Origin of the sequence: Pseudomonas sp. MYb541 (assembly GCF_037479595.1) — a bacterium.
GTDB lineage: Bacteria > Pseudomonadota > Gammaproteobacteria > Pseudomonadales > Pseudomonadaceae > Aquipseudomonas > Aquipseudomonas canadensis.
This window is the reverse complement of the sequence record NZ_JBBGYS010000056.1, coordinates 1-43,600: the sequence shown is the minus strand read 5'-3', so window position 1 is coordinate 43,600 and position 43,600 is coordinate 1. Positions and strand designations below refer to the sequence as shown.

At 59.8% G+C, this 43,600-nt stretch carries 39 protein-coding genes and 1 pseudogene; 21 read left to right on the top strand and 19 right to left on the bottom strand.

What is annotated here, in order from left to right; all coding sequences use genetic code 11:
• A partial coding sequence (locus WH299_RS26520; RefSeq protein WP_339551757.1) for a SlyX family protein occupies positions 1 to 184 on the bottom strand: 184 nt, incomplete at its 3' end.
• Between the two features lie 3 nt (positions 185 to 187).
• Positions 188 to 613: an HIT domain-containing protein gene (locus WH299_RS26515; RefSeq protein ID WP_122728733.1), complete on the bottom strand. Its 426-nt coding sequence runs from the start codon at positions 611 to 613 to the stop codon at positions 188 to 190.
• Positions 614 to 1,488: 875 nt separating this feature from the next.
• Between WH299_RS26515 and WH299_RS26510 the strand changes: the two genes are divergently transcribed.
• Positions 1,489 to 2,787, top strand: a complete 1,299-nt coding sequence (locus WH299_RS26510) for an OprD family porin (protein WP_323624779.1) — start codon at positions 1,489 to 1,491, stop codon at positions 2,785 to 2,787.
• Between the two features lie 190 nt (positions 2,788 to 2,977).
• Here the strand turns inward: WH299_RS26510 and WH299_RS26505 are convergent, their stop codons facing one another.
• Positions 2,978 to 3,820: a mechanosensitive ion channel family protein gene (locus WH299_RS26505; protein ID WP_122728582.1), complete on the bottom strand. Its 843-nt coding sequence runs from the start codon at positions 3,818 to 3,820 to the stop codon at positions 2,978 to 2,980.
• Between the two features lie 135 nt (positions 3,821 to 3,955).
• Positions 3,956 to 4,441 (bottom strand): YajQ family cyclic di-GMP-binding protein, encoded by a 486-nt coding sequence (locus WH299_RS26500; protein WP_003175814.1) that lies wholly within the window; start codon positions 4,439 to 4,441, stop codon positions 3,956 to 3,958.
• A gap of 123 nt (positions 4,442 to 4,564) precedes the next feature.
• On the opposite strand from WH299_RS26500, the gene WH299_RS26495 reads away from it, so the two are divergent.
• From WH299_RS26495 to WH299_RS26485, 3 genes are read left to right on the top strand one after another with little or no spacing between them, the layout of a single operon-like run.
• Positions 4,565 to 5,482: a putative 2-dehydropantoate 2-reductase gene (locus WH299_RS26495; RefSeq protein WP_339551755.1), complete on the top strand. Its 918-nt coding sequence runs from the start codon at positions 4,565 to 4,567 to the stop codon at positions 5,480 to 5,482.
• Positions 5,483 to 5,528: 46 nt separating this feature from the next.
• On the top strand, positions 5,529 to 7,565 hold the full coding sequence (locus WH299_RS26490) for a sensor histidine kinase (protein WP_126570685.1): 2,037 nt from the start codon (positions 5,529 to 5,531) through the stop codon (positions 7,563 to 7,565).
• A 2-nt stretch (positions 7,566 to 7,567) separates the two neighbouring features.
• Complete coding sequence (locus WH299_RS26485) at positions 7,568 to 8,146, top strand: cob(I)yrinic acid a,c-diamide adenosyltransferase (RefSeq protein ID WP_068937975.1); 579 nt, start codon at positions 7,568 to 7,570, stop codon at positions 8,144 to 8,146.
• 125 nt (positions 8,147 to 8,271) lie between these two features.
• Here the strand turns inward: WH299_RS26485 and WH299_RS26480 are convergent, their stop codons facing one another.
• The 3 genes from WH299_RS26480 to secA form a co-directional block, all read right to left on the bottom strand.
• The gene (locus WH299_RS26480) at positions 8,272 to 9,216 is read right to left on the bottom strand and encodes a Nudix family hydrolase (RefSeq protein WP_123478508.1); all 945 of its coding nucleotides are present in this window, start codon (positions 9,214 to 9,216) and stop codon (positions 8,272 to 8,274) included.
• Between the two features lie 13 nt (positions 9,217 to 9,229).
• A complete protein-coding gene (argJ, locus tag WH299_RS26475) occupies positions 9,230 to 10,447 on the bottom strand; it encodes a bifunctional glutamate N-acetyltransferase/amino-acid acetyltransferase ArgJ (RefSeq protein ID WP_028617753.1) in 1,218 nt (405 codons plus the stop codon).
• A 124-nt stretch (positions 10,448 to 10,571) separates the two neighbouring features.
• The gene (gene secA / locus WH299_RS26470; protein ID WP_028617754.1) at positions 10,572 to 13,307 is read right to left on the bottom strand and encodes a preprotein translocase subunit SecA; all 2,736 of its coding nucleotides are present in this window, start codon (positions 13,305 to 13,307) and stop codon (positions 10,572 to 10,574) included.
• A 305-nt stretch (positions 13,308 to 13,612) separates the two neighbouring features.
• On the opposite strand from secA, the gene WH299_RS26465 reads away from it, so the two are divergent.
• A complete protein-coding gene (locus WH299_RS26465; RefSeq protein ID WP_122728589.1) occupies positions 13,613 to 14,068 on the top strand; it encodes a DUF721 domain-containing protein in 456 nt (151 codons plus the stop codon).
• 4 nt (positions 14,069 to 14,072) lie between these two features.
• Here the strand turns inward: WH299_RS26465 and WH299_RS26460 are convergent, their stop codons facing one another.
• Positions 14,073 to 15,551, bottom strand: a complete 1,479-nt coding sequence (locus WH299_RS26460) for a helicase HerA-like domain-containing protein (protein ID WP_122728735.1) — start codon at positions 15,549 to 15,551, stop codon at positions 14,073 to 14,075.
• A gap of 204 nt (positions 15,552 to 15,755) precedes the next feature.
• Between WH299_RS26460 and WH299_RS29810 the strand changes: the two are divergent.
• Positions 15,756 to 16,787 (top strand): annotated as a pseudogene (locus WH299_RS29810) (HAMP domain-containing protein); the annotation flags it as partial.
• A gap of 93 nt (positions 16,788 to 16,880) precedes the next feature.
• On the top strand, positions 16,881 to 17,645 hold the full coding sequence (locus WH299_RS29805; RefSeq protein WP_370468594.1) for a methyl-accepting chemotaxis protein: 765 nt from the start codon (positions 16,881 to 16,883) through the stop codon (positions 17,643 to 17,645).
• On the opposite strand, the gene WH299_RS26450 is transcribed toward WH299_RS29805, so the two are convergent.
• Positions 17,646 to 17,816 carry a hypothetical protein gene (locus WH299_RS26450; protein WP_162834925.1) on the bottom strand — a complete coding sequence of 57 codons (171 nt, stop codon included), beginning with the start codon at positions 17,814 to 17,816 and terminating at the stop codon, positions 17,646 to 17,648.
• Between the two features lie 84 nt (positions 17,817 to 17,900).
• Positions 17,901 to 18,749, bottom strand: coding sequence for a formyltetrahydrofolate deformylase (gene purU, locus WH299_RS26445; protein WP_010208067.1), 849 nt, complete (start codon positions 18,747 to 18,749; stop codon positions 17,901 to 17,903).
• Between the two features lie 350 nt (positions 18,750 to 19,099).
• On the opposite strand from purU, the gene mvaT reads away from it, so the two are divergent.
• Positions 19,100 to 19,474, top strand: coding sequence for a histone-like nucleoid-structuring protein MvaT (gene mvaT, locus WH299_RS26440; protein WP_005790963.1), 375 nt, complete (start codon positions 19,100 to 19,102; stop codon positions 19,472 to 19,474).
• Between the two features lie 89 nt (positions 19,475 to 19,563).
• Here the strand turns inward: mvaT and sbcB are convergent, their stop codons facing one another.
• Positions 19,564 to 20,991 (bottom strand): exodeoxyribonuclease I, encoded by a 1,428-nt coding sequence (sbcB, locus tag WH299_RS26435; protein WP_122728591.1) that lies wholly within the window; start codon positions 20,989 to 20,991, stop codon positions 19,564 to 19,566.
• A gap of 167 nt (positions 20,992 to 21,158) precedes the next feature.
• Between sbcB and WH299_RS26430 the strand changes: the two genes are divergently transcribed.
• The 6 genes from WH299_RS26430 to WH299_RS26405 are packed head-to-tail and all read left to right on the top strand — an operon-like array spanning position 21,159 to position 27,841.
• Complete coding sequence (locus tag WH299_RS26430; RefSeq protein ID WP_122728592.1) at positions 21,159 to 21,851, top strand: RDD family protein; 693 nt, start codon at positions 21,159 to 21,161, stop codon at positions 21,849 to 21,851.
• Complete coding sequence (locus WH299_RS26425; protein ID WP_122728737.1) at positions 21,848 to 22,828, top strand: stage II sporulation protein M; 981 nt, start codon at positions 21,848 to 21,850, stop codon at positions 22,826 to 22,828. Before WH299_RS26430 ends, WH299_RS26425 begins: the two co-directional genes overlap by 4 nt.
• Positions 22,815 to 24,344, top strand: a complete 1,530-nt coding sequence (locus WH299_RS26420) for a DUF4129 domain-containing protein (RefSeq protein WP_122728594.1) — start codon at positions 22,815 to 22,817, stop codon at positions 24,342 to 24,344. The genes WH299_RS26425 and WH299_RS26420 overlap by 14 nt, the downstream gene beginning before the upstream one ends.
• Complete coding sequence (locus WH299_RS26415; RefSeq protein ID WP_323624772.1) at positions 24,341 to 25,510, top strand: DUF4350 domain-containing protein; 1,170 nt, start codon at positions 24,341 to 24,343, stop codon at positions 25,508 to 25,510. Before WH299_RS26420 ends, WH299_RS26415 begins: the two co-directional genes overlap by 4 nt.
• The gene (locus tag WH299_RS26410) at positions 25,507 to 26,502 is read left to right on the top strand and encodes an AAA family ATPase (RefSeq protein WP_339551748.1); all 996 of its coding nucleotides are present in this window, start codon (positions 25,507 to 25,509) and stop codon (positions 26,500 to 26,502) included. Before WH299_RS26415 ends, WH299_RS26410 begins: the two co-directional genes overlap by 4 nt.
• Before the next feature lie 7 nt (positions 26,503 to 26,509).
• Positions 26,510 to 27,841, top strand: a complete 1,332-nt coding sequence (locus WH299_RS26405; RefSeq protein ID WP_123478502.1) for a DUF58 domain-containing protein — start codon at positions 26,510 to 26,512, stop codon at positions 27,839 to 27,841.
• A 22-nt stretch (positions 27,842 to 27,863) separates the two neighbouring features.
• On the opposite strand, the gene WH299_RS26400 is transcribed toward WH299_RS26405, so the two are convergent.
• Positions 27,864 to 28,223, bottom strand: coding sequence for a PilZ domain-containing protein (locus tag WH299_RS26400; protein WP_028617764.1), 360 nt, complete (start codon positions 28,221 to 28,223; stop codon positions 27,864 to 27,866).
• Positions 28,224 to 28,446: 223 nt separating this feature from the next.
• A complete protein-coding gene (locus tag WH299_RS26395) occupies positions 28,447 to 28,821 on the bottom strand; it encodes a hypothetical protein (RefSeq protein WP_025854787.1) in 375 nt (124 codons plus the stop codon).
• A 173-nt stretch (positions 28,822 to 28,994) separates the two neighbouring features.
• Here WH299_RS26395 and pyk point away from each other — a divergent pair, with 173 nt between their 5' ends.
• Entirely contained in the window at positions 28,995 to 30,446 is a 1,452-nt protein-coding gene (gene pyk / locus WH299_RS26390; protein ID WP_016975479.1) for a pyruvate kinase, read from the top strand.
• 56 nt (positions 30,447 to 30,502) lie between these two features.
• Here pyk and WH299_RS26385 read toward each other — a convergent pair whose 3' ends face one another.
• Both WH299_RS26385 and WH299_RS26380 read right to left on the bottom strand, forming a co-directional pair.
• Complete coding sequence (locus WH299_RS26385) at positions 30,503 to 31,252, bottom strand: enoyl-CoA hydratase-related protein (protein WP_339551746.1); 750 nt, start codon at positions 31,250 to 31,252, stop codon at positions 30,503 to 30,505.
• Between the two features lie 30 nt (positions 31,253 to 31,282).
• Positions 31,283 to 32,215: an iron-sulfur-binding ferredoxin reductase gene (locus WH299_RS26380; protein ID WP_339551744.1), complete on the bottom strand. Its 933-nt coding sequence runs from the start codon at positions 32,213 to 32,215 to the stop codon at positions 31,283 to 31,285.
• Between the two features lie 216 nt (positions 32,216 to 32,431).
• On the opposite strand from WH299_RS26380, the gene WH299_RS26375 reads away from it, so the two are divergent.
• The 5 genes from WH299_RS26375 to WH299_RS26355 all read left to right on the top strand — a co-directional run bounded on the left by WH299_RS26375 (position 32,432) and on the right by WH299_RS26355 (position 39,456).
• Positions 32,432 to 33,955, top strand: a complete 1,524-nt coding sequence (locus WH299_RS26375) for a fumarate hydratase (RefSeq protein WP_339551743.1) — start codon at positions 32,432 to 32,434, stop codon at positions 33,953 to 33,955.
• A gap of 103 nt (positions 33,956 to 34,058) precedes the next feature.
• Entirely contained in the window at positions 34,059 to 35,825 is a 1,767-nt protein-coding gene (locus WH299_RS26370) for an ATP-binding protein (RefSeq protein ID WP_339551759.1), read from the top strand.
• On the top strand, positions 35,819 to 37,144 hold the full coding sequence (locus tag WH299_RS26365; protein WP_028617770.1) for a sigma-54-dependent transcriptional regulator: 1,326 nt from the start codon (positions 35,819 to 35,821) through the stop codon (positions 37,142 to 37,144). The genes WH299_RS26370 and WH299_RS26365 overlap by 7 nt, the downstream gene beginning before the upstream one ends.
• A gap of 216 nt (positions 37,145 to 37,360) precedes the next feature.
• Positions 37,361 to 38,680: an MFS transporter gene (locus tag WH299_RS26360; protein ID WP_339551741.1), complete on the top strand. Its 1,320-nt coding sequence runs from the start codon at positions 37,361 to 37,363 to the stop codon at positions 38,678 to 38,680.
• A gap of 152 nt (positions 38,681 to 38,832) precedes the next feature.
• Positions 38,833 to 39,456, top strand: coding sequence for a flavin reductase family protein (locus tag WH299_RS26355; RefSeq protein WP_122728610.1), 624 nt, complete (start codon positions 38,833 to 38,835; stop codon positions 39,454 to 39,456).
• Here WH299_RS26355 and WH299_RS26350 read toward each other — a convergent pair.
• Together WH299_RS26350 and WH299_RS26345 are read right to left on the bottom strand one after the other, a co-directional pair.
• Positions 39,453 to 39,695, bottom strand: a complete 243-nt coding sequence (locus WH299_RS26350) for a hypothetical protein (RefSeq protein ID WP_323624765.1) — start codon at positions 39,693 to 39,695, stop codon at positions 39,453 to 39,455. The two genes, WH299_RS26355 and WH299_RS26350, sit on opposite strands and share 4 nt — an antisense overlap.
• Before the next feature lie 42 nt (positions 39,696 to 39,737).
• Complete coding sequence (locus WH299_RS26345; RefSeq protein ID WP_028617774.1) at positions 39,738 to 40,079, bottom strand: antibiotic biosynthesis monooxygenase family protein; 342 nt, start codon at positions 40,077 to 40,079, stop codon at positions 39,738 to 39,740.
• Positions 40,080 to 40,407: 328 nt separating this feature from the next.
• Between WH299_RS26345 and WH299_RS26340 the strand changes: the two genes are divergently transcribed.
• Positions 40,408 to 41,337, top strand: coding sequence for an AraC family transcriptional regulator (locus WH299_RS26340; RefSeq protein WP_028617775.1), 930 nt, complete (start codon positions 40,408 to 40,410; stop codon positions 41,335 to 41,337).
• 38 nt (positions 41,338 to 41,375) lie between these two features.
• Here the strand turns inward: WH299_RS26340 and WH299_RS26335 are convergent, their stop codons facing one another.
• Both WH299_RS26335 and WH299_RS26330 read right to left on the bottom strand, forming a co-directional pair.
• On the bottom strand, positions 41,376 to 42,803 hold the full coding sequence (locus WH299_RS26335) for an ATP-binding protein (RefSeq protein WP_164393822.1): 1,428 nt from the start codon (positions 42,801 to 42,803) through the stop codon (positions 41,376 to 41,378).
• 31 nt (positions 42,804 to 42,834) lie between these two features.
• Positions 42,835 to 43,569 (bottom strand): response regulator, encoded by a 735-nt coding sequence (locus WH299_RS26330; protein WP_015885655.1) that lies wholly within the window; start codon positions 43,567 to 43,569, stop codon positions 42,835 to 42,837.
• Between the last annotated feature and the right edge of the window lie 31 nt (positions 43,570 to 43,600).

The following is a 43,600-nucleotide window of genomic DNA, read 5'->3' as shown; positions in this document are numbered from 1 at the left end:
CTTCTTCGGACGTTTCGAACTGACCGCCCATTTCTTCCTGGCGCTTGAGCAACGCGGTCATCTGCAGTTGCAGGCGTTCGACGGCGCGCTGCTGGGTGACAAGGATGTCATTGAGAGTCTCGATGGTGTCGTCCTGGAAGGCCAGGCGACTTTCCAGATCGTTGACGCGGTCTTGCAGATCCATGATTCAACCCTGGGTAAAGACGAAGTCGGCGGGCAACAGCTCGCGCAGACGAGCACGAATGGCTGACACTTGCTGATCGGTATAAGGCTGCGCAGGATGCTTGCCCCATACCGGCGCAGGCCAGGCGGCATCATCACGTTTGCGCACAATCACATGCACGTGCAACTGGCTGACCACGTTGCCCAGAGCGCCGATGTTCATCTTGTCGGCGGCCAAACCTTCATTAAGCAACTGGGCCAGGGCAGTCGTTTCCTGCCACAGGCGTTGCTGGTCGACGACATCCAGTTGAAACACTTCGCTGATACTGTTGATGCGCGGCACCAGGATGAACCAAGGGTAGTTCGAGTCATTGGACAACAGCAGGCGGCACAGGGGGAAATCCCCGATGACCAGTGTGTCTTGTTGAAGGCGTTGATCTAAAGCGAACACCGCAGGCACTCCGTTCGGCAGGTCAGGTTCAAGGCCACCAGCATACCCGCGAATCGCTATTGCTTCACGCCGACCAATACGCGCCCAGGCAAGGCGTGGCGAAAAAAAGTGCACCATTTCGATCCAAACGATTTTTTCGACTACGCTCAACCATCAATCCTTCGGCGATTGATCAAGCACAGATCAGAACATTGCGATGAGAACCGCGATGCAGAGGCCTCACAAAACAAGGCATTGAGCCATCACCCAAACACTGAGGCATCAGAGGCCATGCACCAAAATGACCCAATTGCGCCTCAAAGAGATCCGCCGATTACCCACTGAATGGGGTGAACGGGTAACGTTTTTCCCAGATACAGGATTTATGCACCACAACACAGGCACAGAGCCCGAGCGTCAAGGCCAAACCAATCGGCGTAAAAACCCCGTGCTTATGCGGTTTTCACGAAGCGGTAACGTTTTTCACGAAAAAATGACATTCGATTTACGGTTTGGGCACGCTTGCTGCATTGATCCCTCTATCGTCGGCAACGGCACCGGACGGGAAGCAGGTGTTTCGCGATGAAAAACAGCAGCGGTTCAATGCGCGCCAAGGAACATTTCAAACTTAACAAAGTAACGTTTTTTTGCGTTCTTTTAACGGTCTGAAAACAGCATTGAAGTTGTCAGCCTCGTTACAGTGAGGCTGTGAATTTGCGACATGGATATAGCAATCTACGACAAGCTCGTAAAGAAGCTGAAAGGAAAGTTGGGCAAGTATCGCCAATATTGTCAGCGTGATATAACTTTGCGCCGACACAAAAAGAAAGAGCCGCCCAGACAAAAATATAGGTGGGACGGCAGTACTCTTCCTAAAACCAAAGGAGCAAATCACGATGCGCGTGATGAAGTGGAGCATGATCGCCCTGGCTGTTTCAGCAGGCACTACGCAGTTCGCAATGGCGTCCGCCCAAAGCGATTCCAAAGGCTTTGTTGAAGACAGCACTTTCAGCATCAACACTCGCGCCCTGTACTTCAGCCGCGATTTCCGCAACAACCCGTCGGGCCCAGGTTCCCAGAGCCGTGCCGAAGAATCCGGCCTGGGCTTCAATGCCCTGTACCAATCGGGCTTCACCCAAGGCACCATCGGTGTCGGTGTTGACGTGATTGGCCTGTTGGGCGTCAAGCTCGACAGCGGCAAGGGTCGCGCTGGTACTGGTCTGTTCCCAACCGGTTCCGACGGTCGCTCGCAAGACGACTACTCCAAAGGCGGCGGCGCGGTTAAATTCCGTATCTCCGATACTGTGCTTAAAATTGGTGATCAATACACCACAGCCCCAGTCTTCGCTTCCGACGATAGCCGTTTGCTGCCAGAGTTGCCGCAGGGTATCTCGATCACCAGCAGCGAGATCAAAGGCCTGAAGCTTGAAGGCGGTCACTTCACTTCCAGCGTCGCGCAAAACCAGACCTACCATGACAGCCTGGGCTTGACCAAAACCGACTTCGTCGGCGGTGTCTACTCCTTCACACCTGAGTTCACCGGTAGCCTGTACTACGCAAAAACTGAGGATTATTTCCGCAAGTACTACAGCAACCTCAACTGGACCCACGCGATCAGCGATGACCAGTCGTTTGCCTTGGACTTCAATATCTACGACACCAAGAGCGAAGGCGAAGGCCTGCAACGTGCTTCCAAAGACAGCGCTCTGCCGTTCGCAGAACGTACCAAGCTCGATAACCGCGCGTTCAGCTTGCAGGGTGCGTACACCATCGGTGCTCACACCTTCACGCTGGCTGCCCAGAAAGTTACCGGCGACGGCGACTACGGCTACGGCGTAGACGGCGGCGGCACGGTATTCCTGGCCAACTCCATCGCCCGTTCCGACTTCAACGCCGAAGGCGAGAAGTCCTACCAGGCGCGCTACGACATCAACATGGCAACCTTCGGCATTCCTGGCCTGAGCTTCATGACTCGTTACGTGACCGGTAGCGGCGCCAACACTGCCACCACCTCGAACGGTAAAGAGTGGGAACGCGACATCGAAGCCAAATACGTGATCCAGAGCGGCCCGGCCAAAGACCTGAGCCTGCGTGTGCGTCAAGCGACCTATCGTTCGTCTGATGGCGTTTACTACGGTTCTTCGTCCATCGACGAACTACGTCTGATCGCGCAATACCCGCTGAACATCTTGTAATTGACGCTTTAATTACAACGATGACTTAAGGCCTCGGCCTTAAACAAAAAGCCGCTCCCTTGTTTAACAAGGGAGCGGCTTTTTTATGGCTGTAATGTTTCAGCACTGGAATAACTAGCAAGCTAACTAACGAGATTACCGCTTACACCTTGAACCTGACCTAACGGCCAAGTTCAAAAATGATCCCAGATTACTTGGCAGCTGTTTCCTGCATCACACGAATAACCCGCTGCGGAAACGGAATATCAATCCCTGCCGCTTTCAAACGGTCCCGTGCAAGTTCGTTCAACATGAACACCACGTCCCAGTAATCGGCCGTCTTGGTCCAGCAACGCAGGGAAACGGTGATCGAACTGTCACCCAAGGTCGACACCACCGCCACCGCAGCCGGGTCTGCCAATACGCGTGGATCTTTCGCCAGCTCCAGCAACACTTCACGGGCTTTCTGCAGGTCGGCTTCATAGTCGACGCCCACATCAAACACCACCTTGCGGGTCGGCTGACGGTTGGTGTTGGTGATAAGACCGTTGGACAGTATGCCGTTCGGTACGATCACGGTCTTGTTGTCGCCGGTACGCAGCACGGTGTGGAAGATCTGGATGCTATCGACGGTGCCCGAAGTACCTTGGGCTTCGATCCAGTCACCAATGCGGAACGGGCGGAACAACAGAATCAGCACGCCACCGGCGAAGTTCGCCAGGCTGCCTTGCAATGCCATGCCGATGGCCAGGGTGGCGGCGCCGATCGCCGCAATGAACGAGGTGGTTGCCACGCCGATCATCGAGGCCACGTTGACCACCAGCATGATTTTGAGGGCGACGTTCGCAAGTCTGGTAATGAAATGTTGCAGCGCCATGTCAGCATTGCGCAGGGCCAGCAGGCGCCCCACGCGATGGGTCAACACGTTAATCAGCCACCAACCGATGACCAAGGTGACCAAAGCCAGCAAGAACCGGCTACCGTATTCCATAATCATCGGCAGCCATGATTCCGAGGTCTTGATCAGGTGATCCACTTCAGCGTTCAAATCCATCTACATTCTCCTATTTACCGGATGTTCGGCGTATTGAGTGGCCATAAATGCAATTGAGCCCCGTAGGGCTCAATAGTCGGCGCAAGTTCTGGGGCGTGGGACGTCAAAAACGCTCACAGGTTCCCCAAAGTGCCATCAGTCGCGGAAGTTATTGAACTGCAGCGGCATGTCGAAGGTCTTGGCGCGCAGGGCCGCGATGGCCTCTTGCAGGTCGTCACGCTTCTTGCCGGTGACGCGAACCTGCTCACCCTGGATCGCGGCCTGGACTTTCAGCTTGGCGTCCTTGATGTGAGCAACGATCTTCTTCGCCAGCTCCTTGTCGATACCTTCCTTGAGGACCGCTTCTTGCTTCATCAGCTTGCCGGAGGCGTAGGCGTCCTTGATTTCAAGGCATTGCGCGTCGATCTTGCGCTTGACCAGCGACAGCTTAAGGATCTCGATCATCGCTTCCAGCTGGAAATCGGCTTCAGCGGTCAGGTTGACGGTCAGCTCTTTTTCCTTGAATTCGAAGCTGCCCTTGCCTTTCAAGTCATAGCGACGGTCCAGTTCCTTGACGGCGTTCTCGACGGCGTTGGTGACTTCGTGTTTGTCCAGTTCGGATACCACGTCGAACGAAGGCATGTCATTTCTCCAATATAAGGGGCGGGCTCAGTAGAGATGGAGCGCGCCCAAGCTAAAATGCCGGGGCATTATAGCGGTTCTTTTGTCCCGTTCGCTGCGGGCGCCCCTTCGGAGTACAAACTGATGTCGACCACTTGGCATATTCTCGGCGCCGGCAGCCTGGGTACACTGTGGGCCACGCGTCTGGCGCGTGCAGGCGTGCCCGTGCGGTTGATCCTGCGCGATGCGGCGCGCCTGGCCAATTATCAGTCAGCCAAGGGGCTGACCCTGGTGGAACACGGCATAGAACACACTTACCCGGTGATTGGTGAAACGCCTGACAGCCCAGAGCCGATTCATCGTCTACTTGTGGCGTGCAAAGCCTACGACGCCCAAGGCGCCGTCGCACAGTTGCAGCACCGGCTGGCACCCGAAGCCGAACTGATCCTGTTGCAGAACGGCCTCGGCAGCCAGGATGCTGTGGCCGCGCAACTGCCCCAGGCACGCTGCATCTTTGCCTCCAGTACCGAAGGCGCGTTTCGCGATGGCGACTGGCGTGTGGTGTTTGCCGGCCATGGCTACACCTGGCTGGGAGACGCAAGCCACCCCACCCCGCCGCTTTGGCTGGATGACTTGCAAGCGGCCGGTATCCCCCACGATTGGAGCACCGACATCCTCACACGGCTGTGGCGCAAGCTGGCGCTCAATTGCGCCATCAACCCGCTGACCGTGCTGTACCAGTGCCGTAATGGAGAACTGCAAGCCCATCACTGCGAAGTCGCAACCCTGTGCGCCGAACTCGGCGAACTGCTGGAGTGCTGCGGCCAACCGGCTGCCGCCCAGGACCTGCAACACGAAGTGGAACGGGTGATCCAGGCCACCGCCGCCAACTACTCGTCCATGTATCAGGACGTAACCGCCGGCCGTCGCACCGAAATCAGCTATCTATTGGGCTATGCTTGCCAGGCGGCCTCTCGTCACCAACTGAACCTGCCGCACCTGCAACAACTGCAAGTACGCTTGGTGGAGCACTTGCTTGCACGCGGATTGCCCCGCGACTGAGCCACGCGCTACCCTGCCCGCCTGTCTATCACCTGGGAAAACCCTGATGCCGCTGCGCCAGCGTCTAGAAAACCTACCGGTCGGGCAGAAACTGCTGGCCGCCCTGCTGGTGCTGTTGACCACCGTGCTACTGGTGGCCAACCTGACCTTTATCAGCGCCGCCTACTGGATCTCCCAGGAAAGCATGGCGCCCCAGGCCTTACAGGCCATCGGCCGCCTGGTGTCCAACCCCGCGCTCGCCGCCGAAGCCCTCGAATCGCCGGCCAAGGCTGACGCGCTGCTCAACGAACTGACCAGCTATTCGCCCTTGCGCGCCGCCGCCCTCTACGACGGCGAAGGCAACCGCCTGGCGCAGATGCAACACGGCGACCGCCTGCACCTGCCGGACAACTATCGGCACATCGAAGCCTGGCGCGTGACCGAGTTTCGCAGTAACCAAGTCATTACACTCCCCCGCGCAGGCCAGCCGTCCGGGCATTTGTTGTTGGTGGCCAGCAGCGAGTTGCCCGTAGCGTTCTATACCGGCACGTTGACGGCGAGCCTGGGCATCCTGATTTTCAGCGTGCTGTTGTGGCTGATCATCGCCCGCCAGATCAAACGGCTGATCACCCGGCCGATCCACGAGCTGGAAGAGCTTTCACGCCAAGTCACCCGCGAAGAGAACTACGCCCTGCGCGCCGGTCGCGGCAACCACGATGAAATCGGCAGCCTGGCCGAAGCCTTCAACACCATGCTGTCGCGCATCGAAGCCCGTGAGCAACAACTCAAACGCGCGCGGGACGACTCCCAGGCGGCGTATGACCAGGCTCAGGGTCTGGCGGAGGAAACTCGCCACACCAACCGCAAACTGGAACTGGAAGTGCAGGTTCGCAGCAAGATCGAGAAGAAACTCACCGGCTTCCAGAATTACCTGAACAGCATCATCGACTCGATGCCCTCGGCGCTGATCGCCCTGGATGAACAGCTCTACGTCACCCAATGGAACCAGGAGGCCAGCGCCCTCTCCGGCACACGCCTGGACGAAGCCCTCAACCAGCCGATCTACCTCGCGTTCCAGCCGCTCAAGCCTTACCTGCCGCAGATCCGGGCGGCAGTTGAGCAACACACCGTGGAGCGCATCGAGCGTGTCACCTGGTTCAAGGACGACGAAGCCAAGCATTACGCTCTGACCTTCTACCCGCTGATGGGCGGGGCCGGGCGTGGCGTGGTGATCCGTATCGATGACATCACCCAGCGCTTGTCCCTGGAAGAAATGATGGTGCAGTCGGAGAAAATGCTTTCCGTGGGTGGCCTGGCTGCCGGCATGGCCCATGAGATCAATAACCCGCTAGGGGCGATACTGCATAACGTGCAGAACATCCGCCGCCGCCTGTCCCCCGATTTGCCCAAGAACCTGGAGCATGCGGAACAGGCTGGCATCGAGCTGGAAACGGTCAACTGCTACCTGCAAAGCCGCGAAGTGCCGCAGTTGCTGGATGGCATCCAGCAGGCCGGGGCGCGGGCGGCGAAGATCGTCACCCACATGCTCAGTTTCAGCCGTCGCAGCAACCGGCAGATGGCACCATGCGACCTGCCTGCGCTGATCGACCAGGCCGTGGAAATCGCCGGCAATGATTTCGACCTGGCCATCGGCTTCGACTTCAAGGGCCAGGCAATCATCCGCCAGTTCGACCCTCAACTCGGCCCGGTGCCCGGCACCGCCAACGAACTCGAACAAGTACTGCTCAACCTGCTGAAAAACGCCGCCCAAGCCATTCACCTGCGTGAAGACGACAGCGAACCGGGACGCATCATCCTGCGCACTCGCCTCAACCCGCCCTGGGCGGAGATCCAGGTGGAAGACAACGGCATCGGCATGAGCGAGAACGTGCGCAAGCGCACCTTCGAGCCATTCTTCACCACCAAGGAAATCGGCCAGGGCACCGGGCTTGGGCTGTCGGTGTCGTATTTCATCATCACCAACAACCACAAGGGCCAGATGGAAGTGCATTCCACCCTGGGCCAGGGCACCTGTTTCACCCTGCGCCTGCCATTGGCCGGCAGCCAAATTCCTCCTTACGAATTGAATCAACTGGAGCACTAACCATGGGCTTTCGCCTGTCGAAGATCTACACCCGCACCGGCGACAAGGGTGAAACCGGCCTGGGCGATGGCCGCCGCGTGCCCAAGGACCACCCACGGGTGGAGGCAATTGGTGAGGTGGATACGCTGAACAGCCAGTTGGGCTTGTTGCTGGCCAGCCTCGAAGAACAGAGTGGCAAGCATCCGGAGTTAAGGGATGTGATCGAGGTGCTTACGCCTTGCCAGCATCGTTTGTTCGATCTGGGGGGGGAACTGGCAATGCCGGTGTACAAAGCGTTGAACGCTGCGGAAGTGGATCGACTGGAAGCGGCGATCGATCGTTGGAATGAGGAAGTGGGGCCGCTGGAGAACTTCATCCTGCCCGGTGGCTCGGCGTTGATCGCCCAAGCCCATGTATGCCGAAGCCTGGCGCGCAGTGCGGAGCGGCGGTGTCAGCAGTTGAATGCGGTTGAGTCGTTGGAAGGCGTGGGGCTGGCGTACATCAATCGGCTGTCGGATCTGCTGTTTGTGGCGGCGCGGGTGATTGCCAAGCGCCAGGGTGTGGCTGAGGTGTTGTGGCAGGCGGCTGCTAAGCCCCACTGAGTTTTCAGTGCCTGATCTGACGCCTTCGCGAGCAAGCCCGCTCCCACATTCGACCGCATTTCAAAGGTAGAACTCGGTCAACTGTGGGAGCGGGCTTGCTCGCGAAGAGGCCCGTCAGAACACCATCAAACCTCAGGCCAAAATGCCCGAATCCCCGCCACACCCTGAGCCCCAGCCTCCCAAGCCTGTTCCCGCTCGGCGGGCCCAACCCCGCCTAGCAGAAATACGGGCTTGCTGAACCCACGGATCAACTCTGCCGCCTGCTCCCATCCCAATGGCTGTGCATCAGGGTGAGTCTGGGTCGGCTGCACCGGCGACAGCGTGACGAAATCCACATCCATCATCTCTGCCAGTGCCAGCTCCTCGGCATTGTGGCAAGACGCCGCCAACCAACGATCTTTAGGAAGCGGTCGACCTTTGCTCGCGTATTTACGCAGTTGTGCCGAGGTCATGTGCCAACCGGCCGAAGGAAAATCCCCCAGCCACTCGAACGGTCCCTTGAGCATCAACTGAGCCTTGCCGGCGCACAGGCCTACTGCGTCCACCGCCAGGTCACGGTATTTAGGGTCGTAGCCATTGGGCGCACGCAGTTGCACCAGCTTGATGCCGCCAGCTATAGCTTTCCGGATACCCCGCAGTAACGTCGGGGTTTCCAGTTCGCCAGGGGTGATCAGGTACTCGGCAGGCAAACGCGCCGCCGCAACGATCGGCGCATTAGCCGCCGGGAACTCATAGTTGAGCAGGTCCCGAGGTGCCACCCATTCCAACGGTTGCCCCTCGACTCCGTGCGGCTCGCCGGTAAAGGCCGAGACTTCCCAGACATCCAGCAACACCTGTTTGTCCGGGTAATCATGCTGCACCTTGATCAGCGGCCGCGCCGTGGTGACCTGGATGCCCAGCTCTTCCTGCAATTCGCGGGACAGTGCGGTTTCAACCAACTCATCGGCCTCCACCTTGCCGCCGGGAAACTCCCAGAGGCCGCCCTGATGCTGGGTATCGGCGCGGCGCGCCAGCAGGATCCTGCCGTCGACACCGCGGATAACCGCGGCTGCTACATGCACTCGTTTCACCGTGCTTATCCTCTTAGGTACGGTATTCCGCGTTGATCTTTACGTACTCGTGGGACAGGTCGGTGGTCCAGATGGTTTCGCTGCACGCGCCGCGACCCAGCTCGATGCGGATGGTGATTTCTTCCTGCTGCATCACCGCCGAGCCCTGGGCTTCGGTGTAGGTCTCGGCGCGGGCGCCACGGCTGGCGATGCACACGTCACCGAGGAACACGTCGATCTTGCTCACGTCCAGGTCCGGCACGCCGGCACGGCCCACAGCGGCCAGGATACGGCCCCAGTTCGGGTCAGAGGCAAACAGCGCCGTCTTGATCAGCGGCGAATGCGCCACGGTGTAGCCAACGTCCAGGCATTCCTGGTGATTGCCGCCGCCATTCACTTCAACGGTCACAAACTTGGTGGCGCCCTCGCCGTCACGCACGATGGCCTGGGCCACGTCCATGCACACTTCAAACACTGCTTGCTTCAACGCCGCGAACAACGGGCCGCTGGCCTCGGTGATTTCCGGCAGGTTGGCCTGGCCGGTGGCGATCAGCATGCAGCAGTCGTTGGTCGAGGTGTCGCCATCGATGGTGATGCGGTTGAACGACTTGTTGGCGCCGTCGAGGATCAGGCTGTGCAGCACGTCGCGGGAGACTTTGGCGTCGGTGGCGATGTAGCCGAGCATGGTGGCCATGTTCGGACGGATCATGCCCGCGCCCTTGCTGATACCGGTCACGGTGACGGTCACGCCATCGTGCACGAACTGGCGGCTGGCGCCCTTGGGCAGGGTATCGGTGGTCATGATGCCGGTTGCTGCCGCGGCCCAGTTATCCACAGACAGGTCGTCCAACGCGGCTTGCAATGCGCCTTCGATTTTCTCGACGGGCAGCGGTTCACCGATCACGCCGGTGGAGTACGGCAGCACTTGGCTGGCGTCAACGCCGGTCAACTGGGCCAGCTTGGCGCAGGTGCGCGCGGCCGCCACCAGGCCTGGCTCGCCGGTGCCGGCGTTGGCATTGCCGGTGTTGGTCAGCAGGTAACGGATCGTGCCGGCAACGCGCTGCTTGGCCAGGATCACTGGCGCGGCGCAGAACGCGTTGAGGGTGAACACACCGGCGACGGTCGAGCCTTCGGCACAGCGCATCACTACCACATCCTTGCGCCCCGGGCGCTTGATGCCGGCAGAAGCGATACCGAGTTCAAAACCGGCAACCGGGTGCAATGTGGGCAAAGGACCAAGACCAACAGCCATGAATGCGCTCCTTAAAAATCAGATGATGTCTGTGCCGTCGTGAGCAACGGCGAAATTAATGGCAAAACGCCGCGACGGCAGGGGCCGGTCGCGGCGCAGGGTGTAGCAGCGTCAGGCAAAAATCTTATTCGATCTGGCCGTGGCAGTGTTTGAACTTCTTGCCCGAACCGCAGTAGCACAGCTCGTTGCGGCCCAGCTTCTGGTCATTGCGAACCGGGGTTTGAGCCAGGGCCACGTCGACCTCTTCGCCCAATACCTCGGGCGCTTCCAGCCCCGGTGCTTCGTCATGCTGGAACTGCATGCGCGCAGCCAGAGCTTCGGCTTCCTGACGCAGGCGGGCTTCTTCCTCGATCGGGTCTTCGCGACGCACCTGAACGTGGGACAGCACGCGAATCGAATCGCGCTTGATCGAATCCAGCAGTTCGGAGAACAGCGTGAACGACTCGCGCTTGTACTCCTGCTTCGGGTTCTTCTGGGCATAGCCACGCAGGTGGATGCCGTGACGCAGGTGGTCCATGGTCGACAGGTGGTCTTTCCACAGATCGTCCAGCACGCGCAGTACGATTTGTTTCTCGAAGGTGCGCAGCGCTTCGGCACTCGCCTGTTCTTCTTTCTCGTTGTACGCGGCCAGCAGTTCGGCCATCAGTTTTTCACGCAGGGTTTCTTCGTACAGGTGATCGTCTTCGTCCAGCCACTGCTGAACCGGCAGGTCGACACCAAAATCGCTCTTCAACGCCGCTTCCAGACCGGCAACATCCCACTGCTCTGGCAGAGACTGTGGCGGAATGTGTGCGCTGACGGTGGCGTTGAGTACATCCTGACGGAAATCAGCGATGGTCTCGCCAATGTTGTCGGCAGCCAGCAACGTGTTACGCATGTGATAGATCACTTTACGCTGTTCGTTGTTGACGTCATCGAACTCGAGCAGTTGCTTACGAATGTCGAAGTTGCGGCCTTCAACCTTACGCTGAGCCTTCTCGATGGCGTTGGTCACCATGCGGTGCTCGATCGCTTCGCCGGACTGCATGCCCAGGGCCTTCATGAAGTTCTTCACGCGGTCCGAGGCGAAGATGCGCATCAGGCTGTCTTCCAGGGACAGGTAGAAGCGGCTGGAACCGGCGTCACCCTGGCGACCGGCACGACCACGCAGCTGGTTGTCGATACGACGCGATTCGTGACGCTCGGACGCGATCACCTGCAGGCCACCGGATTCCAGCACGGCCTGGTGGCGCTTCTGCCAGTCAGCCTTGATCTGGGCGATCTGCTCAGGGCTCGGGTTTTCCAGTGCCGCGACTTCCACTTCCCAGTTACCGCCCAACAGGATGTCGGTACCACGACCGGCCATGTTGGTCGCGATGGTCAGTGCGCCTGGGCGACCGGCCTGGGCGATGATCTCGGCTTCTTTTTCGTGGAACTTGGCGTTCAGGACCTTGTGCTCGATGCCTTCCTTATTAAGCAGGTTGGACACGTGCTCGGACGTCTCGATGGTGGCAGTACCCACCAGGATCGGGCGACCCTGAGCCATGCCGTCCTTGATGTCGTTGATGATTGCCGCGTACTTCTCTTCGGCCGTCAGGAACACCAGGTCGTTGAAGTCTTTACGCGCCAACGGCTTGTTCGGCGGAATGACCATCACGGCCAGGTTGTAGATCTGGTGGAATTCGAACGCTTCGGTGTCGGCCGTACCGGTCATGCCGGACAGCTTGTTGTACAGACGGAAGTAGTTCTGGAAGGTGGTGGACGCCAACGTCTGGCTTTCAGCCTGGATGTTGAGGTGTTCCTTGGCTTCGATGGCCTGGTGCAGGCCTTCGGACAGACGACGACCCGGCATGGTACGGCCGGTATGTTCGTCAACCAGCACGACCTGACCGTCCTGCACGATGTATTCGACGTTGCGATGGAACAGCTTGTGGGCGCGCAGGCCGGCATACACGTGGGTCAACAGGCCCAGGTTGTGTGCCGAGTACAGGCTTTCACCCTCGGCCAGCTCGCCGATCTGGGTCAGCATCTCTTCGACGAACTGGTGACCGGCTTCGTTGAGTTCGACCTGGCGGGTCTTCTCGTCGATGCTGAAGTGACCTTCTTTGGTCACCACGCCTTCCACTTCCTCAATGTGCTGCTCCAGACGCGGAATCAACTTGTTGATTTCGGTGTACAGGCGCGAGCTGTCTTCGGCCTGGCCGGAGATGATCAGTGGGGTACGGGCTTCGTCGATGAGGATGGAGTCGACTTCGTCGATCACGGCAAAGTTGAGTTCGCGCTGGAATTTTTCATCCATGCTGAACGCCATGTTGTCGCGCAGGTAGTCGAAGCCGAATTCGTTGTTGGTGCCGTAGGTAATATCGCAAGCATAGGCTGCGCGCTTCTCTTCCGGCGGCTGGAAAGGCGTTACCACGCCGACGGTCAGGCCGAGGAATTCATACAGCGGGCGCATCCAGTTGGCGTCCCGGCGGGCCAGGTAGTCGTTCACCGTCACAACGTGCACGCCCTTGCCGGACAGTGCGTTGAGGTAAACGCCCAGGGTTGCCACCAGGGTCTTGCCTTCACCGGTACGCATTTCGGCAATCATGCCTTCATGCAAGGTCATGCCGCCGATCAACTGGACATCGAAGTGGCGCATGCCCATGACACGCTTACCGGCTTCACGGGCGACCGCAAAGGCTTCGGGCAGCAGCTTGTCGAGGGTTTCACCTTTGGCTATGCGGGCCTTGAACTCTTGGGTCTTGGCGCGCAATTGCTCGTCCGAAAGGGCAACCATCTGCTCTTCGAAGGCATTGACCAGCTGCACCGTCTTGAGCATGCGTTTGACTTCGCGCTCATTCTTGCTTCCAAAAAGTTTCTTTAACAAAGGCGCAAACATATCGGCAGGTTCTTCCACACATAGGGATGGAGGGCGCACCGTGAGTGGCCCGAGCAGCCCTCACGGCCGCATGCGAACGCGCATTCTACCCGGATTCGTGGGTGAGGAAAGTGGCGTTGTTCCCCGATGCTGGCATGGTGCTGTGAGAGGGCTTGTTTAAAATAAGGGCTTTTGCCGGAACTTCAACCCATGGAGCGCAGAAGTTACCAATTGATTTGATGAATAAAATCCACGGAATGCATTGCCTGGGGCCGTACAGGCGGGTTCTGCTAAGATGGCGGCTCTGTTACTTAAGGTGTCCAATAATGGCATTTCGCCCCTTATCAGCCCGCGCTCCCGCCGTGTTGCTTCGTGATGCCAAGCCGCTGAAAGCCATCTTTGGCCATGCTCAACGCCTGGACCGCCTGCAAAGACTGCTTGAAACCCAACTGCAACCGGCTGCACGCGAACATTGCCGCGTGGCGTCCTGGCGTGAAGGCAACCTGCTGCTTATTGTCACAGATGGCCACTGGGCGACACGTTTGCGCTATCAGCAAAAACGCCTGCAGCGTCAATTGATGGCCTTTGATGAATTCGCCGGTCTGACGCGCATCCAGTTCAAAGTGCAACCGCCCACCACCCAACCCGGCGTGGTGGAGCATATTCATGACCTGTCGCCCAGTGCCGCCGAAACCATTCAGGCAACGGCCGACGGGATCAGCAACCCAGGCTTGCGTGCGGCGCTGGAACGGCTGGCGGCCCACGCCAAGCCCAAGCCCTGACTCGCTATTTGCGCTTGCTGCCGCCCAATAACGACCCCAACAAGCCACGCACCAGTTGTCGCCCCATCTGATTGGCGGCTTGCTGCATCGCGGACTTCAACGCCTTGCCTGCGGTTGTGCCGAGGAACGCTCCGGCCTTGTCCGTAAAGCTGGGCTCCTCAGCGGCCGGTTTGCCCTCTTCGGTTGACCCAAGCTCTTTGCGTGCCATCAGCACTTCATAAGCGGATTCCCGATCAATCGGCTTGTCATACCGGCCCAGCAACGGCGAACTGGCCACCAATGCCGCCCGCTCGGCTGCGCTGAGCGGCCCGATCCGCGATTGCGGCGGTGCGACCAGGACGCGCTGGACGACTTCCGGCGTCCCCTTTTCCTGCAGTGTTCCCACTAAAGCCTCACCCGTGCCCAGCTCGGTCAGTACCGAAAGGGCATCAAAGGCCGGGTTCGGCCGAAAACCGTCGGCTACGGCGCGCAAGGACTTCTGCTCCTTGGTGGTAAACGCCCGCAGGCCGTGCTGGATACGCAGGCCGAGCTGGGCCAGCACGCTGTCCGGCAGGTCGCCTGGGGATTGCGTGACAAAATACACGCCAACACCCTTGGAGCGGATCAGCCGCACCACCTGCTCCAGACGCTCCTGCAACGCTTTGGGCGTGTCAGCGAACAGCAAATGCGCCTCATCGAAAAACAGCGCGAGCAGCGGTTTGTCAGCGTCACCGCGCTCGGGCAGTTGCTCGAACAACTCCGCCAACAGCCACAACAGGAACGTCGCATACACCTTCGGCGCCTCATGCACCAAGCGGCTGGCGTCCAGCAGATGGATGCGACCACGCCCATCACCGGTAGGCTGCAGGATATCTTCCAACTGCAGGGCCGGCTCACCAAACAAGGCTTCAGCGCCCTGCTGCTCCAGCACTGCCAGGCGTCGCAACAGTGCCTGGCTGGAACCGGTGGTCATCAGCGCCGCGTCTTCGCCCAGCAACTCCGGGTGATAGCGCAGATGGTTAAGCAATGCCTTGAGGTCCTTGAGGTCCAGCAACAACAAGCCTTCGCGATCGGCCACCTTGAACGCCGCGTAAAGCGCCGACTGCTGGCTATCGGTGAGTTCCAACAGGCTGCCGAGCAACAACGGGCCCATTTCGCTGATGGTAGTGCGCAATGGATGGCCGGACTGCCCGTGGATATCCCACAGCGTGACCGGATAAGCCTTGGCCGTGTAATTGAGGAACGGCATGCCGGCGATGCGCTCGGCCACCTTACCCTGCGGGTTCGCGGCAGCGCCCAGGCCGCACAAGTCACCCTTGATATCCGCCGCAAACACCGCTACGCCGGCATCACTGAAAGCTTCGGCCAGGCGTTGCAGCGTGACGGTCTTGCCGGTGCCGGTGGCGCCGGCGATCAACCCGTGACGATTGGCCAGGCGCATGGCCTGGGCGATGGGCTGGCCGTCGAGGCCGGCGCCGATTAGGAGTTGCGAGGAGTCAGGCATTTCGTCACCCATGGTTAATCTTTAGTGCGGCCAGGTCGATACAGAGAAGTGTGAGACCCACAAAGTCTAAAAATAGGTCAGATAGTTCCCACAGGGACCACCGGAACCATCACAAGAAGTATCACACCTTTTTTGACGCTGCCATTTTGCGCCTCCCATAAGGACGCGCTTCGGATATTAAGACCTTAGCGGACCCTACAAGCCATGAATAAAAATCTGCGCTTCAGCCACAAAATCCTGCTTGCAGCCTCCCTTATCGTCATTGCCGCATTTGCGCTGTTTACCCTCTACAACGACTACCTGCAACGCAACGCGATTCGCGACGATCTCAACAACTACCTGCATGAAATGGGCGATGTGACCGCCAGCAACATTCAAACCTGGCTCACCGGGCGCATTGCCCTGGTGGAAAACGCCGCACAAAACATCGCCATCAACCCCGAACCGTCCGCGGTTGCTGGCCTGCTGGAACAGAAAACCCTGACATCCTCCTTCATGGCGACCTACGTCGGCGACAGCAAAGGCGCCTTTACCATCCGCCCAGACACCAAGATGCCAGACGGTTTCGACCCGCGCGTCCGCCCTTGGTACAAGGGCGCCCAGAGCAGCAACGGTTCAACCCTGACCGAGCCGTATATTGATGCGGCCACCGGCAAGTTGATCATTTCCGTTGCCACCCCCAGCACCCAAGGCACCCAGAGCATTGGTGTGGTCGGTGGGGACCTGAGCCTGCAAACCCTGGTGGATAACATCGGCGCGCTGAACTTCGGCGGCATGGGTTACGCGTTCCTGGTCAGCGCCGACGGCAAAGTACTGGTACACCCGGACAAAAATCTGGTGATGAAGACCCTGGCTGACGTGTATCCGAAAAATACGCCGAAGATCAGCGCCGACTTCAGCGAAGTCGAGGCCAACGGCAAAGACAACATCGTGACTTTTACACCGATCAAGGGACTGCCCTCGGTGAACTGGTACCTCGGTATTTCAGTCGATAAAGACAAATCCTACGCCATGCTCAGCGAGTTCCGCACCTCAGCGGTCATCGCCACGCTCATTGCGGTGGTGATCATCATTGCCCTGCTCGGCATGCTGATCCGTATTTTGTTGCAACCGCTGCATGTAATGACCCGCGCCATGCAGGACATCGCCGATGGCGAGGGCGACCTGACCCGTCGCCTGACCATCCAGAATCACGATGAGTTCGGCACGCTGGGTAATGCCTTCAACCGCTTCGTGGAGCGTATTCATACGTCAATTCGTGAAGTGTCTTCGGCCACCGAACAGGTCAACGAGGTGGCACTGCGGGTCGTCAGTGCCTCCAACTCGTCGATGGTCAATTCCGATGAGCAGGCCAATCGCACCAACAGCGTTGCGGCGGCCATCAATGAGCTGGGCGCTGCGGCCCAGGAAATCGCGCGCAATGCGGCGCAAGCCTCCCATCAGGCCAGCGATGCACGTCACCTGGCTGAGGATGGCCAACAAGTGGTGGAACGCAACATCAAGGCGATGAACCAGTTGTCTTCGATGATCAGCGCTTCCAGCAGCAACATCGAAGCGCTCAATAGCAAAACGGTGAACATCGGGCAGATCCTCGAAGTGATCACCAGCATTTCCCAGCAAACCAACCTGCTGGCATTGAACGCTGCCATCGAAGCAGCCCGTGCCGGGGAAGCCGGGCGTGGGTTTGCGGTGGTCGCGGATGAGGTGCGCAACCTGGCACATCGCACTCAGGAATCGGCGCAACAAGTGCAGAAGATGATTGAAGAACTGCAAGTCGGCGCGCGGGACTCGGTCAGCACCATGGGTGATAGCCAGCGCCATAGTCTTGAAAGCGTCGACATCGCCAACCTGGCCGGCGAACGCCTGAATAGCGTGACCCAGCGCATCGGCGAAATTGATGGCATGAACCAGTCAGTCGCCACCGCCACTGAAGAACAGACCTCGGTGGTGGAGTCGATCAACATGGACATTACCGAGATCAACACCCTCAATCAGGAAGGTGTGGAAAACCTGCAATCGACGCTGCGTGCTTGTGCCGATCTGGAACAACAGGCGGCACGGTTGAAACAATTGGTTGGCAGTTTCCGGATCTGATCAGGCGTCCTTGGGCTCGGACTTGGCCTGCTCCTGCTCCCACAGTTCGGCGGCACCGGGAAATTCGGTGCCGTCCTCGCTGCTCAGGTCATCCGGGTCGTATCGACTCAAACACCCCTCCCCTAATGTGGCGGGGGCTTTTGAGGTGGCTTTGTCCAGCGGATCACTCATGACTCAATCCTCGGCAGCATAAAGAAAAAGGGCCTGGGACGATTTAACGCCCAGGCCCTTCATTCTTCAATCACAACAGTTCGATCAGAACACGACGGTCTTGTTGCCGTGCACCAGCACGCGGTCTTCCAAGTGGTAACGCAGGCCACGGGCCAGCACCATCTTCTCGACGTCACGGCCGAAACGCACCATGTCTTCAATGCTGTCGCTGTGGCTGACACGCACCACGTCTTGCTCGATGATCGGGCCGGCGTCCAGTTCTTCGGTGACGTAGTGGCAAGTAGCACCGATCAACTTCACGCCACGCAGGGACGCCTGGTGGTAAGGCTTGGCGCCGACGAACGACGGCAGGAAGCTGTGGTGAATGTTGATCACCTTGCCAGCATATTCGCGGCACAGTTCCGGCGGCAGGATCTGCATGTAGCGCGCCAGCACCACCACGTCGGCTTCGTGCTGCTTGACCAGGCGCGAGACCTCAGCGAACGCCGGCTCCTTGTCCTGCGGGTTGACCGGCACGTGGTAATACGGGATGCCATGCCACTCGACCATGCTGCGCAGGTCGTCATGGTTGGAGATCACACACGCAATCTCGCAGTCCAACTCATCGCTGTGCCAGCGATGCAGCAAGTCGGCCAGGCAATGGGACTCACGGCTGGCCATCAACACCACGCGCTTTTTCTGCTCGGTGTCGGTGATATGCCAGGTCATCGAAAACTCTTCGGCGATCGGCGCAAATGCGTCGCGGAAGGCATCAAGACCAAAAGGCAGCGAATCGGCACGAATCTCGTGACGCATGAAGAACCAACCGCTGAGATTGTCCGAGTGATGACTCGCCTCGGTGATCCAACCGTTGTGGGAGGCCAGAAAGTTACTGACCTTGGCAACGATGCCAACCCGGTCCGGGCAAGCAATCACCAGCCGAAAAGTGCGCATTAGGGGGAAACTCCAGAACTTCGCAAAGGCCGCCATTCTAGCGATTGCGCAGGAAAACTGCAGTATTCGTTGACGCTTATTCTGATCGCCGGCCGACGGTTTGCCCCTTAATAGCCTATGGTTTTACCACCTTTATATGAATTTAGTACGTCACCCTATGGCTGTTTCACGTATTTCAGGGGAATTATCTTAAGGCCTACGCCCTAGTAATTAACTCGAATGCATAGCAATGCTACAAACATTCAAAGTAATTCACATAAATGCGAGCTTAAATGTTTACTTGGGCAAACTGCCTGACTATTATTGGGCCACTGTCCCTGTCAATCAGCGCTCTACATAAGGTAGTCCACATGTCTCTGATCAACGAATACCGTGCCACCGAAGAAGCTATCAAAGAGCTGCAAGCCCGTTTGAAGAACCTGTCCCAAGACGACAAACTGCAAACCGAGCTGGAATTCGAAGGCAAACTGCGCACCCTGATGGGTGAATACTCCAAATCCCTGCGTGACATCATCGCGCTGCTGGATCCAGAGTCGAAAGTTAAAGCACCGCGTGGCGCCGTGAAAACTACCGGTACCAAACGTGCTCGCAAAGTCAAACAGTACAAAAACCCGCACAACGGCGAAGTGATTGAAACCAAAGGTGGCAACCACAAAACCTTGAAAGAGTGGAAAGCCAAGTGGGGCGGTGACGTGGTTGAAGGCTGGGCTACCCTGCTGGGCTAAGCCTCGCCAGGCTTACGCCTGATACGCGACACATTAAAAACGCCAGCCTGCTGGCGTTTTTTATTGCCGGTGCATTGTGCGACGATCGACTACAGATTTACCTTATGGGCCAGCAAGTCGGCATATTCCTGCCACCGCTCAAGCACCTCCGCCTGAAAAGGTGTCGCACTAACTGCAAATTCTTGTTTAGCCTGCTTAAATGCCGCAAGGGTATTCGGCGCGCCCCACTCCGGGTCCGTCAAACGTTGCTGACAGAAAAGCTGCCAACGTTGTTGCTCCTCACTGTTCAAGGTATCGGGGAAGTTACGCGCTCGGTAGCGAAAGAGTAATTCAGGCAACCGATGATCATCGAAAGGCCATTGCTGGCGAGCTAATTGTTCAGGCTCGGCCATCCTGACTTGTTCACATAAACGTCGATCACGATCTCCGATAAAGCCATCGTATAGCTGTTGCTCCGGGTCTGAACTCGGGGCGAAATCTTCCTCGGCATAAATAGCCGCCAACTTATCGCGCCAACACTCCTGTGCGTCAGTTAGCCGCAGGGCACGCTCCTGATAAAGATTCATATCCAAGTGCAGACGCTCACGATCTTCTGCCCGAAGCACATTCAAGGGCGCAACCACGGGGCAGCGATTGATGTGCACCAGCTTGAGCGGGACCGGTAACTCCCCCTCGGCAAGATCGTCACGACGGGTGTAGAGGCGCTGGCGCAAGGTATCTGCATCCAGGTCCAGCAACGCTTGAGGATCGAGTCCGAGGTCGCAGACGATCAGTGCATTTCGGTTGCGTGGGTGCCACGCCAGTGGCACTACGACGCCCAGATAATGACGCTCGGCGGAAAAACGCCCGGAGATGTGCACCATGGGTTGCAGTAAGCGCACCTGGTCCATCACCGACTGCTTGCTGCGCAGTTGAAACAGCCACTTGAACAGCTTGGGCTGTTTCTCACGAACCAATCGGGCCAGGGCAATAGTGGCTCGCACGTCGGACAGAGCATCGTGCGCCTGGCCATGGTCGATACCGTTGGCTTCGGTCAGGCGCTCCAGCTTGAGCGTGACGCGCCCATCCTGTTGCGGCCATTCAATGCCTTCCGGGCGTAGGGCGTAGGCCGTGCGAATCACGTCGATCAGATCCCAGCGGCTGTTACCGCCCTGCCACTCACGTGCGTAAGGATCGAAGAAATTGCGGTACAGGCTGTAGCGCGTCATTTCATCGTCAAATCGCAAGGTGTTGTACCCAGCGCCACACGTACCCGGGGCGGCCAGCTCAGCATGCACCCGAGTCATGAAATCGGCCTCGGCCAAGCCTTTTTCCTCGAGGGTTGCGGGAGTAATGCCAGTAATCGCGCAGGCGATGGGATGGGGCAGGATATCGTCGCTGGGCAGGCAATAAAGATTGACCGGCTCGCCGATCTCATTGAGTTCGTGGTCTGTCCGAATGCCGGCTACTTGAAGCGGGCGGTCATTGCGCGGATTGATGCCGGTGGTTTCATAGTCGTACCAGAAAATGGAGGTCACGGGCTTTTCCTGTACTGAAGATCGACAAAGTCTAGGCGCTGGACGACGTCCACGGCCAGTACCAAATCAACTGTACAAACATCCAGCAAAACCTTGAATGGTTGCTTCCACCGCCGACACTGCTAGCATCCGTGTCTCCTAGCCATTCTGCACTGCCAAGGATCGCGATGCCGTCAGCTCCATTGGATACCCGCTACCAGATCGAGACCCCGGAGGGCATCGAGCTGCCCCTACGCCCGGCCGGCCTGATGTCACGTGTGTTGGCCTTTGCCTTCGACCTGGGTGTGCGCGCAGTGGTCATGGGCGTTCTGCTGGTGCCATTGGCCATGCTTGGCAACGTCGGCATCGGCCTGGGTTCGCTGCTGCTGTTCCTGATCAGTTGGTGGTACATGGTGCTGTTCGAAGTACTCAACCAGGGATGCTCACCTGGGAAACAGGTCATGGGGTTGCGGGTGGTACACGATGACGGCACACCGATCGGCTGGTCCGCGTCACTGATCCGCAATTTGCTGCGGTTTGTCGACATGCTGCCATTCGGTTACTTCCTCGGCGCGATCAGTTGCCTGCAGCATCCTCACTTCAAGCGCCTGGGCGACCTGGCCGCCGGCACACTGGTGATCTACCGGGAACAACCGCTTCTGCGCCCCCAGATTCCTCAAGCTGCCGCCCTACGCTTGCCCTTCGCTCTGGATCTGAGTGAACAACGGGCCATCCTTGGCCTTGCGGAACGCCAGGGTGAACTTTCCACGGAGCGCGTTCACGAGTTGGCTTCGATTCTCGCCGCCCCCTTGCAGGTATCCCCGGCCCGCGCCGTGGAGCAACTCAACGGCGTGGCCCGTGGCCTGTTGGGGCCGACATGAAGCAGAGTCTTTTCGAAAGCCGTCACCAGCCTCAATGGCAGGCCTTTGCCCAATACCTGCAACAATTGGAGCAAGGCAAGGTTAAAGCCAGTGACATGGCCGACTTCCCCCATCAGTACCGGCGTCTGTGCCAGCACCTGGCCCTGGCCCAGGAACGCGGCTACAGCAGCTACTTGGTAGACCCCTTGCAACAACTGGCCTTGCGCGGCCATCAACAGCTCTACCGTCATCGCAGCCAACTGACCGCAAATGTGCTGGGGTTCGTGCTTGCCGATTTTCCCCGGTTGGTGCGGGAACAGTGGCGTTTCGTACTGATAGCCAGCCTGCTGTTCTTTGGCAGCCTGATAGGTATCGCGTTGCTGGTCTACCTGTTTCCCGACCTGATCTACAGCATCGTCAGCCCTCAGCAGGTTGCAGAAATGCAGGGCATGTATGACCCCGATGCCAGCCGCCTGGGCCGCACCGCTGAACGCGCATCGAGCGAAGACTGGATGATGTTCGGCTACTACGTGATGCACAACATCGGTATCGCGTTCCAGACGTTTGCCGCCGGTTTGCTGTTCGGCCTGGGCAGTGTGTTCTTTCTGATTTTCAACGGCCTGGTCATCGGTGCGGTCTCCGGGCACCTGACCGAAATCGGCTCCGGCCAGACCTTCTGGTCATTCGTCATCGGGCATGGCGCGTTCGAGCTGACGGCCATCGCCCTCGCCGGTGCCGCTGGTTTGCAACTGGGCTGGGCGCTGATCGCTCCCGGGCAGTTGACCCGCGGCGAGTCATTACGGCTGGCGGCGCGCAAGAGCGTGCAAATGTTGTGCGGAGTAATGATCTTCCTGTTGATCGCTGCCTTCATCGAAGCGTATTGGTCATCCACCACCCTGATAGCGCCCTGGATCAAGTACCTGGTTGGCGCGGCACTATGGCTTCTGGTAGCCGCTTACCTGAGCCTTGCCGGAAGGACTCCCCATGCGCCTGAGTGATGCCAGCGTGGTCATCCGCCCGCGTACTGCCTGGGAGGCGATGGATCTTGGCGTGTTGATGGCCCGTGAGCACCGCCTGCTCTTGATGAGCAGTTGGGCGTTGGTGACTCTGCCAGTGTTCGCCGTGCTCACGGCACTGCTGTGGAAGTACCCGTCCACCGCGATTTTCCTGTTCTGGTGGCTCAAGCCAGCCTTTGATCGCTTGCCACTGTATATCCTGTCCAAGGCGTTGTTTGGCGAAACGCCCAGCATAAAGCAGGCCGTTCGCCAGTGGCCGCGACTGCTCAAGGGTCAACTCTTGACCAGCCTGACCTGGCGGCGACTCAGCCTGAGCCGCAGCTTTGTGATGCCGGTGAGCCAACTTGAAGGCCTGGATGGCCCCGCTCGCCAAAAACGCCTGGGCGTGCTGCAGCAACGTAACGCTGGCGCCGCACGCTGGTTGACCACCATCGGGGTGCATCTGGAGATCGGACTGTGGTTCGGTTGTATGACTCTGTTCTATCTGTTCATTCCCCAGAACCTCGAGTTGGACTGGGATTGGCAACGCCTGATACTGGCGACAAGCTCGGAAGGCTTGTGGCTGGAACATCTGAGCAATGCCTTCTACGCCGTGATACTGGTGTTTTGGGAACCTATCTATGTAGCCTGCGGTTTCAGCCTCTACCTGAATCGCCGCACGGTATTAGAGGCCTGGGACCTGGAGTTGGTCTTCCGCCGTCTTCGTCAGCGCCTGAGCAACGTGGTGCCGTTGTTATTACTGATGATGGGCCTGTCGCTGCTGCCATTCAGCCCGCCTGCCATGGCAGAGTCATCCCCCTCAAAAAAACCGCTAGCCACCCAGGACGCAAGCCAATCCATCAAGTCCTTGATGGAAAAGCCCCCCTTCAAAAATCCGGAAACCGTCACGCGCTATCGCTTTGGCGAAGACAAGCCGCCTGTTAAAAACAAGGCTCACCGCGACGGTAAGCTTCCGGACTGGCTGAAGGCATTGCTGGACAACCTCAACAGCAATACCTTCAAGCACATCGCCCAAGGTTTGGAGGTGCTGCTGTGGGGCCTTATTGTCGGTGCATTGATCACGCTGGTGTGGCGCTATCGTGAGTGGTTGCGCACGTTTGTCAGCCGACGCAGGCTACGCAAGCCACAAGATGCCAAAGTTGCCCCCGCGCAATTGTTCGGCCTTGAGCTAGGCCTCGAGACGTTGCCCTACGATATTGCCAGTGCCGCCGAACACCTGTGGCCCACCCAGCCAAGGGAAGCCCTTGGCCTGTTATATCGCGGCCTGCTCAGCCGGCTGCTGCATGACTTCAACATGCCGCTGAAAAGCGCTGACACCGAAGGCCAGATCCTGGAACGGGTCAACCAGTTGCAACAACCACAACTGCTGGCGTTCAGCGACGACTTGACCCGGCATTGGCAAAACCTCGCCTACGGCCACCGCCTTCCTCCCCCTTCAGTCCAGCAACAGCTATGCAGTGATTGGCGCACCCTGTTCAGCCGGGGGAGCAACCCATGAACCGGCCTTTACTGTGGGCGGGACTCTTGCTGGCGTGCCTGCTTGGAGCGGGTGGTTACTACGCATGGAGCAAGGCAATTCCCTACGATGAGGTGGTGGATCGCGGCCCTTCTCCAGAAGCCCTGGCCAACCCCTACCTGGCAGCCGAACACTTTCTACGCCAACAAGGCCTGACCGTTGAGCGCGCCAATAGCCTGGAGCGGCTGGCTACCCTGCCAGCCAAGGGCAACAGCCTGTTGCTGCTCGGCGAGCGCAGCAACATGTCACCCCGCCAGGTAGAGCAACTGCTGGGTTGGGCCAAATCCGGCGGCCATTTGTTGCTGGTGGCCGAGGCGTTGTGGGATGAAGAGACTGGCAAAAGCGGCGACCTGTTGCTCGATCGTTTGCATATCCACCAGACCTTGAGTGACGAGCCTGAGGAACCTGCACCGTCCAGCAACAAAGCGCTTAAAAAGAAAGCCCCGCACCTCACCAAACTCTACATCGACAATGAAAACCCATCGGCTTACTTCAGTTTCGACACAGACTTCAATCTCACCGACCCCAGGCACCTGGCCCAATTCTCTGCCAACAGCGCAAGATCGAGCCACCTGATGCAACTCAACCTCGGGGAAGGCAGCGTCACGGTAATCACCGACAGCGACCTGTGGAAAACCCCGAGCATCGCCAAGTACGACAATGCCTGGTTGCTGTGGTACCTGAACCAGGGCAAGGCCGTGACCTTGCTGTTCAACACCGACTTCGACGACCTGTTCACCTTGCTGATGCGGTACTTCCCCCAGGCTCTGGTAGCACTCGCTACCTTGATCATCCTGGGTCTTTGGCGGGCGGGCCAACGTCAAGGCCCGGTCCGTAAACCCGCAGACTATGCACGTCGTCAATTGCAGGAACACCTCAAAGCCAGCGCTGACTTCCTGTTACGCCGCAGCGGCCAGGGCACACTACTGCACGCCTTGCAGCGCGATATCCTGCGCGCGGCCCGGCACCGTCACCCCGGCTTTGAACACCTCGACAATGCAGAACAGTGCCGGGCGCTTGAACACCTGACGCGCCAACCCTTTCACATCATCAGCCAGGCCCTTGGCCCACTCCCGGAGAAACGGCTTTCCAGCGCCGATTTCAGCCGTCAGGTGGCGTGCCTGCAAACCCTCAGGAATGCCCTATGAGTGAATTTCCAAGCGCCACTGCCTTGACCCGCGAGACCGTGCAACGTGCCAGCGGGCAAGCCCAAGCCCTGCGCAATGAGTTGCGCAAAGCGGTGATTGGCCAGGACCCGGTGATCGACGATGTCCTGACCGCGCTGATCGCCGGCGGGCATGTGCTGCTCGAAGGTGTACCGGGGCTGGGTAAAACCCTGCTGGTGCGTGCCCTGGCACGCTGCTTTGAGGGAGATTTCGCGCGCATCCAGTTCACCCCGGACCTGATGCCCAGCGATGTCACCGGCCACGCCGTGTATGACCTGCACACCGAACAATTCAAGCTGCGCAAAGGGCCGGTGTTCACCCATTTGTTGCTGGCCGACGAAATCAACCGTGCCCCGGCCAAGACCCAGGCCGCGTTGCTCGAAGCGATGCAGGAACGGCAAGTCACCCTCGAAGGCGAGGCGCTGCCCATCGGCCAACCGTTCATGGCGCTGGCGACCCAGAACCCTATTGAACAGGAAGGTACTTACCCCCTGCCGGAAGCGGAGCTGGATCGCTTCATGCTCAAGGTGCGCATGGATTACCCCGATGCGCAGCAAGAACTGGACATGGTGCGTGAAGTCACGCGCTCGTCTCGGGCCGACATGCTGGATGTACAACCCTTGCGCACGGTACTGCAGGCCGAAGATGTGCTGCAGCTTCAGCAGATAGCCAGTGAGCTGGCACTCGACGAACAAGTGCTCGACTATGCCGTACGGCTGGCGCGCGCCACCCGCAGTTGGCCGGGGCTGGCCATCGGTGCCGGCCCTCGGGCGTCCATCGATCTGGTGCGCGGCTCACGCGCCCGTGCCTTGCTGCGCGGCGGCGAATTCGTCACGCCGGACGACATCAAGGATTGTGCCCTGGCAGTACTGCGCCATCGGGTACGTATCGCGCCAGAGCTGGATATCGATGGGTTGGAAGTCGACCAGGTGCTCAAGCAACTGCTCGATCAGATCCCGGCGCCCCGGCAATGACTCGCCCATGAAACCGACCCGTCTGCTGTTGAACTGGCTTGGCGTATTGCTGGGCTTGGGCATCGTGCTGGGTACTGCGGCAGCGTTGCAGTTCAAGTTGCCCGACAACTTGTACTCCATCGCATGGGGGCTGCTACTGGCACTGTTACTGCTCGCGCTGCTGGATGCGATGCGTCTGCGTAACCGCCCTTCGCCCCGTGTGCAACGGCAAATGCCCGGAAGCCTGGCACTGGGTCGCTGGGGGGAAATCCGCCTGGTTCTAGAGCATGACTTTGCGCAGACACTGAGCGTGCAGGTGTTCGATCATGTCCCTGACGGGTTGTCCGTCGAGCACATGCCCCAATCCATAGACCTGCGCCCCGGTGAACGCAGTGAACTGGGTTATCGCCTTCGCCCCTTGCGACGCGGGCATTTCAATTTCGGCCGCTGTGAAATTCACCTGCCCAGCCCCATGGGCCTGTGGTCAGCACGACGACTGATCGAAGTGAGCGATACCACCCGCGTCTACCCGGACTTCGCCCGTCTGTACGGCGCCCAACTGCAGGGCGTGGACAACTGGCTGAGCCAACTGGGTGTACGCCAACGCCAGCGGCGCGGCTTGGGACTGGAATTTCACCAGTTGCGCGAGTTTCGCGAAGGGGACAGCCTACGGCAGATCGACTGGAAGGCCACCGCCCGGCAACGCACACCCATCGCTCGTGAATACCAGGATGAGCGCGACCAACAGATCGTGTTCATGCTCGATTGCGGCCGCCGCATGCGTAGCCAGGATGACGAACTGTCTCACTTTGACCATGCCCTGAATGCCTGCCTGCTGCTCAGCTACGTCGCGTTGCGCCAGGGGGATGCGGTAGGACTGTGCACCTTTGCCGGTGACCAGCCACGCTACCTGGCGCCGGTCAAAGGCAGTGGCCAATTGAACCTGTTGCTCAACGCGGTATACGACCTGGATACCACTCGACGGACTGCTGACTATCAGGCTGCAGCAAGCGAGTTGCTGGCTCGGCAGAAACGGCGCGCATTGGTGATCGTGATAACCAACCTGCGGGATGAGGATGATGAAACACTGCTGGCCGCCGTCAAGCGTATCAGTCGTCAACACAGGGTGCTGGTGGTCAGCCTTCGCGAGGAAGCGCTCGATCGACTGCGCCAAGCACCCGTACAAACCTTGCCCGAAGCCTTGGCCTACAGCGGCACCATCGACTACCTGAATACCCGCAACGAACTGCACGACCGACTCAGCGCCCAAGGCCTGTCCCTATTGGACAGTTTGCCGTCTGAACTGGGACCGGCGTTAGTCACGCGCTACCTGGGGTGGAAGAAAGCTGGCGTGCTCTGAAAAGTGCCCGCCAACTCTTTATCTAAGCCGAAGCCTGCAAAGGATCAAAGCTGAAGTAATGCAACAAGACGTTGATCAACTGCTCATATTCCTCAGGTGCCTGCAGCACCCTGAACCCGGAATCATAGTGCTGGGGGTTTACATCCTCATGACTCCATAGGCAGCTCGCCGTGAGATCAATGGGATGAAAGGTGCCGTCAGCCGCCGGAATCTTCAAACGCAGCTCAAAATCCACATCGACCATCATGGGCAGTTGGCTGATTAACATCAGTCCATCTTCAGAGACATTTCCCAAGAAGCCGATGGGCTTGTCGGTAAGACGATTAAACACTTGCAAAAAACAAGGAAGCTGATGCCGCTCGATCCGTCGGTCGGTAAACATGGTGAGATCGCCATCCAATGGCCATGACTGCGGCCGTGCCAGTGATTCGGAACGGGTAATACGCCCGCTCTCTCTGGATCTCGGTGCGACAACAGGCAATTGCCTGCCGCTAGACAGCCACCCAGTCCGGGCCCCACATCCATTTGCATAGAACTTATACAAATGAACATTCAAAGAATAGCCCAAGACTGGCAACGGGCCAGTTATTGAATGACAAATATCATCACAAAGAAGCTGGTCGCGGTTGCGCGACGCTTGCACCAGGGTAATGCCCCAGTTGTTGCAGGGTGTCGAGCCTCGCGCGGGCGCGGTAGGCGTACTCGCTCGATGGGTATTGATTGATAATGAATTGGTAGGTTTGCACCGCGTCGACAAACAGCTTTTGCCGTTCCAGGCACTGACCGCGCAACATCGAGACTTCCGGCTGCACATAACGTCGGGTGCGACTTTCACGGTCGACCTGGGACAATTCCAGGGTAACGCGCTCGCAGTCACCGACCTTGTAGGCACGGTAGGCATTGTTCAAGTGATGGTCCATCGACCAGCGGGTGCAGCCGACAACACTGACGGCCAGGGCAGCAATGAGCAAAATTCGCATGAGGGTTCTCCTGTCTTGTGCAGTGTATCGACCCCTCGTCGAAAATCTTCAAGGATGTTCGTATTCAGCCGCAGCGAAAACAAGTCAATCATCGATAAGTAGTGCAAACGAACAATGACTACAACGAAAGAGCATAGTAGCCTTCTCCAGCGCTTGAACTCAGGAGTCTGTGCATGTCCGTCCGTCGTACCAAAATCGTCGCCACACTTGGCCCGGCCAGCAACTCGCCGGAAGTCCTCGAACAGCTGATTCTGGCTGGTTTGGACGTTGCCCGTCTGAACTTCTCCCACGGCACCCCGGACGAGCACAAGGCTCGCGCCAAGCTGGTGCGTGACCTGGCCGCCAAGCACGGCCGCTTCGTCGCTCTGCTGGGTGACCTGCAAGGCCCGAAAATCCGTATCGCCAAATTCACCAACAAGCGGATCGAGCTGAAGATCGGTGATCAATTCACCTTCTCCACCAGCCACCCGCTGACCGAAGGCAACCAGCAGGTCGTGGGTATCGACTATCCGGATCTGGTCAAGGACTGCGGCGTCGGCGACGAGCTTCTGCTGGATGATGGCCGCGTAGTAATGCGCGTTGAAACCGCGACCCCGACCGAACTGCACTGCGTCGTGCTGATCGGTGGTCCGCTGTCCGACCACAAAGGCATCAACCGTCGTGGGGGTGGCTTGACCGCACCGGCCCTGACGGAAAAAGACAAGGCCGACATCAAGCTCGCCGCCGAAATGGAAGTGGACTACCTCGCCGTGTCCTTCCCGCGCGACGCCGCCGACATGGAATACGCCCGTAAGCTGCGCGACGAAGCCGGTGGTACTGCCTGGCTGGTGGCTAAGATCGAACGCGCCGAAGCCGTGGCCGATGACGAAACCCTCGACGGCCTGATCAAGGCTTCCGACGCGGTGATGGTTGCCCGTGGCGACCTGGGCGTGGAAATCGGTGACGCCGAGCTGATCGGTATCCAGAAGAAGATCATCCTGCACGCTCGCCGCCACAACAAGGCAGTGATCGTGGCGACCCAGATGATGGAGTCGATGATCCAGAACCCGATGCCGACCCGCGCCGAAGTGTCCGACGTGGCCAACGCCGTGCTCGACTACACCGACGCCGTGATGCTCTCGGCCGAAAGCGCCGCCGGCCCTTACCCGCTGGAAGCCGTGCAAGCCATGGCGCGTATCTGCCTCGGCGCTGAAAAGCACCCGACCAGCAAGACCTCCAGCCACCGTATCGGCAAAGAGTTCGAAAGCTGCGACCAGAGCATCGCCCTGGCTGCCATGTACACCGCGAACCACTTCCCCGGTGTGAAGGCGATCATCGCGCTGACCGAAAGTGGCTACACGCCGTTGATCATGTCGCGCATCCGTTCCTCGGTGCCGATCTACGCGTTCACCCCGCACCGTGAAGCCCAGGCGCGCACCGCGCTGTTCCGTGGCGTGTACACCGTTCCGTTCGATCCGGCTTCGCTGGCACCGAACGAAGTCAGCCAGAAAGCTATCGACGAGCTGGTCAAGCGTGGCGTCGTAGAGAAAGGCGACTGGGTCATCCTGACCAAGGGCGACAGCTACCACACCACCGGTGGCACCAATGGCATGAAGATCCTGCACGTGGGCGACCCGCAGGTCTGAGTGACACGCTGAAAAACAAAAGCCCCGCCATGTGAATGGCGGGGCTTTTTACTTTCTCAGGACCGGTTGATAAATCCCGACAACGCCGCAATCGCTTCCGGCGACTTCAACCGCTGGACAAACAACGCACCCTCTTCCTCAATCACCTGACGCAATTGCTCACGATCCACACTCTTCATGAGTTGCTTGGTCACCTGCACCGCCCCTGGTGCCAAGGTTTCGAAGCGCTCGGCCATTTCCCGCGCCTTGTCCAACGCCGCCTCGCCGCTGCCCAACGCCTCGGTGGCAATCCCCCAGGCTGCCGCCTGTTCGCCGGTAAAGCCCTCGCCCAGCAACAATAATTCCGCAGCCTTTGCGTGCCCCAACAACCTCGGCAGGATCAGGCTCGACCCAAACTCCGGGCACAGCCCCAGGTTGACAAACGGCATGCGCAACCGCGCATCCCGGCTGATGTATACCAGATCGCAATGCAGCAACAGGGTTGTCCCGATACCCACCGCAACGCCCGCCACGGCGGCAATCACCGGTTTGCGGCAGTTGAGCAGGCTTTTCATGAAATAAAACGGTGGGCTGTCGAGGTCGCTGGGCGGCTGTTCGAGAAAATCGCCGATGTCGTTGCCGGCAGTGAAGCACTCACTGCTGCCCTGGATCAGTACGCAGCGGATGTCCTCATCCGCATCAGCCTGCTCCAGTGCCCCGGCCAGTTGCGTGTACATGGCGCGGGTCAGGGCGTTTTTCTTGTCGGGGCGATTGAGCTGCAAGGTCAGCAACCCGCGTTCGCGGTGTTGCAGGATGGCATCGGTCATGGCGAATCTCGCGGCTGTAGAGTTCAGCGCTCAACCACGGGGCAGGAACACATCGGCCAGCAGTTGATTACGCGGCAGTCCCGCCAGGAACAGACGCTTGGAAAACGCCTCGACACTGGCCGGGTGCCCGCAGAGTAAAGCCAGAGTTTGCCGCGAAACAAGCCGCAGTTGCGCCAACGCCTGGGTCGCCTGCGCCGCCGTCCACAGTTCCACCGTCACGTTGGGATGCTGTGCAGCCAGCTGCGCCAGGGGTTCGGCCAGGTAATGCCCCTCAGCATCATGGGCCAGGTGAATCACGCGGATGTCGCCCTGATGATCCTGGCGCAAGGCCTCACGCAACACGCCCCAAAGAGGGCCAAGGCCGGTGCCGGACGCCAGCAGCCACAGCGGTCGGCTTTGCCAGTCAGGATCGTATTGCAGCGCGCCGCCGCGCAGTTCGCCCAGCCGCAAACGGTCGCCCAGCTGCAACTGGCGGGCGAGATCACTGAATTCGCCAGGCAGACGGCAATCGAGGTGAAACTCCAGGAATGGGTCATCCTGAGGCAAGCTCGCCAGGGAATAGGGCCGCGCCACTTGTCCCGCCCACAACACCAGATGCTGCCCAGCCCGGTAGCGCAGGCCTCGCTCGGGTTGCAGGCGCAGGCGCAGCACACTCGGGCTCAACCAATCGATACCCACCACCTGGGCCGGCAACCCATCACGCGTAGGATCAAAGGTTTCGACGCGCAGGTCCCCGCTCACCTGGCACTGGCACGCCAAGCGCCAGCCGTCCTGACGTTGCGCCGGGCTCAAGGCCTCGGGCTGCTTGTCCTCGACCCCCCCCTGGCATCGCACCAGACACGCATGGCAACTGCCGGCGCGGCAACTGTAGGGCACGGCCACACCCGCCTGGTTCAAGGCATCCAGCAAGTTGCTGCCGATAGATACCGACCAATGGCGTTCACCGACGTAGAGTTCAGGCATATAAGGGCTCAATCACAAGGGGCGCGCACAGGGAATCATGCCTGCGACAGTTTGACCATAGTCGGGTGTATCGGCCACCGAGCCGGGTTATACTGCCGCGCCTTTTTAGCGTCGCGCCTGCACCACTTTGGCGTGCCTTGGAAAGGTGAGCTCAGCCGACCGATGCAACACTGAGCCCACCTTTATTGAATGTTCCCTTATAGAGGAGCGCGACTCATGACCGTGATCAAGCAAGCCGACCTGATTCAGAGCGTTGCCGACGCCCTGCAATTCATTTCCTACTACCACCCCGTGGATTTCATCCAGGCCATGCACGAAGCCTACCTGCGCGAAGAATCGCCAGCGGCCCGTGACTCCATCGCCCAGATCCTGATCAACTCGCGTATGTGCGCCACCGGCCATCGCCCGATCTGCCAGGACACCGGTATCGTTACCGTGTTCGTGCGCGTGGGCATGGACGTGCGCTGGGATGGCGCCACCATGGGCCTGGACGACATGATCAACGAAGGCGTGCGTCGCGCCTACAACCTGCCGGAAAACGTCCTGCGCGCCTCCATCCTGGCCGACCCGGCAGGCAGCCGTAAGAACACCAAGGACAACACCCCGGCGGTCATCCACTACTCCATCGTCCCGGGTAACACCGTGGAAGTGGACGTGGCAGCCAAGGGCGGCGGTTCCGAGAACAAGTCGAAAATGGCCATGCTCAACCCGTCCGACTCGATCGTTGACTGGGTATTGAAGACCGTTCCGACCATGGGCGCCGGCTGGTGCCCACCGGGCATGCTCGGCATCGGCATCGGCGGCACCGCCGAGAAAGCCGCCGTCATGGCCAAGGAAGTGTTGATGGAATCCATCGACATCCACGAGCTGAAAAAGCGCGGCCCGCAGAACCGTATCGAAGAGATGCGCCTGGAGCTGTTCGAGAAGGTCAACCAACTGGGCATCGGCGCCCAGGGCCTGGGTGGCCTGACCACCGTGCTCGACGTGAAGATCATGGACTACCCGACCCACGCAGCATCCTTGCCGGTGTGCATGATCCCCAACTGCGCCGCCACCCGCCACGCGCACTTCGTGCTCGACGGCTCGGGCCCGGCCTCGCTGGAAGCGCCACCGCTGGACGCCTACCCGGAAATCGTCTGGGAAGCTGGCCCATCGGCCCGTCGCGTCAACCTCGATACCCTGACTCCGGAAGAAGTGCAGAGCTGGCAGCCGGGCGAAACCGTGTTGCTCAACGGCAAGATGCTCACCGGTCGCGACGCCGCGCACAAGCGCATGGTCGAGATGCTGAACAAGGGCGAAACCCTGCCGGTGGACCTCAAGGGTCGCTTCATCTACTACGTCGGCCCGGTTGATCCAGTGCGCGAAGAAGTGGTTGGCCCAGCCGGCCCGACCACCGCGACGCGGATGGACAAGTTCACCCGTCAGATCCTCGAGCAAACCGGCCTGTTGGGCATGATCGGCAAATCCGAGCGCGGCCCGACTGCGATCGAAGCGATCAAGGACCACAAGGCCGTGTACCTGATGGCCGTGGGCGGCGCTGCTTACCTGGTGGCGCAAGCCATCAAGAAGTCGCGCGTTGTTGCCTTCGCCGAACTGGGCATGGAAGCGATCTACGAGTTCGACGTGAAGGACATGCCGGTCACCGTTGCTGTCGACAGCAAAGGCGAATCCGTGCACATCACCGGTCCTGCCATCTGGCAGAAAAAGATCAGTGAAAGCCTGGCGGTAGAAGTGCAGTAAGCACTTCTCCTGCAAACATAAAGGCGACTGTGGCCATGGCCCAGTCGCCTTTTTTATGGCACATGGTATGGTGCACTCCCTTACCGTGCCTGCCCATCACCGTATGATCGTCATCCCTCGCCCCCTGCGCCTGACCTTCTATTCCCTGCTGATCATCGCTGGCGCGCTACTGGCCGCGGCCTTGGCCACGCGCCACGCCGAACGCCAGGCCTTGGTGGACGACGCCGCCCGCGCCAATCAGCAGCTTGCGCTGTACGCCAACTCGCTGCACACCCTGATCGAACGCTACCGCGCCCTGCCCGCCGTGCTGGCGTTGGACTCGGAGATGATCAATGCCTTGAAGGGCCCGCTGGATACCGCGACCCAGGATCTACTCAACCGCAAGTTGGAGCGCATCAACGGCGCGGCGCAGTCATCCACCCTGGAATTGATGGACCGCACCGGCCTGGCCGTGGCCGCCAGCAACTGGAACCTGCCCAGCAGCTATGTGGGCCACAACTACGCGTTTCGCCCCTATTTCAGCCAAACCTTGAGCCAGGGCACTGGGCGCTTTTACGCGGTGGGCGTGACCACCGGCATACCCGGTTACTTCCTCTCCAGCGCGGTGGTCGATGAACACGAACAGTTCCTCGGCGCGATGGTGGTCAAGCTTGAGTTCCCCGAACTTGAACGTGAGTGGGCCCAAGGCAATGACCTGCTGCTGGTCAGTGATGCGCGTGGCATTGTGTTCATCGCCAATCAACCCGGCTGGCGTTATCGCAACCTGCGGCCGTTGACGGCCAGCGACCTTGCCGAACTCAAGGCCACCCGCCAATACGACAAAAAACAGCTGCAAGCGCTGGAAACCAGCACCCTGCAACGCTTCGACGAAAACAGCCACCTGATGCGCGTCAACGGCCCGGATGGCAGTGCCAATTACATCTGGGAATCCCTGCCGCTGAAGGCCGAAGGCTGGACCTTGCACCTGCTGCGCAAACCGCAGTTCGCCTTTGAAGATCAACGTAACGCTGGCCTGGCTGCCGCCGGCTCCTGGCTGGCGCTGGTGTTCCTGGTGCTGTTCCTGACCCAACGCTGGCGTCTGGCCCGCTTGCGCCAGCGCAGTCGCGAAGAGCTTGAGCAACTGGTGGAAGAACGCACCCAGGCGCTGCGCACGGCCCAAGATGGCTTGGTGCAATCGGCCAAACTGGCGGCGCTGGGACAGATGTCCGCCGCCCTCGCCCACGAAATCAATCAGCCACTCACCGCCCAACGCATGCAACTGGCCACTTTGCGCCTGCTGTTGGATCACGGCCGTGTCGAAGACGCCTACCAGGCCCTCACGCCACTGGACGACATGCTCACGCGCATGGCCGCCCTCACCGGCCACCTCAAGACCTTCGCGCGCAAAAGCCCCAGTGGTTTGCGTGAACGCCTGGACCTGGCCACCGTGGTCGACCAGTCGCTGCACCTGCTCGATGCGCGCCTGCGCGATGAATCCATCGGCGTGGTGCTGGACCTGACCCGCCCCGCCTGGGTGCGCGGCGATGCAATCCGCCTGGAACAGGTTCTGATCAACCTGCTGCGCAACGCCCTCGACGCCATGGCCGACAAACCGCGCAAACGCCTGGAAATCCGCCTGCATGCCGACCAACAACTGTGGCGACTGACCGTCAGCGACAGCGGCGGCGGGATTGCCGACGAGCACCTGAACAGCGTGTTCGACCCGTTCTTCACCACCAAGCCTGTGGGTGATGGCCTCGGCTTGGGGCTGGCGGTGTCCTACGCTATCGTGCACGAATTGGGTGGGCGCCTGATCGCCAGCAATCGCGGCGACGGCGCGGTATTTACCCTGACCCTGCCTATCGCGCTGGAGACGCCCGACCTATGTTGAACGCGGTGATTGTGGTCGATGACGAAGCCAGCATCCGCACGGCCGTCGAGCAGTGGCTGAGCCTCTCGGGGTTCGAGGTGCAGTTGTTCAGCCGCGCCGAGGAATGCCTGGCGCAATTGCCCAAGGATTTCCCCGGCGTGATCCTCAGCGATGTACGCATGCCCGGACTCAGCGGGCTCGAACTGCTGGCCGAGGTACAACGCCGCGATGCCGATTTACCGGTCATCCTGCTCACCGGCCACGGCGATGTACCGATGGCGGTTGAGGCCATGCGCGACGGTGCCTACGACTTCCTGGAAAAACCCTTCAGCCCCGACGCCCTGCTCAACAGCCTGCGCCGTGCCCTGGACAAGCGCGGGTTGATCCTGGAGAACCGACGCCTGCATCAACAGGCCGATCATCGCGCGCAGTTGGAGTCGACCTTGCTCGGCGTGTCCCGTGGTTTGCAGACCTTGCGCCGCCAGGTGCTGGACCTGGCGAGCCTGCCGGTCAACGTACTGATCCGTGGCGAGACCGGCAGCGGCAAGGAAATGGTCGCCCGTTGCCTGCATGATTTTGGCCCTCGGTCGAAGAAACCTTTTGTCGCGCTCAACTGCGCCGCCATCCCCGAGCAGTTGTTTGAAGCCGAGCTGTTCGGCCACGAAAGCGGCGCATTTACTGGCGCGCAGGGCAAGCGCATCGGCAAACTGGAATATGCCCACGGTGGCACGCTGTTCCTCGATGAAATCGAAAGCATGCCGCTGGCCCAACAGGTGAAACTGCTGCGGGTGTTGCAGGAACAGAAACTGGAGCGACTGGGCTCCAACCAGAGTATCCACGTGGACCTGCGCATCATCGCCGCCACCAAGCCGGACCTGCTGGAAGAGGCCCGCGCCGGGCGCTTTCGCGAAGACCTGGCCTATCGCTTGAACGTCGCGCAACTGCGCCTGCCGCCTTTGCGTGAGCGCCGCGAAGATATCCCGCTGCTGTTCGACCACTTTGCACAGAGTGCCGCCGAGCGCCTGGGCCGCAGCGTCGAACCCCTGAGCGGCGCTCAACTGGGGCGCCTGCTCAGCCATGATTGGCCAGGAAATGTGCGTGAGCTGGCCAACGTTGCCGAACGCCAGGTATTGGGCCTTGGCGAACCGGAACCGGAAGGCATCGAGGCTGGGCAATCCCTGGCTGCGCAGCAGGAGGCCTTCGAAGCCCACTGCCTGAAAGCCGCGTTGACCCGGCACAAGGGCGATATCAAGGCCGTATTGGCCGAGCTGCAACTGCCACGCCGTACCTTCAATGAAAAGATGCAGCGCCATGGGTTGGTGCGGGACACCTTCCTGTAGGCGCTGGCAAGCCAGCTCCTACAATGGGCAGTGCGCGCCCGCGCCAATAAGCGGATTTCCGCTCACCCATTGAAAATCATCAGCGGCTTTCCGCTCAAAAAAATCCTCGAACCCCTCTATTCCGGGCCTTCATCCACCTGGCACAGCTCCTGCTATAGCTCGAGCCAGGCTGCGCACGCGCCGCTCCATAAAAACAACTAGATGAAGGATCCTTCAATGGATAACTCCAACGCCCTGCCTCTGGGGTCGGCGGCCGCGCCTACACAGGCACGCACGACCTCCAGCCGCATCAAATCGATTTTCAGTGGTTCCGTCGGCAACATGGTCGAGTGGTACGACTGGTACGTCTACGCCGCCTTCTCGCTCTACTTCGCCAAAGCCTTTTTCCCGAAAGGCGACACCACCGCCCAACTGCTCAACACCGCCGCGATCTTCGCCGTGGGCTTCCTGATGCGCCCGATCGGTGGCTGGCTGATGGGCCTGTACGCCGACAAAGTAGGGCGTAAAAAAGCCTTGATGGCCTCGGTCTACCTGATGTGCTTCGGTTCGCTGCTGATCGCCCTGAGCCCGGGCTATGAAATGATTGGTATCGGTGCACCGATCCTGCTGGTGTTTGCCCGTTTGCTGCAGGGGTTGTCGGTCGGCGGCGAATACGGCACTTCCGCCACCTACCTCAGCGAGATGGCGACCAAGGAACGCCGTGGTTTCTACTCCAGCTTCCAGTACGTGACCTTGATCTCCGGCCAGCTCATCGCACTGGCCGTGCTGATCGTGCTGCAACAAATCCTGACCACCGAGCAGCTGTATGCCTGGGGCTGGCGTATCCCGTTCGCCATCGGCGCGCTGTGCGCAGTCGTCGCGCTGTACCTGCGTCGTGGCATGGAAGAAACCGAGTCATTCACCAAGAAGGAAAAAGCCAAGGAAAGCGCGATGCGCACCTTGATGCGCCATCCCAAGGAACTGCTGACCGTGGTCGGCCTGACGATGGGCGGCACCTTGGCCTTCTACACCTACACCACCTACATGCAGAAATACCTGGTGAACACGGTCGGCATGAGCATTTCCGACTCCACCACCATCTCGGCGGCGACGCTGTTCCTGTTCATGTGCCTGCAACCCATTGTCGGTGGGCTGTCGGATAAAGTCGGCCGTCGCCCGATCCTGATCGCCTTCGGCATCCTCGGCACGCTGTTCACCGTGCCGATCCTTACCACCCTGCACACCATCCAGAGCTGGTGGGGCGCGTTCTTCCTGATCATGGCGGCGCTGATCATCGTCAGCGGCTACACCTCGATCAACGCCGTGGTGAAGGCCGAGCTGTTCCCCACCGAAATCCGCGCCCTGGGCGTGGGCCTGCCGTATGCGCTGACCGTATCGATCTTTGGCGGTACTGCTGAATACATCGCGCTGTGGTTCAAGAGCATCGGCATGGAAACCGGCTACTACTGGTATGTGACCGCGTGTATCGCGGTGTCGCTGGTGGTCTATGTGACCATGAAGGACACGCGTAAGCACTCGCGCATTACCACCGACTAACCGTTGAACGCAGTTCAAAATGTGGGAGCGGGCTTGCCCGCGAAAGCGGTGTGTCAGTCAACGATTGTAGAGACTGAACCACCGTATTCGCGGGCAAGCCCGCTCCCACATTGGGTATGATGCTGGTCCCGAAATCGAGAACAGAACAGGCCATGTCCGACGATATCCATTTCTACGAACCCGCCAACGGCCACGGCCTGCCCCATGACCCGTTCAATGCCATCGTCGGTCCACGGCCGATCGGCTGGATTTCGTCCCACGACAGCGAAGGCCGCCTGAACCTGGCGCCCTACAGCTTCTTCAACGCGTTCAACTACATTCCGCCGATCATCGGGTTTTCCAGTGTTGGGCGCAAAGACAGCCTGAACAACATCGAACAGACCGGCGAGTTTGTGTGGAACCTGGCGACCCGCCCGCTGGCCGAGCAGATGAACCAGAGTTGCGCCCCGGTATCACCCGAGGTGAATGAGTTCGAATTGTCCGGCCTGACGCCGGTGGCTTCGAAGATCGTGGGCGTGCCACGGGTGGGCGAGAGCCCGGTGTCGTTCGAGTGCAAGGTGACGCAAATCATCCAGCTTCAGCGCGCCGACAAGGCATTGGTGCCTAGCTGGCTGGTGCTGGGCGAGGTGGTCGCGGTGCACATTGCCAAGTGGCTGCTCAAGGACGGTATCTACGACACCGCCGCCGCCGAGCCGATTCTGCGCGGTGGCGGCCCGGCGGATTACTTCCAGTTGGGCCCCGAAGCCCTGTTCAAGATGTATCGACCCAAGGCTTAGGACTCAGTCGCCCACGCCAACTGACCGTCTTCGTCGACATCGACCAAGCACTCAAGCTGCAGGGTGGCCGCATCGTCGGCGTCGGAGGCGGTGGTGAACTTTTGTCCATCAAGGATCTTGTGAAACTGCGGTGCGCCCATGCCATCCAGTGCCTTGACGGCGACGGCGGCGCTGTAGCCACCCTCGCCCGGTACTACGGCGGAAACGGCTTCGTGGTGGGCAAATTGTTTACGTGCCATGTTGCAGGTCCTGGCCAATGGAAAGTCGGCCATTCTAGACCTTCAGCCGGCGAGTTGCAGGTACTCGCCGTAGGCGTGTGCAGCGGATGCGTCAGTAAAGGTCTGGAAGTCCATGCTGCGGACCACCATGTCATTCAACAGCTCGGTCAGGATCATCAGGGCTGGTGAGTTGAAGTAGGCGCTCATCGCCTCCTCACTGCTCCAGAAACCGGAGATCAACCAGACATCGGGATCGACCTGGGAATGCTGCAACGAGAATTGCAGGCAACCCTGAGCCTGACGGCCCGGTTCGATCAAACTGCTCAAGCGTGCACCGAGTTCGGTGCTGCACCCGGTGCGGGCGCGGATAAAGGCCATATGGCTCGCGGGAATGGGGGTGGACATGTTCGACTCTCCCGTTGAGAAGTGATGCTCGGCAAGCACTGTGAGGGCGTGTTGCCACAGGATCAAAGATAACGGCGCGGATGCGGGCGCGGTTAGTCAATTCCTGTCGGCTTATTGCACAATCCTGCGAGAAGCGTAGAGAGGACGTCTGGCGCAGACGTTTTATTCCATGGGTCAACGCCTTGTTTCAGGGAGATGACAGGCCCCGCGATTGCCTGATTCACGATGCGTCGCAGGATCAGGCAAGGATTGTGCAGAATCGACGTAACACTTTTTGAAAAGCCGCCGCTAAGCTGAGCCCATCGAAGTAGCCAGTAGAGGACGCTCCATGTCGTCGCCCGAACATAAAGCCATGCCCCTCGATGCCGAGATGGAAAAACAGCGCGCCGAACTGGCCAGCATCGTGCACCGGCATACCTGGGAGGACGGCTCCTACGGCACCGCCATCACCACCTTGTTCCTGAACCGCCACAACACGCCGCGCGACTTCATGCCGGTACTGGTGGAGCCTGCCCTGTGCATTCTGGCGAGCGGCAGCAAGGAAGTGCGCCTGGCCGACGAGATCTTTGCCTACGACCCACTCAATTACCTGGTGTTCTCGGTGGCGATGCCGGTGGCCGGGCGGATCATTGATGCCACCCCGGAAGACCCGAACCTGTCGGTGCGCATCAATATCGACCCGGCGCAGTTGACGGCCTTGATCGCGGAAGCAGGCCCGATGGGCGTGCCGTCGCGTCCGACCTCCCGTGGCATGTATGTCGACCGCATCGACGGCCAACTGCTCGACGCCGTGCTGCGCCTGGCGCGCCTGCTGGACTCGCCCAAAGACATCGCCATGCTTGCGCCGCTGATCAACCGGGAAATTCTTTATCGCCTGTTGCGGGGTCCACAGGGTTATCGCCTGTATGAAATCGCCGTGGCCAACAGCCAGAGCCATCGGGTCAGCCAGGCGATCAAGTGGTTGAACGGCAACTACGAGCAACCACTGCGCATCGATGACCTGGCCAAGGAAGTGAACCTCAGCGTCTCGACCTTGCACCACCGCTTCAAGGCAATCACTGCGATGAGCCCGTTGCAATACCAGAAGCAATTGCGCTTGCAGGAAGCGCGGCGGTTGATGATTGCCGAAGGGTTGGAAGCGTCGGCGGCCGGGTATCGCGTGGGGTATGAAAGCCCGTCGCAGTTCAGTCGGGAATACAGCCGGTTGTTCGGCGCGCCGCCGCTGAGAGACCTGGCCCGATTGCGCCAAAGCATCTGACCACCGCCCCAAGCCGGGCTCCTACAAGGGAGTCGTGTTTAATCCAGGGTTCGGGGTAGCTGCAGGGTGACTCGCAAACCACCCTCGCGCAAATTCTGCAAACTCACTTCACCGCCATGGCTATGGGCAATGTTGCGCGCAATCCCCAATCCCAGGCCGTAGCCCTGTTGCTGCCCGGCCAGGCGGAAGTGCGGTTCGAACACCTGCTCAAGACGCTGCTCCGGCACACCGGGACCTTCGTCATCCACGTGCAGGATGAACTCCGCGCCATCGTCTTCGATGTGCAGATGGGCGTTCTGACCGTACTTCAACGCGTTGTCGATCAGGTTGCCAATGCAACGCTTGAGCGCCAGCGGCTTGCCCGGATATGCCGTCAACGCCCGGCCATGCTGGGTCACGCGGCCATTCCCGTTCGGCGCCAGGTACGGTTCCACCAGGCAATCGAGCACATGGTTCAGGTCGACCGGCTCGATGTTTTCGTGGATATCCGTATCTTTCACGCATTGCAGCGCGCCCTTCACTAACAACTCCAGCTCATCCAGGTCGCGGCCGAACTTGGTTTGCAGGTTCTCGTCTTCCAGCAATTCCACGCGTAGGCGCAGGCGGGTGATCGGTGTGCGCAAGTCGTGGGAAATCGCGCTGAACAACTGGCTGCGCTCGGTCAGGTAACGGCTGATGCGCTCGCGCATGGCATTGAACGCACGGCCCACTTCCACCACTTCACTGCCACCGCCTTCGGCCACCGGCTCTACGTCGGCGCCCAGGGACATGTCCCGCGCCGCCCGCGCCAGACGCTTGAGCGGTCGGCTCTGCCAGTGCACCAGCAAACCGATGAACAGCAGCAGAAAACCGCTGGTCAGCACGATAAACCACACCTGCTGGGACGGCAGGCCTTGCTCTTCAAGGCTGGTGTAGGGCTCGGGCAATAGCGAGGCGATGTACAGCCATTCGCCAGGTGCGAGCTGAATCTGAGTGACCAGCACCGGCGGGTTTACCGGCTCCAGGGTCAGTGCGTAGTGGGCCCAGGAACGCGGCAGTTCATCAAGTTTGAGGCCGGCATTGAAGATGCGCAGGTCTTCGGCGCTGACAAACTCCACCGAGATATGCACATCGGCACCGAGGGTTTGTTTCAGCACTTCATCGACCGCTTCAAGCACGGCCTGCTTACGCGGGGTTTGCGGCAGGATGGCCATGTCCAACGGGCGATCATTGAGGGTCACGACGAAACGCGTGCCGCCCATGCTACGCAATTGGTCGAGGACCAATGGGCGATAGGCCACCGGCAATGAACGGAAATAACTCACGCTGGCGGTCATCGAATGCGCCAGGCTGCGGGCGCTGGTGACCAGGCCTTCGAGCTGGGTGGCACGCAACTGCGAGACCCAGATCACGCTGGACAGCGCCTGGGCAAACAACACCGCCAGCAACGTCAGCAGCAGCATGCGCCCCAGCAACGAACGTGGCACCGGGAAGCGGCGACGGCGTTCAGTCAGATGTTCAGTGGGCATTGCCGGCAACCACGCTGGCTGCCAGTTGATAACCGCTGCCGCGCACCGTGCGGATCAGCCTCGGGGGTTTTTCGGTATCGCGCAAGCGTTGGCGCAAGCGGCTGACGGCCATGTCGACGATACGGTCCAGCGGCATCAGGTCGCGGCCACGGGTAGCGTTGCCGATGGTGTCACGGTCGAGGATCTGTTGCGGGTGGTCGAGAAACAATTTGAGCAGGGCGAAATCGGCCCCGGAGAGGATCACTTCTTCGCCGTCTACATGAAACAGGCGGTGGCTGATCATATCCAGGCGCCATTCATCGAACACCAACACGTCGCCACCACTGCTGCGTTCCTGGCCAAACTGGCAGCGACGCAACAGGGCCTTGATCCGCGCCTGCAACTCGCGGGGGCTGAACGGCTTGCCGATGTAGTCGTCGGCGCCCAGTTCCAAGCCAATCACGCGGTCAGCCTCGTCGGAACTGGCGGTGAGCATGATGATCGGCACCTGCGCCTGGCGCGGGTGCTGGCGGATCCAGCGGCAAAGGCTGAAACCGTCTTCGTCCGGCAACATCACATCAAGGATGACCAGGTCACACGGCGCCTCGTTCATCGCCTGGCGGAACCCCGCGCCATCCGGCACGCCACGCACCTGGAAACCGGCGCGACTGAGGTAGGTCTGCAGCAATTCGCGGATTTCCTGGTCGTCGTCGACGAGGAGAATCGATTTACTGATTACGCTCACGGGGTCCTCCTTGTTGTTATGGAGTGATCTT

Coding starts and splice junctions, on each gene's coding strand:
- secA (WP_028617754.1), bottom strand. CDS start 13,307: ATGTTTGCGCCTTTGTTAAAGAAACTTTTTGGAAGCAAGAATGAGCGC.
- purU (WP_010208067.1), bottom strand. CDS start 18,749: ATGCGCACTTTTCGGCTGGTGATTGCTTGCCCGGACCGGGTTGGCATC.
- pyk (WP_016975479.1), top strand. CDS start 28,995: ATGTCCGTCCGTCGTACCAAAATCGTCGCCACACTTGGCCCGGCCAGC.
- WH299_RS26500 (WP_003175814.1), bottom strand. CDS start 4,441: ATGCCTTCGTTCGACGTGGTATCCGAACTGGACAAACACGAAGTCACC.
- WH299_RS26490 (WP_126570685.1), top strand. CDS start 5,529: ATGCCGCTGCGCCAGCGTCTAGAAAACCTACCGGTCGGGCAGAAACTG.
- WH299_RS26465 (WP_122728589.1), top strand. CDS start 13,613: ATGGCATTTCGCCCCTTATCAGCCCGCGCTCCCGCCGTGTTGCTTCGT.
- WH299_RS26505 (WP_122728582.1), bottom strand. CDS start 3,820: ATGGATTTGAACGCTGAAGTGGATCACCTGATCAAGACCTCGGAATCA.
- WH299_RS26400 (WP_028617764.1), bottom strand. CDS start 28,223: ATGTTTACCGACCGACGGATCGAGCGGCATCAGCTTCCTTGTTTTTTG.
- WH299_RS26350 (WP_323624765.1), bottom strand. CDS start 39,695: ATGGCACGTAAACAATTTGCCCACCACGAAGCCGTTTCCGCCGTAGTA.
- WH299_RS26495 (WP_339551755.1), top strand. CDS start 4,565: ATGTCGACCACTTGGCATATTCTCGGCGCCGGCAGCCTGGGTACACTG.
- WH299_RS26510 (WP_323624779.1), top strand. CDS start 1,489: ATGCGCGTGATGAAGTGGAGCATGATCGCCCTGGCTGTTTCAGCAGGC.
- WH299_RS26355 (WP_122728610.1), top strand. CDS start 38,833: ATGTCCGACGATATCCATTTCTACGAACCCGCCAACGGCCACGGCCTG.
- WH299_RS26395 (WP_025854787.1), bottom strand. CDS start 28,821: ATGCGAATTTTGCTCATTGCTGCCCTGGCCGTCAGTGTTGTCGGCTGC.
- WH299_RS26405 (WP_123478502.1), top strand. CDS start 26,510: ATGAAACCGACCCGTCTGCTGTTGAACTGGCTTGGCGTATTGCTGGGC.
- WH299_RS26380 (WP_339551744.1), bottom strand. CDS start 32,215: ATGCCTGAACTCTACGTCGGTGAACGCCATTGGTCGGTATCTATCGGC.
- WH299_RS29805 (WP_370468594.1), top strand. CDS start 16,881: ATGGTCAATTCCGATGAGCAGGCCAATCGCACCAACAGCGTTGCGGCG.
- WH299_RS26460 (WP_122728735.1), bottom strand. CDS start 15,551: ATGCCTGACTCCTCGCAACTCCTAATCGGCGCCGGCCTCGACGGCCAG.
- WH299_RS26450 (WP_162834925.1), bottom strand. CDS start 17,816: ATGAGTGATCCGCTGGACAAAGCCACCTCAAAAGCCCCCGCCACATTA.
- WH299_RS26410 (WP_339551748.1), top strand. CDS start 25,507: ATGAGTGAATTTCCAAGCGCCACTGCCTTGACCCGCGAGACCGTGCAA.
- WH299_RS26370 (WP_339551759.1), top strand. CDS start 34,059: ATGATCGTCATCCCTCGCCCCCTGCGCCTGACCTTCTATTCCCTGCTG.
- mvaT (WP_005790963.1), top strand. CDS start 19,100: ATGTCTCTGATCAACGAATACCGTGCCACCGAAGAAGCTATCAAAGAG.
- WH299_RS26420 (WP_122728594.1), top strand. CDS start 22,815: ATGCGCCTGAGTGATGCCAGCGTGGTCATCCGCCCGCGTACTGCCTGG.
- WH299_RS26425 (WP_122728737.1), top strand. CDS start 21,848: ATGAAGCAGAGTCTTTTCGAAAGCCGTCACCAGCCTCAATGGCAGGCC.
- WH299_RS26415 (WP_323624772.1), top strand. CDS start 24,341: ATGAACCGGCCTTTACTGTGGGCGGGACTCTTGCTGGCGTGCCTGCTT.
- WH299_RS26365 (WP_028617770.1), top strand. CDS start 35,819: ATGTTGAACGCGGTGATTGTGGTCGATGACGAAGCCAGCATCCGCACG.
- WH299_RS26345 (WP_028617774.1), bottom strand. CDS start 40,079: ATGTCCACCCCCATTCCCGCGAGCCATATGGCCTTTATCCGCGCCCGC.
- WH299_RS26340 (WP_028617775.1), top strand. CDS start 40,408: ATGTCGTCGCCCGAACATAAAGCCATGCCCCTCGATGCCGAGATGGAA.
- WH299_RS26485 (WP_068937975.1), top strand. CDS start 7,568: ATGGGCTTTCGCCTGTCGAAGATCTACACCCGCACCGGCGACAAGGGT.
- WH299_RS26430 (WP_122728592.1), top strand. CDS start 21,159: ATGCCGTCAGCTCCATTGGATACCCGCTACCAGATCGAGACCCCGGAG.
- WH299_RS26375 (WP_339551743.1), top strand. CDS start 32,432: ATGACCGTGATCAAGCAAGCCGACCTGATTCAGAGCGTTGCCGACGCC.
- argJ (WP_028617753.1), bottom strand. CDS start 10,447: ATGGCTGTTGGTCTTGGTCCTTTGCCCACATTGCACCCGGTTGCCGGT.
- WH299_RS26385 (WP_339551746.1), bottom strand. CDS start 31,252: ATGACCGATGCCATCCTGCAACACCGCGAACGCGGGTTGCTGACCTTG.
- WH299_RS26360 (WP_339551741.1), top strand. CDS start 37,361: ATGGATAACTCCAACGCCCTGCCTCTGGGGTCGGCGGCCGCGCCTACA.